Raw genomic sequence first — 55,600 nt, forward strand, 5'->3', positions numbered from 1 at the left:
TGCCGGGGCCCCGGCGGGGCGGCTGCCGGGGCCCCGGCGGGGCGGCCTTCGCGCGGCCCACGGCCAGCTCGCGGCGCAGCACCGGGACGATCCGCTCCCCCAGCAGGTCGATCTGCTCCAGGGCGGTCTTCAGCGGCAACCCCGCGTGGTCCACGGCGAAGAGCTGGCGCTGGTAGTCCCCGTAGGCCTGCCGGAACCCGAGGATCTTCTCGACGGCCTCGTCGGGGCTGCCCACGACCAGCGGGGTCCGGGCCGCGCACTCCTCCAGGGAGTACCGGCCCCCGTACGCCGGGGACAGGTCGAAGTACGGGCGGAACCCGCGCACCGCGTCCTGCGAGCGGGGGCGCACGAAGACCTGCCCGCCGATCCCCACGACGGCCTGCTCGGCCGTGCCGTGGCCGTGCTCCGCGTACCGGGTCCGGTACAGGTCCACGAGGCGGGCGTGGTGCTCGACGGGTCCGTGGAGGTTGTCCGCGAAGAAGCCGTCGCCGTAGAGCGCGGCCCGCTCGGCGGCCTCCGGCGAGCGCAGCGCCGCGTGCCACACGAAGGGCGGTACGCCGTCCAGCGGGCGGGGCGTGGAGGTGAAGCCGTCGAGGCGGGCGCGGGAGCGGCCCCGCCAGTCGACCTGCTCCTCGCGCCAGAGCCGGTGCAGCAGGGCGTAGTTCTCCCGGGCCAGCTCGTGGCCCTGGCGCAGGTCCTGGCCGAACCAGGGGTAGACGTCCGGGGTGTTGCCGTGGCCGGTCATCAGGTCCACGCGGCCGTCCGCGAGGTGCTGGAGCAGCGCGAACTCCTCCGCCACGCGCACGGGGTCGTTGGTGGTGACGAGGGTGGTGGCGGTGGACAGGATGAGCCGCCGGGTGCGGGCGGCGACGTAGGCGAGCAGGGTCGTCGGCGCGGAGCAGACGTAGGGCGGGTTGTGGTGCTCGCCGACGGCGAAGACGTCGAGGCCGGCCTCCTCCGCCCGGACGGCGAGGGTGGTCATGGCCTTGATCCGCTCGTACTCGGTCGGTGCCCGGCCGCCCAGGGGGTCGGGGACCACCTCACCGATCGAGAAGATCCCGAACTGCACCCTGCCGCCCCGCCTCTCGTGCCGACGTCGTACGCCCGGCGGTGCGGTGCCGGGGGGCAGGCCCCGGCACCGCGGTCCGTGGGGGGCCACCGGGGCCCGGAACAGGACCGTGCCGGATCTCCGGGCGACGGGCCAGGGCTGTTCCGGCAGTCCGTCAAGTCGGGTCGTGCCGGGGGGTGGTGGGGTCCCCACCACGTTCGGGCGAAGTGCGGTGCCCGGCGCACCTCCCCGGAAGAGGGGTACTCGAAGGACGGTGGGGGTGCAGTCGATGCACGCCTAGGGGGGCATGTCGTGGCCACGATCATGAGCAGCAGCACCGTCACGGGTACGGGGACGACCACACCGGACCGCGGCGGGGCGCCCGGCAGGGCCGGCGGAGGGACCGGCGGAGGGACCGGCGGACCGGCCACGGCCGCCGCGTACGAGGCCGCCGACGACCTCTGCGCCGCCGTCCTCGGCTCGCTGCGCCGCAGGGACCAGCGCGAGAAGGGCCGCAGGTACGTACGGGGACTGCTGGCCCTCCCGGGCCGCAAGTCGATGCGCGGGATCGCCGGACAGGTGGGCGGAGGGGCCGCCGAGCAGAGCATGCACCACTTCATCTCCAGCTCCACCTGGGACTGGGAACCGATCCGCGGCGCCCTCTGCGGCTACCTGGAGGCCACCGCCACGCCGACCGCGTGGGTGGCGCAGCCGATGGCGATCCCCAAGGGCGGCGAGCACTCGGTGGGCGTGGCGCACCGCTTCGACCCGCACCAGGGACAGATGTTCCGGGGTCAGCAGGCCTTCGGGACCTGGTTCGCGTCCGCCGGGCTGGTGACGCCGGTCGGCTGGCGGATGTTCCTCCCGGAGGCGCAGGCCCCCGCGGGCCCGGGGGCCCCCGCCAACGCGCCCGGCGCCCTCGCCGCCCGGGCCGCCCGGGCCGCGTACGAGGAGGCCGCGTACGAGGAGTCCGCCACCGCCTCCGTCATCGCGACCGTGCGCCGCACCACGGGCGCGCCCCGCCCCGTGGTGCTGGACATCCGGCACATCGGCACCCGTTCGACGATGAACCGCTTCGCGGAGGCCGGGCTGCCGGTGATCGCCCGCGTCGACCCCGCGACCCCGCTGCTGGTCACCGACCCGGCGCTGCCCGGCCACGGCGCGGGCCCGCGCGGCGCCCGCGAGGTCCTGCGGTCGGTGCGGGGCCTGTGCACCCCGGTGGAGTGGACCGACCCTGACCCCGCGCGCCCGGGGGGCCGCCACCGCAGCACCCTCGCGGTGGCGGTGCGCGTGATGATGCCCGACCCGTCCCCGGCCCGCCGGCGGCACCTGCTGCTGGTCGGCGAGTGGACGGACCCGCGCCGCGAACCGGCGCAGATGTGGGTGACGGACCTGGTGCGCCTTCCCGTGGGCCCGCTGCTGCGGCTCACCAAGCAGGCGCTGCGCGTGGACTGCGCCGCCGAACACAGCGGCCGCGAGGCGGGGCTGCGCGATTTCACGGGCCGCGCCCTGCCCGGCTGGCACCGCCACGTCACGCTGGCCTCGATCGCACACGCCGCCCGCGCCCTGACGGCGTAGGCGACGCGGACCACCCGGCCGCCCCGCCGCCCGGCCGCCGTACGGGCTCCCCGTCCTACCCCGCCTGTTCGGCCTCTTGCGCGGCGGTCCGGCGGTCGTGGAGGACCGTACGGGCCTTGCGCAGCCGCAGCGCCAGCTGGATTTCGAGGGCCTGCGCGGGCTTCTGCCAGTGCGGGCCGAGCAGTTCGGCGATGCGCTCCAGGCGGCGGGAGACCGTGTTGGGGTGCACGTGCAGGGTCTCGGCGGCGCGGGTGGGGCTGGCCCCGGAGGCGAAGTAGGCCTCCACGGTGCGGGTCAGGTGCGTCAGCCGGTCGGTGTCGTACTCCAGGACGGGGCCGATGGTCGCGGCGATGAAGGACTCCACGTCGTGGTCGGCGGACAACAGCAGCCCGAGGAAGCCCAGTTCGCGCAGGGAGGCCGTGCCGCCGACCCCGTCCAGGGCGGTCAGCGCGTCCAGGCAGCGCACGGCCTCGGCGTACGCGCCGGCCACCTCCCCCGCGGCGGCGGTGGGCCCCGCGGCGCCCGTGGACACGGCGTGACCGAGGAGCGGCGAGAGTTCGCCGGAGACCCGGTGCGCGGCGGCGGAGGCGTCGGTACCGGGCAGCACCAGGACGATGCAGCCGCGGCGGACGCCCTTGAGGCCGCCCGCCCGGTACGCGTACGAGGACGCCCAGGCGACGGCCTTGCCCAGTTCGCCGCCCTCGGGCCGGGCGACGACCACCACGTGCGGGCGGTCGAGGTCGATGCCGAGCCGGCGGGTGCGCTCCAGCAGGTACAGATCGACGGAGTGCGGCCGCTCCAGCAGGTCGGCGAGGAGTTCGTCGTGCACGGGCCCCTCGGCGGCGGCGGTGCCGCGCTGGATCAGCATGAGGGAGGCCACGGACTGCGCGGCGAGCTGGAGCAGCCGGACGTCCTCGTCGGCCAGCGGCGCCGACGCGCTCAGCAGCAGCACCCCGAGGTCCTCCGCGCCGGCGAGTACGGGGGCCAGCCACAGGTCGCCGGGCAGCCGGACCGGCCGCCGGTCGGTCAGCGCCTGGAGGGCCGCCTTGGCCACCGCGTCCTCGTCCAGACCGGGCAGTTCACCGGTGGCGGTCAGCGGCCGGCCGCCCGGGTCCCGTACCTGGAGCACGCCGTCCAGCGCGTCGGCGGTGGCACGGGCGAGGGTGGGCAGCCCGGCCCCGTCGAGGACCAGGCCGGCCAGCCGGGCGTGGCACTCCCACAGGTAACGGACCCGGGTGAGGGCGGTGTTGGTGCGCGAGCCGAAGGCCTCCAGCTCGGTGACCTCGTCCCGGGTCTGCTCCAGCAGGCGGGCCTTCTCGATGGCGACGGCGGCCAGGTCGGCGAGGGAGAGCATGATGCCGATCTCGTCCGGGGTGAAATGCCGTACCGCGCGGTCGGAGCCGTAGAGGGCGCCGAGGCTGGAGTCCCCGCGCCGCAGCGGGACGGCGATGATCGCGTGCAGGCCCTCCGCCTCCACGACGGCGTCGATGCCGGGGGCGTGCGCGATGGCCGGGTCGGCGAGGTAGTCGGCGGTCCACACCGGGGAGCGGCGGGCCTGGGCGATGCTGCCGAGGCCCCGGCCGGTGCCCAGTTCGAGGCCGGCGTTGAGGGCGGTGGTCTCGCCCTCGGAGGTGCGTACGTACGCGGACCCGTCCGGGCGGCTGAGCGAGAGCCACGCCATGTCGAAGCCGAGGAGGCGCCGGGCGCGGCGGGTGATCAGACGGAGCAGGCCGTCGATGTCGTACGGGGAGGTGAGGTCGTGCGCGGTGTCCACGAGGGCGGTGAGGGCGGCTTCGCGCTGCTCGCGGCGGATGGTGCCGGCCCGGACCGAGCGGGCCAGTTCCACGGCGCGGGCGAGTTCCGCGAGGGCCTCCTCGCCGGTGCCCGTGGCGTGGGCTTCGGCGAGCAGGGCGTCGTACCGGCCCTGGGGGGCGTCCGCCGCGAGCAGTTCCAGTACGGCCAGTGCGCCCGATTCATCCCCCGGCATCCCGCCATCCCCCGTCCGACCAGCTGTTTTCTGCCCGGCTCCCGAACCTAGGTTCCGTGCGGCGAGGGGTCAAGCAAGGCGCGCGGGAGCACCGGACCGGCCGTCCGCCGGACCCCGCGAACGGGCCGGAACGAAGGCCGGGCCGGGCAGCGCGGCAGGCCGGGCCGGAGCCGGTGCGTAAGGCCGGTGCGTAAGGCCGGGGTCAAGGCCGGGGTCAAGGCCGGGGGGTCAAGGCCGGGGGGTCAAGGCCGGGGGTCAGGACCGGGGGTCAAGGCCGGGTGGCGCAGGCCAGGGCCGGGAGCGGGGCCAGGGTCAGGCCCGCCTGCGCGGGGCGCGGGGCCAGGGCGCGCTCTTCGGCCCGGCGCAGGGCGGCCAGGTAGGCATCTCCGGGGCGCCCCGCGCCGGCACCGCGCAGACCGGCCAGGGCCAGGCGCAGTTCGCGGTGGCGGCCGAGCGCGAGTTCCGCTTCGACCCACTGGCCGAGTACGGAGAGCCGGTCGGCGTCGAGCACGGCGATGCGCCGGCGGAGCCAGGTGCCGGCCGCGATCCCGTCCAGGGCGGGGCCGGTCCACAGGTCCAGGGCCCGCCGGAGCCGGGCGGCGGCCTGGGCGGGATCACCGCGTCCCATGGCCCGGTAGCCGGCCCCGGCCTCGCGCTCGAACTCCCTCACGTCACAACGGCCGCCGCCGGTGTCGAGAAGATACCCGCCGGGACGTGTGGAGAGCACCGTTTCGGGAGTCCGTACCGAAGAAGGGCCCAGCGCCTCGGCGATCCGCTCGCGCAGGCGGCGTACGGCGGTGTGCAGGACGGCCCGGGCGTGCTCGGGCGTGACGCGGGCGGCGAGTTCGTCGGCGAGCACGGAGACGGGCACGACCCGGTCGGGAGAGGCCGCGAGGACCGCGAGGACGTGCCGGGACTCCGGCGTGGGGGCCGTGATGGGCACACCGTTCTCGGTGACCCGAGGGGGGCCGAGCACCTCAATGTCCACGTTGTCCTCCCTGGGCAGGCAAGCAAAAAAATAATACCCGGAAGGATCTTCTTGGGAAGGGGAGGGCTTGCCCGAACGCCGTGTCAGCCCGAGGCCGCGTCGCCGGAGGTCTCCTCGCCCGCGCCCGGGTCCACCTCACCCGGTTCCACCCCGCCCGCGCAACCCATCCGGCACGCGTGGACGCCCTCCGGACCGAACAGGGCCCGCGCACCCCGCCCCGGCCGGGTGTCGAGCCGGATCGCCACGGCCGGCACCACCACGTTCGGCATCACGTGGGTGTAGAGCTCCGACACCTGCGCGTCCAGCTCCAGGCGCAGCATCTGGGACATGGTGTTGAGCCCCGCGTACGCGCCCACGATCAGCCGCGACGGCACCACCGTGTCCACGTTGGGCAGCAGCTCGCCCCGCTCCTTCGCCTCTTCCAGCAGGGCCGCGTGCTGGTCGATCCAGGCCTGGTAGGGAGCCGCCCGGTCGAGCTGGGCGCCGACCTGCTCCAGCGAGAGCCGGGCGCTCGCCCGGATCAGCGTCTCGTGCCGCAGCCGGTGCGAGAAGACCATGCCGATGTCCACGAACTCCTGCGCCTTGTACGGCTGCGGGACCATCGGCGGCTGCGTCTCGTTCTGGGCGTCGATGACGGCCTGGGCCAGGGCTTCCTTGGAGTCGAAGTGGAAGTAGAGGGCACCCTTGGTGACCTTCGCGATGTTGACGATGTCCGAGAGCTTGGCCGTGTCGTAGCCGCGCTCCTCGAAGACCTCGGCCGCCGCCTCCAGGATCGCCCGACGCGTGCGCACCGCCCGGTCCTGCTTCACCTGGGGTCGCTCTGTCCTCATGTCTGGCGTCGCCTTCTCCTGGCCCGCCGGCTTTACATCCTCACGGGTACGTTTTTGTGTCTAGATTCCACACCATCGCGTGGCCACAAGTCCACCGGACGGGTCCCGCTCCGTCAGATTGCCCGGTATCCGCCGCCACACCCTGCCCGAAAGGGCAGCGGAACAGGGCGGAGGTGGGGATTCCGGCCCCATGCCAAAGGGGGTCCGCCGGTCCGTTGCGGACCGGCGGACCCCCTTCGGGTCCTCGGTGCTGACTGCCTACTTCAGCTTGGTACCGGCGGAGCGCAGGTTGGCGCAGGCCTCCGCGACGCGCTTGGCCATGCCGGCCTCGGCCAGCTTGCCCCAGGTGCGCGGGTCGTAGGTGGACTTCGTGCCGACCTCGCCGTCGACCTTCAGGACACCGTCGTAGTTGCGGAACATGTGGTCCGCGACGGGGCGGGTGAAGGCGTACTGGGTGTCGGTGTCGAGGTTCATCTTCACGACGCCGTTCTCCAGCGCGGTGGCGATCTCCTCGGCCGTGGAGCCCGAGCCGCCGTGGAAGACGAAGTCGAACGGCGAGGCCTTGCCGTACTTCTCGCCGACGCCGGCCTGGAGGTCCTTGAGGAGCTCGGGGCGCAGGACGACGTTGCCCGGCTTGTAGACGCCGTGCACGTTGCCGAAGGAGGCGGCCAGCAGGTAGCGGCCCTTCTCGCCCAGGCCCAGGGCCTCGGCGGTGCGCAGCGCGTCCTCGACGGTGGTGTACAGCTCGTCGTTGATCTCGTGGCTGACGCCGTCCTCCTCGCCACCGGTCGGGGTGATCTCGACCTCAAGGATGATCTTCGCGGCGGCGGCCTTGGCGAGCAGCTCCTGGGCGATGGCCAGGTTGTCGGACAGGGTCTCGGCGGAGCCGTCCCACATGTGCGACTGGAAGAGCGGGTTCAGACCACGGGCCACGCGCTCGGCGGAGACCTCCAGGAGCGGACGTACGTAGCCGTCCAGCTTGTCCTTGGGGCAGTGGTCGGTGTGCAGCGCGACCGTGACGTCGTACTTGGCGGCGACGACGTGCGCGAACTCGGCCAGGGCGACGGCGCCGGTGACCATGTCCTTGTTGTACTGACCACCCAGGAACTCGGCACCGCCGGTGGAGATCTGGATGATGCCGTCGCTCTCGGCCTCCGCGAAGCCGCGCAGCGCAGCGTGCAGGGTCTGGGTCGAGGTCACGTTGATGGCCGGGTAGGCGAACTTGCCTGCCTTCGCCCGGTCGAGCATCTCGTTGTAGATCTCGGGGGTTGCGATGGGCATCTGTCCGCTCCTTGGTTGTGCGGGGAAGGGTGCTGATTGCGGGCCCTGACCTGGGGGCGACGTCATCGTCGCGCCTATCTTTCCAGACTCGGCGCGGCACTCCACCCCCCTCACCACCCGACGGAGTGCGGATCGGGCGGAGTGTTTCACGTGAAACACTCCGCCGCCCGGCGTCACCTCGGGACCTTCGTCACGAGTCGTCGCGCACCGTCCCACGGTCGGGACCCGAGCCGGACAGGGGTCAGGAAAGACCCAGGTCGCCCAGTCGGTAGCCGGTCAGGTACGGCAGCCCGGCCGCGGCGATGGCGTCGGCCGCGCCCCGGTCCACGATGGTCGCGACGGCGACGACCTCGCCGCCGGCCTCGCGGACCGCCTCGACGGCGGTCAGCGGGGAGCCGCCGGTGGTCGAGGTGTCCTCGACGACCAGGCAGCGCTTGCCCTTCACCTCGGTGCCCTCGATGCGGCGCTGCATGCCGTGGGCCTTCTGCGCCTTGCGGACGACGAAGGCGTCGAGGCGCGCGCCGCGGGCGGCGGAGGCGTGGAGCATCGAGGTGGCCACCGGGTCGGCGCCCAGGGTCAGGCCGCCGACGCAGTCGAAGTCGAGGTCGGCGGTGAGGTCGAGCATGACCTGCCCGACCATCGGGGCCGCCTCGCCGTCGAGGGTGATCCGGCGGAGGTCGATGTAGTAGTCGGCCTCCTTGCCGGAGGAGAGGGTCACCTTGCCGTGCACGACGGCCTTGTCCTTGATCTGCTGCAGAAGCGCATCGCGTACGTCAGTCATGCCCCCGAGCTTAATTGCGCCCTACGGGAGCCGCCGCCAGGTCCAGGTGCTGGAGATCTCCAGCGGGTCGACGGGGGTGACCAGCTGCGGGAGGCTGTTCAGGCCGTTCGGCGGTCCGGACTGGGGCTCGACGCAGACGGCCTCGGGCTGCTCGTCGTAGACCACCACCCATTCGGCCCGGCTGGTGACCTTCAGCTCCAGCTGACCGGGCCAGGTGAGGGTGACGTCGACCCCCTCGGGCATGCCGAAGCAGTCGTCCCAGGGTCCCGGCTTCGGGGCGATGCGGCGGCCGGTCGGGATGTGGTCCTCGCCGCGTTCCTCCTGCCAGGCCGGGTCGAAGGCGATCTGCGCCTCGGGCCCGCCGGGCGTCAGGACGCGGTGGAACCAGGGGTGCCAGCCCGCCTGCGCCGGGAAGGAGTCCTCGTACGTCTCCACGCCCAGGGTGAGCGTCAGCGCGTCCTCGGTGAGCTCGAAGACCTGGGTCACCCGGCCCGCGTACGGCCACGGGTCTGCGAGGTCGTAGACGAAGGCGGCCCGGGTCGCGCTCACCCCGGCGGGCTTCCAGGAGGCGTCGCGGCCGAAGCCGTGGATGGCGTGCGGGGGGTGGTTCAGGGGCAGCCGGTGGACGGTCGCCCCGTCGTGGAACCGCCCGTTCGCCGTCCGGCCGCACCAGGGGACCATGGGGAAGGACCCGAAGTGCGGGCCCTGGCGCAGCAGCTCGGTGCCGTCGACGCGCAGACTGCTGATCCGGCAGCCGTTCTCCCGGTCGATGGTGATGTCGGCGCCGCCGGCGCTCAGTCGCGTACTCATACGGCGACCCTACGGCCCGTCAGCGGCGGCGGCGCAACACCCTTCCGACAACGACGGCCGAGGCCAGGGCCAGGGCCGCCGCCGGGGCGATCCAGCGCATGCCGGCTCCCGCGCCGACGGTGGAGGGGGCCGGTACGGGGGCGTAACGGCCGCGCGGCGGCGCGTGGTCGACCTCCTCGGCGCTGCGGCCGATCATCGTGCGGCGGGCGTGGGCCGCCTCGGCCGGGGGACGGGCGGAGCCGCCGGGAGCACCCGCGGCGGCGTCGGTGCCGGCGGGCTCGGGCGCCCCGGCGGCTCCGGACGGCTCGGTGAAGTCGGCTTCCGCGAAGGGGTCCAGGGAGGGGGGCGGCACTTCGGTCTCGAACACGGACGCGCTGACCCCGGGCCCCGCCTCCCCTTCCTCACCGCTGCCCGCGCCCTCGTCCGCTCCGTTCGCCTCCGCCGCCTCTTCCGCCTCTTCCGCCTCCGCCACCGGGTCCTGCGGCCGCGGCCGGGCGTCGCGTTCGGGTCCGCCGGCCGCGGCGAGGTTCCCGGCGAGCCGGTCGAGGAGCCTGCGGGCGGCGGTGGCGGTGGCCTCGGGTTCGAAGGCGGCGGCGCGTCCGTCGACGGTCGCCTCCGCGGTGAACTCCAGCCGGGTGCCGCCCTCGTGCGGGATCAGCCGCAGCCCGAGGGCGAGCTTGACGGTGCCGCTCCCGCGCACCTCGGCGCCCTCGCCCCCGGCGGCGAAGCGGCCGGGCTCCGGCTCGGTGAGGGACAGCGCCCCCCGGTAGGTCACCGTGCTCCCGCCGACCCGCACCCTGAGGCGCCCCGCGAGCGGCCCGGCCGCCGTATCGGCGTCCTGCTGGAGGCCGGGGACGCAGCGGGCCACCCGGGCGGGATCGCGCAGCAGGGCGCGGAGATCGTCTGCCGGTACCGGAACGAACACCTGATGCTCCATGTGGTCGAGCCTACCGACGTGGCCCGTCCGTGCACACGGACACGACAGTCCCGGGCCCCGGCGGGCGGGATCAGGAGTAGCGCGGGTGCGGGAGCGTCGAGGGCGGGAGCCCGGTCAGCCGGGTCCGGGCCGCGTCCCGGGCGGAGTCCCGCAGGGCCCGGGTGGACACGGCGCGCAGGGCGGGCGCGTCCCGGTCGACCCGCAGCTCGGGGACGCGCTCGCGGGCGGCGAGTACGAAGCCCCAGTCCTGCGGGGGCGAGCCCGCGGCCCCGGCGGTGCGGTCGGGGCCGGCGGTGAAGCCGGTGAGGCGGCCGCCCGCGCTGTAGGGGGTGGTGAGCAGCCCGGCCGCCCGGAGGGTGGAGTCGACGGTCCAGTAGGTGCGCGGCCGGGTGGTCAGGGGCCCGGCGTGGACGGCGAGCCGCCCGCCGGGGTTCAGGGCGCGCGCGGCCAGGCCGTAGAACTCCTGCGAGTACAGCTTCGTGCTCGGGGTGATGCCCGGGTCGGGGAGGTCGGAGACGATGACGTCGAAGCGGTCGCGGGCGGCCGGGCCCCGCAGCCAGCGGAAGGCGTCCTGCGTGACGACGCCGATCCGGGGGTCCTCGTAGGCCTTGGCGTTGAGCGCGGAGAGCATGGGGTCGGTGCGGGCGAGCCGGACCACTCCGGGGTCGAGCTCGACGACGGTGACGGAGGCGACGTCGCGGTAGCGCAGCACCTCGCGGGCGGCGAGCCCGTCGCCGCCGCCGAGGACCAGCACGCGGGCGTGCGGGCCGGTCATGGCGGGGTGGACGAGGGCCTCGTGGTAGCGGTACTCGTCGTAGCCGGAGACCCGGAGCCGGCCGTCGAGGTAGAGGTCGAGGGAGCGCGGGGAGCCGGTGGCCGGGCCGGTCAGCACCAGTTCCTGCACCCCGGTCTGCACGGCGACGCGGACCTCCCCGCCGTAGACGGCGGTGCGGGCGACCCGTTCGAAGTCGTCGGCGAGCAGGGTCGCGGAGGCGAGGACGGCCAGGACGGTCGCGTTGGCGGCGATCAGCAGCCAGCGGCAGCGGCGGCTGAGGTCGCGGCGGAACAGCCACAGGACGAGCCCGCCGCCGACGACCGCGTTGACGGTGCCGGTGAGCAGGGCACCGGTGAGCTGCCCGACCATCGGGAGCAGCAGGAAGGGGAAGGCGAGCCCGCCGACGAGGGCGCCCACGTAGTCGGCGGCGAAGAGGTCGGCGACGGCCCCGCCGGCGTCCTGTCTGCGGACGCGCTGGATGAGGACCATCAGCAGCGGGATCTCCGCGCCGATGAGCACCCCGATGGCGAAGGAGAAGGCGACGAGGGCCGGCCGCGACTCCCCCAGCCAGGCGAAGCTCGCGTACAGGGCCATCGCGGAGAAGCCGCCGAGCAGGGCGAGCGCGGCCTCGATGGCGCCGAAGCCGAAGGCGGGCCGGCCGCGGAGCCGTTTGGCGAGCAGTGAGCCGACACCCATGGCGAAGACCATGACGGACAGCACCACCGACGCCTGGGTGACGGAATCTCCGATGAGGTACGAGCCGAGGGCGAGCAGCTCCAGTTCGTACACGAGCCCGCAGGCGGCGCACACGAACACGGTGGCCAGGACGAGGAGTCGGCCGGTCCGGGGGCGTACGGGCAGGGCGGCCGGGACGGGCTGCACGCCCCGCGGCTCCGGCGCCGGGAGCACCCCGCGCGGGGCGGAACGGTCGATCATGCAGCGAACCGTACGTCACCACCCACTCACACCCTGTCACCCACATGGGTGCAACTGGCGTGTGGATCAGGCCAGTTGGCGTAATGGGCCGGCAATCGGCACGCAACCCCGGCGCCCTAGACGGCCACTCCCGTGCGCACGCCGACCCGGGTCCGGGTGGCCACCAGCTGGCCCTCCTGCGGGTACGCGTGCCAGGTCCGCCAGCGCACCTGGCCCTCGTAGCGCTGGGCCAGCAGGGCGGTGAACGCGTGCGGATCGCCCGGGAAGGTGCCCGCTAGGCCGTTCGGGTGGTCCGCTACCAGCGCGAGCAGTTCCTGGGCCCGCCCCGCGAAGGAGCCGCGCGAGAGGGTCTCCACGCGCGCGGCGAACTCGTACTCCCAGTCACCCACCCGCTTGGCCACGCCGAGCGGCAGCGGCGTACTGCTGCCGGGCATGCAGGCGACCGTCTCCGAGCAGAGCACCTCGCCCTCCTCCAGGAGCACCTGGTGGGAGGCCCCGAGCAGGCGCAACTCCACCTTCGCGTCCGCGAGCTGGAGGTTGAGTGCGGCCAGGGCGGGCAGCCGCTCCCGTCCCAGGGCCCAGGCGAGATCGGCGGCACGCGTGTCGGTGTAGGTGGTCTGGAGGGTCGTGAGCATGAGTCGGCTCCGCAAACGCGCGAGGGAGATGGGCCGGGGCCCGCCAGCGGTAGTCAACGGGTGGGGGGACACCGGCACGGGTCCGCAGGAAGTCCAGGGAGGTCCGAGGACTGGTCTACTCAACCGAGGGAATCATGAAAGGCACGGCACTCACAGCGTTTTTACCCAACTTGACGGGGTTTACATCCCCCCGGGGGCTACTCGGTTCACGTGTTCAACCACATGCCGCCCGTACGCCGTAGCGCGGGCCCGAACAAGAAGACGTACCAGGGAAGTTGTCCCCGCCGCAGCGCCCGTTCACGCGGCCCCGGCAGGCCTCTCCCAGTGTCAGCTGGAGCCGCACCCTCCGCCACCGCAGGACGATCCGCACGAGGACGACGAACCACAGGAGGACGAGGAGCCGCACGACGAGGAGGAACCGCAGGAGGAGGCCCCGCCACCGCCCGCCCACCAGCCGCCGGAGCCGCCGCCGCTGCCGGAACCGCCGCCCCCGAAGAGCTTCTTGATCAGGATGACGCCGCCCACCACGGCCCCGACGATCAGCACGGAAAGAATCATGTCCTCGCCCCCTATCTGACACCCGGTCCCCCGGGTCCCGGGATCCCCTCGTCCCGGTGTGCAGGGGGGATGCCCGCAGGCCAACACGGCCAAAGCACACTTGAGCAACTCCAGAGGTTCCCCCCAGGATGGCGGCCATGAGCGCACCCGCGAGCAGCAGCAACCGCCCGTTCCTCAACCGCCGGCTGGCCGCCTTCGGCACGACGATCTTCGCGGAGATGTCGGCTCTGGCCGCCGCCACTGGATCGATCAACCTGGGCCAGGGGTTCCCCGACACCGACGGCCCCGCCGAGATCGCCGAGGCCGCCGTCCGCGCGATCCGCGACGGCCGCGGCAACCAGTACCCGCCGGGTCCGGGCGTCCCCGAACTCCGCGCGGCGATCACCGCCCACCAGCAGCGCTTCTACGGGCTCGGCTACGACCCGGACACCGAGGTGCTCGTCACCGCCGGAGCCACCGAGGCCATCGCCGCCGCCCTCCTCGCCCTCCTGGAACCCGGCGACGAGGTCATCGCCCTCGAACCGTTCTACGACTCCTACGCCGCCTGCATCGCCATGGCCGGGGCCGTCCGCGTCCCGCTCACCCTGCGCGCCCCGGACTTCCGCCCCGACCTGGACGCCCTGCGCGACGCCGTCACCCCGCGCACCCGGCTGCTCCTGCTGAACACCCCGCACAACCCGACGGGCACCGTCCTCACCCCCGCCGAACTGGCCGCGATCGCCGAACTCGCCGTCGAGCGGGACCTCCTCGTCGTCACGGACGAGGTCTACGAGCACCTGGTCTTCGAGGGCGGCCACACCCCGCTGGCCTCGCTCCCCGGCATGCGCGAGCGCACCGTCACCATCTCCTCGGCCGGCAAGACCTTCTCCTTCACGGGCTGGAAGGTCGGCTGGATCACCGCCCCGCCCGCCCTCGTCTCGGCCGTGCGCTCCGCGAAGCAGTTCCTGACGTACGTCTCCTCGGGGCCCTTCCAGTACGCCGTCGCCGAGGCCCTCGCCCTCCCCGACTCCTACTACGACGACTTCCGCGCCGACCTCGCCGCCAAGCGCGACCTCCTCGCCGACGGCCTCGCCGACGCCGGGTTCGAGGTCTTCCGCCCGCAGGGCACGTACTTCATCACCACCGACGTCTCACCGCTCGGCGAGAAGGACGGGCTCGCCTTCTGCCGCGCCCTCCCCGCCCGCTGCGGCGTGGTCGCCATCCCGAACCAGGTCTTCTACGACGACAAGTCCGCCGGCGCCACCCAGGTCCGCTGGGCCTTCTGCAAGCGGACCGATGTCCTCCAGGAGGCCGTCACCCGCCTGCGGCAGCTCTAGCCGCGTTCCTCCCCGGCCTGGGCGGAGCCCGGCAGTCCGGGGAGTTGGTACTCGAACCAGACGCGGTGGGTGCCGTCCTCCTCGACGAGCAGGCCGCCCGAACCGGTGATGCCGGCGAGGGCGGCCGTACCGCTGCCCGGGACGATCAGGAAGTGGTCGGTGCCCCGGTGCGGGCCGCCGTCCGTGGTCGCCGAGTGGACGAAGTTGAAGGCGCCCTCCCGGCCTTCGAGGGAGCCCTCGAAGGACTCCATCGCGACGTACGTGCCGATGCCCGAAGCCTGGTCGAAGGCCGCGGTGAAGAGCGTGGCCGAACGGCCTTCGAGGCCCTCGCCCTCGTAGTGTTTCTCCAGCGTGGCGACTCCGACGGGAAGCGCGGTCTCCACCGCCGGTTCCGGTACGAGCGACGCCGGAGTGAAACTGACGACCTTGAAAGTGCCCGCAGTTCGCATCATCGGACGAGCGTACTGCCGTGGGCACGGGAAAGCCGGGCGGAACATGACGCTGGTGGCCCTGCGGCCGCGGGTACGGGAGACCACGGCCCCGACGGCCCTCGTCGCGCTCGGTGTGTTCGCCGCCGTACGCGGAGCCGGGGTGCTGGTGGTGGCCGCCGGATCCTGGTGGGCCGGCCGGGACCCGGTACGGGTGCTCGGCGCCTCCTGGGACTCCGTCTGGTACCTCGGGATCGCCGCCCACGGCTACGGCCGGACCCAGATGTGGGCCTCCGGCTCCATCCAGAGCGACTACGCCTTCTTCCCGCTCTACCCCGCCCTGGTGCGCCTCGCCGGCGGCACCGCGCTCGCCGGGCTCGCCGTGTCCTGGACGGCCGCCGCCGCGGCCGCCGTGGGTGTGTACCGGGTCGGGGAGCGGCTCCTCGCAGCCCCCAGGGGCGGGCTGCTGCTCGTCGGCCTGTGGGCGGTGCTGCCGCATTCCGTGGTGCTGACCCTCGGCTACACCGAGGCACTGCTGACCGCCCTCGCCGCCTGGGCCCTGGACTGCGTGCTGCGCGGGCGCTGGGCGTGGGCGGCGGCCCTGGCGGTGCCGGCCGGACTGACCCGGCCCACCGGGATCGCCGTGGCCGCCGCCGTGACGGCGGCGGCCGTACGGGAGCTGGCGCTGCGGGACCGGCGGGCGCCCGCGGTGTGGGCGGCCGGGCTGCTGGCGCCGGCGGGCTGGGCGGCGTACGTCCTGGCCGTCGGGGCGCGCCGTCACGACCCGCTCGGCTACTTCGCCGTCCAGCGGCAGTGGGGCTCGCGCTTCGACTTCGGCGCGGGGGCGATGGGCTCGGTGCAGAAGGTGCTGACCGGCGGGCACGCCCCGCTCGCCACCACGGTGACGGTGGCCGTCCTGGCCGCGGCCGGCCTGCTCGCGGCGGTCCTTCTCCTGGAACGGGCTCCGCTGCCGCTGCTCGCGTACACCGGGACCCTGCTGCTGATCACCTTCGGCGGGGCCGGGTTCTTCGAGTCGAAGCCGCGGTTCCTGCTGCCCGCGTTCCCGCTGCTGCTGCCGCTGGCCGCCCTCATGGCGAGAGCCCGGCCGCGCACGGCGGTCGGGGTGACCGCCTGCCTGGCCGGGCTCTCGTACGGCTACGGGGTGTACCTGCTCCTGGTGGCGCGGATACCTCCGTGAGGGCCGTTGGCGACTAGTTGTCCTCGTCGCCCTCGGTCTTGTCGTCGCCCTCCGCGGAGTCKACCTCCTTTTCGAGGCCGAGCTGCTCGATGAGCCACTTGTCGAACTCGATCGACGCGCGGACCCAGCTGACCGTGGAGGACACGAAGTGCTCCAGGTTGACGCCGGTGCCGATCAGCATCTGCGCCTCACCGATCAGACGGACCGAGCCGTCGTCGTGCGTGTGGCTGTAGACCTTGGGCCACAGGGTGCGACGGTTCCAGTCGTCGATCGATTCGAGCAGCTGCGGCTTGTCGTCGATCGCGTGCGGGCGGTCGTAGAAGGTCCGGACGGAGAAGACCTGCTGCTCGCCTTCGCCGCGGAACATGAAGTACGTCCGGAAGTCCTCCCACGGCGCCGCGAGGTCACCCTCGTCGTCGACGACGTACTTGAGCTCCATCTGCTCCAGGAGCTGCTTGACCAGATCCTGGTCGGGGACGACGGGGCCCGCCGGTCCTGTGGCCTGCGGTTCGGGCTGACCCCCGAAGTTCGGAATCGAGGCCGGGTCGATGCTCACCGTGTACTTCCCTTCGTGCGGATACAGCCATCCTCCCCCATCGGTCCCACCCCGTGTCCACCCCCGCACGCCCGATCCGCTCCGGGCGGACACCGGAGCGGGAACGGGGGCGGAAAGCAGGGCGGAAACCGGGGCGGAAACCGGGCGTGCCCGACGGGCTAGAGGGCCTTGCCGACCAGGAGGCCGTCGCCGGCCACGTCGACGCGGACGGTGTCGCCGTCCTTGACCTCGCCGGAGAGGATCTCCTTGGCGAGGCGGTCGCCGACCGCCGTCTGGATCAGGCGGCGCAGGGGGCGGGCGCCGTACGCCGGGTCGTTGCCCTCGTCCGCCAGCCAGGCCAGGGCCCCGGGCGTGACCTCCAGGGCGAGCCGGCGCGCCGCCAGCCGCTGCGCGAGACGTCCGATCTGGAGCTCGGCGATGTGGGCCAGCTCGTCGCGGGTGAGGGCGGAGAAGACCACCAGGTCGTCGAGCCGGTTGAGGAACTCGGGCTTGAAGCTCGCCCGCACCACGTCCAGGACCCGGGCCTTCTTGTCCTCGGCGGAGATCGCCGGGTCCACCAGGAACTGGCTGCCGAGGTTGGAGGTCAGGATCAGGATGGTGTTGCGGAAGTCCACCGTGCGGCCCTGGCCGTCGGTGAGGCGGCCGTCGTCGAGGACCTGGAGCAGGATGTCGAAGACCTCCGGGTGGGCCTTCTCCACCTCGTCGAGCAGGACCACGCTGTAGGGGCGGCGGCGGACGGCCTCGGTGAGCTGGCCGCCCTCCTCGTAGCCGACGTAGCCGGGCGGGGCGCCGACGAGGCGGGCCACGCTGTGCTTCTCGGAGTACTCGGACATGTCGATGCGGACCATGGCCCGCTCGTCGTCGAAGAGGAAGTCCGCGAGGGCCTTGGCCAGCTCGGTCTTGCCCACGCCCGTGGGGCCCAGGAAGAGGAACGAGCCGGTGGGGCGGTCCGGGTCGGCGATGCCGGCGCGGGTGCGGCGCACCGCGTCCGAGACGGCGCGCACGGCCTCGCCCTGGCCGATCAGGCGGCGGCCCAGCTCCTGCTCCATGCGGAGCAGCTTCTGGGTCTCGCCCTCCAGCAGGCGGCCGGCCGGGATGCCGGTCCAGGCACCGACGACGTCGGCGATGTCGTCGGGGCCGACCTCGTCCTTGACCATGGTGCCCTTGGAGGCCTCCGCCTCGGCCTCGGTGGCCTCGGCCAGCTCGCGCTCCAGCGTCGGGATCTCTCCGTAGAGCAGCTTGGAGGCGGTGTCGAAGTCTCCGTCGCGCTGGGCGCGCTCGGCCTGGCCGCGCAGGTCGTCCAGGCGCTCCTTGAGCTCGCCCACGCGGTTGAGGGACTGCTTCTCCTTCTCCCAGCGGGCGGTCAGGCCGCGCAGCTCCTCCTCCTTGTCCGCCAGGTCCTTGCGGATCTTCTCCAGACGCTCGATGGAGGCCGGGTCGGCCTCGCCCCGCAGCGCCAGCTCCTCCATCCGCAGCCGGTCGACGGAGCGCTGCAGCTCGTCGATCTCCAGCGGCGAGGAGTCGATCTCCATGCGCAGCCGGGACGCGGCCTCGTCGACGAGGTCGATGGCCTTGTCGGGCAGGAACCGGGAGGTGATGTAGCGGTCGGAGAGGGTGGCGGCGGCCACGAGGGCGCTGTCGTTGATGACCACCTTGTGGTGGGCCTCGTAGCGGCCCTTGAGACCGCGCAGGATCGCGATCGTGTCCTCGACGGACGGCTCGGCGACCAGCACCTGCTGGAACCGGCGCTCCAGCGCCGGGTCCTTCTCGATGCGCTCGCGGTACTCGTCCAGGGTGGTCGCGCCGACCATCCGCAGCTCGCCGCGGGCCAGCATGGGCTTGAGCATGTTGCCCGCGTCCATGGCGGAGTCCCCGCCGGCGCCCGCGCCGACGACGGTGTGCAGCTCGTCGATGAAGGTGATGATCTGGCCGTCGCTCGACTTGATCTCCGCCAGGACGGTCTTGAGGCGCTCCTCGAACTCGCCGCGGTACTTCGCGCCGGCGACCATCGCCCCGAGGTCGAGGGAGACCAGCCGCTTGTTCTTCAGCGACTCGGGGACGTCGCCCTTGACGATCCGCTGGGCGAGGCCCTCGACGACGGCGGTCTTGCCGACGCCGGGCTCGCCGATCAGCACCGGGTTGTTCTTGGTTCGGCGCGAAAGGACCTGGACAACGCGGCGGATCTCGTGATCGCGGCCGATGACGGGGTCGAGCTTGCCCTCGCGGGCGGCCGCCGTGAAGTCCGTGCCGAACTTCTCCAGGGCCTTGTACTGGCCTTCGGGATCGGGGGTGGTCACCCGCCGCCCTCCTCGTGCGTTCTCGAAGGCGGCCAGCAGCTTCTTCGCCGTCGCGCCCTGTGCGGAAAGGACCTCACCGGCGGCGCCGCCCTTGGCGGCGGTCGCGATGAGGAGGTGTTCGGTGGAGAGGTAGTCGTCGCCGAGCTTGCCCGCCTCGGCGTCGGCCTCGGCGAGTACGGCGAGCAGCTCGCGGGTGGGCTGCGGCGGCGCGACGGTGGAGCCCGTCACGCTGGGCAGGGCGGCGAGCAGCCGCTCCGCGCCGGAGCGGACGGCGGCCTGGTCGGCCTCGGTCGCGGCGAGCAGGTCGGTGACGTTCTCGTTGTCCTCGCCCGCGAGGAGCGCCAGCAGCAGGTGGGCGGGGGTCAGGTCGGCGTGACCGTCCTTGACGGCCCTGCTGGTGGCCGCGTTCAGGGCGTCGCGGCTCTTGTTCGTCAGCTCGGCTTCCACTCTGTGGCTCTCCTCTCCGGCGGGGGTGCCGCGCACCGCGCACCGCACTGCGTAACTCTGACACGTTCAGCGTCTGCAAAGTTGAGTCTATTCCACTCAAGGCGAGTTACGTACGCTTCGGCGCATGTCCCATGACGTATTCGATCCGACGCCCGAATACCTCGCCTTCTGGCGGGAACGGCACGTCTGCACCCTGACCACCCCGCGGCCCGACGGCACGCCGCACGTGGTGCCGGTGGGCGTGACGTACGACCCCGAGGCGGGGCTGGCCCGGGTGATCAGCAACAAGCACAGCAAGAAGGTGCGCAACGTCCTGACCGCGCCGGACGGCGCGGCGCGGGTGGCGGTGTGCCAGATGGAGGGCCGCCGCTGGGCCACCCTGGAGGGGCGCGCGGTGGTCCGTACGGACGAGGCGTCGGTCGCCGACGCGGTGGCGCGCTACGCGGAGCGGTACGGGCGGACGCCCTCGCCCAATCCCGACCGGGTGGTCCTGGAGATCACCCTGGACCGGGCGATGGGCCGGGCCTGACGCGGCGGGCCGGGTCCGGCGGGTCCGGCGGGTCCGGGTCCGGCGGGCGTTCTCAGCGGATCCTCATGCGATGGCCCGGTTCAACCACTGGACGCGGACATCACAACGGCGCCATCGTGGTCAGGTCCACGATGGCGCCGTTGTGTGGGGGTAGCACCTGGGGCGATCTGCAACGACGGGGGAATCGCCTCAGGCACTGCGGGGGGTGGCGGTGGTGATATCGGGTTCGAAGAGCTGGTGGTCCCGCTGATCGAGATTGACGAAGACCATGCCGTACCGGACCTCGCAGCGGACGGGCTGCGGTGCGCCCCGGGGGCGGCGCAGACAGCGGTAGGCGCGGACGTCCTCGTCCTCCTCGCGCACGACGACGATGGGCTGGCCGAAGAGGGTGACCATCAGCGAGTCGCCCGCATAGGGGATGGCGGTCGCGAGGTCTATGAACTGCCAGCCGGACCGGTAGGCGGAAGCCATCTCACGTCGGAAGTCGCGGTCGTCGGGGGTCATCAGACGTCCATCGCAGGAAGAGCGGTCCAGCCGGTGTCGAACTTGCCGTTGTCCGCGGCGTCCGCGGGGGTCGCGGTCCAGCCGGTGTCGATGCTGGCGGGGGTCGCGGTCCAGCCGGTGTCGATGTCGGCGGGCCCTGCGGTCCAGCCCGTGTCGAAGCCCGCGGGGGTGGCGGTCCACCCCGTGTCCGACTTGGCTATCGCGCCGCTGGTGGTCCAGCCCGTGTCGCCGGCCAGAGCGCTCCCCACGCCACTTCCGGCAGCACTGACTGTCCCGAACACCGCAACAGCGGAGAAACCAACGGCAAGCGCCGAGCGAAGCATTCTCTTATACATGGTCGGCTTCGTCCTCACTTGATGGAATCCTCTCCCCCGCCTGACAGACGATGGCTCATTCAGGCACGTCAATGCCACAGGGACGATGCATCATGTTCTTGCATGTTCAGGACCCTGGGGGGTGGAGATTTGCCCAATAGTGCGACAAACCCGACACATCCCCACTCCGTCACGGCCCTGTGCCCCGAGGGAACGCGGCTGTATGCGGCGGCGCTCAGCACCGGCCGGATCGCGCGGAGCGAGGTCAAACAGGCTCCCTGCCTGCTTGAATTCGCCCTCCTGCAGCCCGACCCCGATGACGCCAACCAGCTCCGTCCGGTTCCCCCATCCGTTGCACTGGCGCAACGGCTGCATCCGATTGAACGCGAGATCCAGGACCGTCGTCGCACCGCTGTAGATCTCACCGATGCTTTCGAGCCGTTCCTCGCCATCAGCGCGCAGAGCCCCGCGGACACGCACGCCATCACCGTGCTGGAAGGATTCGAACGGATCAACGCGGCGCTGGATCTGGCGACGGCCGAATGTCATACGGAGGTGCTCACCGTCCAGCCGGGCGGCGCCCGGCCCTCCCTGGCCCTCACCCAGGCCCTGGAACGGGACGCTCCGCTGATCGACCGCGGCATCAGCATAAGAACGCTGTACCAGCACACCGCGCGGCACAGCCAGGGCACGCTCGCCTACGTGGACCGGATCTCCGCGGGCAAGGTGGAGATCCGCACGCTGGAGGAGCTGATCGAACGGCTGATCATCTTCGACCGGACCGTGGCCTTCATCCCGGTCAGCGACGACCGCCGGGTGGCGCTGGAGCTGCGCCACCCCGGGCTCGTGGAGTACCTGATCAAGGTCTTCGAGCAGCTGTGGCGGCGCGCCGTCCCGCTCAACGACGAGATCACCTACACGCACACGCCCGACGGGATCTCGGGCGTCCAGCGGTCCATCGCCCAGTTGCTGGTCGAGGGACACGTGGACGAGGCCATCGCGCGCCGGCTCGGAATGAACGTACGGACCTGCCGGGCGCACATCGCCCGGCTGGCCACCGCCCTGGGCAGCGGCAGCAGGGCCCAGCTCGGCTTCCTGATCGCCCAGTCGGGGATCCTGCACACTCAGGGCCCCCCGGACCTTCCGGAGGCGTGAGAAGGCCGTACAGGGGCGCGCACGGGGCCGCTGGGGGCGCGCCCGGCCGCACCGGGGCCGCGGGGGCGCGCACGGCCGCCGGTACGCGAAGGCCCCGCCCGGGAATCCCCGGGCGGGGCCTTCGTACCCGTACGGCGGGCGGTCAGTCCATCGGGCGCTTGGGGCGCCAGACGACCAGGGCGCTGCCCGGCTGCGGCGGCTGGTACGGGACCAGGTCGCGCCGGTACGAGGCGTGCACCTGGGCCTCGCGGGCCTGGAGGGCGGCGGCCGCCCCGTCCACGGCGGTGGACAGCTCGGCGACGCGCTGCTGGAGCGCGGCCACCTGGTTCTCCAGTTCGATGATCCGCTTGATGCCCGCCAGGTTGATGCCCTCGTCCTGGGACAGCTGCTGCACCGTGCGGAGCAGTTCGATGTCCCGGGCGGAGTAGCGCCGGCCGCGGCCGGCCGTCCGGTCCGGGGAGACCAGACCGAGCCGGTCGTACTGCCGCAGGGTCTGCGGATGCAGGCCCGAGAGCTGGGCGGCCACCGAGATCACGTAGACCGGGGTCTCATCGGTGAGCTGGTACGCACCGTTCCCGAGGCGGGGCTGTCGTCGGTGGCCGTCCATGTCATGCTCCCTTCGCGGACTCGAACAGCAGGGCGCGCGGGTCCTCGGAACCGGTCGCGTCGCGGTACATCTCCAGGGCCTCGCGGGCCTTGTCGGACAGCTCCGTCGGAACCGCCACCTCCACCGTGACGAGCAGGTCGCCGCGGGTGCCGTCCTTGCGGACCGCACCCTTGCCGCGGGCCCGCATCGTACGTCCGCCGGGGGTGCCCGGGGGGAGTTTCAGCGTGACCGCCGGGCCGTTCAGCGTGGGCACCTTGATGTCGGCGCCCAGGGCGGCCTCCGTGAAGGTCACCGGGACCGTCACCGTGAGGTTGTCGCCCTTGCGGCCGAACACCGGGTGGCCGTCCACGTGCACCACCACGTAGAGGTCGCCCGCGGGGCCGCCGCGCTCGCCCGGAGCGCCCTTGCCGCGCAGCCGGATCCGCTGGCCGTCGGAGACGCCCGCCGGGATCCGGACCTGCATGGTCCGCGAGCTGCGGGCCCGCCCGCTGCCCTTGCAGACGTCGCAGGGGGTCTCCGCGATCAGGCCGCGGCCCTTGCAGTCCGCGCAGGGATCGGTCAGCGAGAAGCCGCCGCCGCTGCCCCGCGACACCTGGCCGGTGCCGACGCAGGTCGGGCACACCCTGGGGGTGCCGTTCTTGTCGCCGGTGCCGGAACAGGCCTTGCAGGGGGCCTGCGAGGACATCCGCAGCGGGACGGTCGCGCCGTCCACCGCCTCCGTGAAGGAGAGCGTCACCTCGGACTCGACGTCCTGGCCCCGGCGCGGCTGGGTGCGGGTCCCCGCACCCGGGCCGGCGCCGCGGTTGAACAGGCCGCCGAAGACGTCGCCGAGGCCGCCGCCGAAGCCGCCGGCCCCTCCCGCTCCGCCGCCCTGGGCGCCCCCGAAGAGGTCGCCCAGGTCGAAGTTGAAGGAGCCACCGCCGCCGCCCGGACCGGGGCGGAAGCCGCCGTTGCCGAACAGCGCGCGGGCCTCGTCGTACTCCTTGCGCTTCTTGGCGTCCCCGAGGATGTCGTTCGCCTCGGAGATCTCCTTGAAGCGCTCCTCGGCCGAGGCGTCGCCCTTGTTGGCGTCCGGGTGGAACTCGCGCGCGAGCTTCCGGTACGCCTTCTTGATCTCGGCCTCGGTGGCGTCCTTCGGGACACCGAGGACCTTGTAGTAGTCCTTCTCGACGAAGTCCTTCGTGCTCATCCCCGGTGGCCCTCCTCTCGGATCCCTACATGTGGTGCGTCAGCCCTTTTCGGGGGCATCCGTGTCCTTGTCGGACGGCTCGTCGCCCTCCGCGGACTCGGACTTGGCGGCGGGTGCCGCCCCCGGCTGGGGCTCGGCCACCGCGACCCGCGCGGGACGGATCGTACGCTCGCCGATCCGGTACCCCGGCTGGAGGATCGCGACGCAGGTGTCCTCCGTGACGTCCGGCGCGTACGAGTGCATCAGGGCCTCGTGGATCGTCGGGTCGAAGGGCTCGCCCTCCTTGCCGAACTGCTGCAGGCCCATCTTGGCCGCCGCGGTCTCCAGCGACTCGGCCACCGACTTGAAGCCGCCGACCAGTTCGCCGTGCTCGCGCGCCCGGCCGATGTCGTCGAGCGTCGGCAGGAGCTCCGTCAGCAGGGACGCGACCGCGATCTCCTTGACGGCGATCCGGTCCCGCTCCACGCGGCGGCGGTAGTTCTGGTACTCCGCCTGGAGCCGCTGGAGGTCCGCGGTGCGCTCACCCAGAGCGGTACGGGCCTGGTCCAGCTGCGCCAGCAGAGCCACGTCTGCTGCTGCGGAGTCCCCGGCCGGGGCCGCGGCCTCCTCCTTGTCGGAGGAAGCGGCGGCCTTCGGCTCGGCGGCGTCGTCGGACGTGCCGTCGGCGGGGACTTCGGGCTTCTCGTCGAAGCCCGGGGTCTCCTCCGACATCAGGCAGCGCCACCCTTCGGCTTCTCGTCGTCGACGATCTCGGCGTCGACGACGTCGTCGTCGGCCTTGGCCTGGCCCGCGTCACCGGCGGGGGCGCCGGCCTGGGCGGCCTGGGCGTCGGCGTAGATCGCCTGGCCCAGCTTCTGGCTGATCGCGGCGAGCTTCTCGGTCGACGTGCGGATCTCGGCCGCGTCGTCGCCCTTCAGCTTCTCCTTCAGCTCGGTGATGGCCGTCTCGACCTCGCTCTTGACGTCACCGGGGACCTTGTCCGCGTTCTCCGAGAGGAACTTCTCCGTCTGGTAGACGAGCTGCTCACCCTGGTTGCGGGACTCGGCGGCCTCCTTGCGGCGCAGGTCCTCGTCCGCGTACTGCTCCGCCTCCTGGCGCATGCGGTCGACCTCGTCCTTGCCGAGCGAAGAGCCGCCGGTGACGGTCATCTTCTGCTCCTTGCCCGTGCCGAGGTCCTTGGCCGTGACGTGCATGATGCCGTTCGCGTCGATGTCGAAGGAGACCTCGATCTGCGGGACGCCACGCGGGGCCGGCGGCAGGCCGGTCAGCTCGAACATGCCGAGCTTCTTGTTGTACGCCGCGATCTCGCGCTCGCCCTGGTAGACCTGGATCTGCACCGACGGCTGGTTGTCCTCGGCCGTCGTGAAGATCTCGGACCGCTTGGTCGGGATCGTGGTGTTGCGCTCGATGAGCTTGGTCATGATGCCGCCCTTGGTCTCGATGCCGAGGGACAGCGGGGTCACGTCGAGGAGCAGGACGTCCTTGACCTCACCCTTGAGCACACCGGCCTGGAGGGTGGCGCCGATGGCGACGACCTCGTCCGGGTTGACGCCCTTGTTGGCGTCCTGACCGCCGGTGAGCTCCTTGACGAGCTCGGCGACGGCCGGCATGCGGGTGGAGCCGCCGACCAGGACCACGTGGTCGATCTCGGACAGGTTGATGCCCGCGTCCTTGATGACGTTGTGGAACGGGGTCTTGCAGCGGTCGAGCAGGTCCGCGGTGAGCTGCTGGAACTGCGAGCGCGTGAGCTTCTCGTCCAGGTGCAGCGGGCCCTCGGCGGAGGCCGTGATGTACGGCAGGTTGATCGTGGTCTCCGTGGAGGAGGACAGCTCGATCTTCGCCTTCTCGGCGGCCTCGCGCAGACGCTGGAGCGCCATCTTGTCCTTGGACAGGTCGACGCCGTGGCCGTTGGCGAACTGCTTCACCAGGTAGTCGACGACGCGCTGGTCCCAGTCGTCACCACCGAGGTGGTTGTCACCGTTGGTGGCCTTGACCTCGACGACGCCGTCGCCGATCTCCAGGAGCGACACGTCGAAGGTGCCGCCACCGAGGTCGAAGACGAGAATGGTCTGGTCGTCCTTGTCGAGGCCGTAGGCCAGGGCGGCGGCCGTCGGCTCGTTGACGATGCGCAGGACGTTCAGGCCCGCGATCTCGCCGGCCTCCTTCGTCGCCTGGCGCTCGGAGTCGTTGAAGTACGCCGGGACGGTGATGACCGCGTCCGTGACCTTCTCACCCAGGTACGCCTCGGCGTCGCGCTTCAGCTTCTGCAGGATGAAGGCGCTCATCTGCTGCGGGTTGAAGTCCTTGCCATCCAGGTTGATCTTCCAGTCAGTGCCCATGTGGCGCTTGACGGAGCGGATGGTCCGGTCCACGTTCGTGACCGCCTGGCGCTTGGCCACCTCGCCGACGAGGACCTCGCCGTTCTTGGCGAAGGCGACGACGGACGGCGTGGTCCTGGCGCCCTCGGCGTTGGTGATGACGGTGGGCTCGCCGCCTTCGAGAACGCTGACGACGGAGTTAGTGGTGCCCAGGTCGATGCCGACCGCACGTGCCATTTCAATTCCTCCAGCTGACTTGAGTGCAACGGACTCAAGAATGCCGTATCGCCGCGCGGGCGTCAACAGAGGTGAGTCGATGGCGCTCAACCTTTAGGTGCCCCTTACGCTCAAGGAGCCCTTCGGGGCCGCAGACGGCGCCCGCTGGAGCCACCTCGATCCCGGACAACTCAGGCCAGTCCCGGGCGATTCCGGCCCCACCGGGCTTGAGGCGGGGTCCAGGGGCCGGGCGCCCCAGCGGGGCCACACCCGAACGGGTTCGAGCCGCCACGCGCGGCCGCGCGGCGCGCCGGGGCCGCGGCGGCCGTCCGGCACGGTGCTGGCATGCCTTCGCTGCTCACGTTCCCCGCCCGGCCGGGGGCCCGGCCCCGCCCCCGGCTGCCGCGCCGGCCGTGGCCGGCCAGGCCCCCGGCCAAGCGGGTGTTCGACCTCGCCGGCGCACTGGTCCTGCTGGCGGTGTGCGCCGTCCCGGTGCTGCTGGCCGCCGCGCTGCTCTACGCGACCCGGCGCACGGGCGTCCTCGTACGGGACCCGGCCCTCGGCCTCGGCGGGCGGCCCTTCCGCACCTGGCGGCTGCGTACCGAGGACTCGGGACGGGCCGGAGAACTGGTGGACCGCTGCGCCCTGGACGCGCTGCCGCAGCTGCTCAACGTGCTGCGCGGGGAGATGTCGCTGGTGGGGCCGCGGCCCCAGGCGCACGCGAACCGGCCCGACCGGCTCTTCGTGCGGCCCGGAATGACCGGATTGTGGCAGGTCAGCGCACGTTCCGACCTCCCCTGGGAGGAGATGGCCCTGCTCGACCGGCACTATGTGGAGAGCCATTGGCTGGGGATGGATCTCGCGATCCTCGCTCAGACCCCTCGGGCGGCCTACCGACAGAGGCATGCCTGAGCGACACAGATCACCGCTCGCCCACCTACATTGGGGCGCGGGAACTGGGTAACCTCAAGCCTTGACTCAATAAGTTACCGCTTAGTAAGTCCCGCCCGAGGAGCCCTCCCATGCAACTCGCCGCGATCATCGTGTCGCTGGTCCTGACCGTGGTCGGCGTTGCGCTCATCTCCCGAGCCGTCGCGCAGATCTACCGCTTCGTAAAGCTCGGCCAGCCGGTGCCCTCGGGCAGCCGCACCGACGACCCGAAGGCCCGGAGCATCACGCTCGCCAAGGAGTTCGTCGGCCACACCAGGATGAACCGCTGGGGCGTCATCGGCGTCGCCCACTGGTTCGTCGCCGTGGGCTTCCTGACGCTCGGCCTGACGATCGTGACGGCGTACGGCCAGCTCTTCAAGGCCGACTGGGTGCTGCCGATCATCGGCGGCTGGCTCCCCTACGAGCTCTACACCGAGTTCATCGCGCTGTTCACGACCCTCGGCATCGTGACCCTGATCGGGATCCGGCTCGCGAACCTGCCCTCCCGGGCGGGCCGCAAGTCGCGCTTCGCGGGCTCCAAGGCCGGCCAGGCGTACTTCGTCGAGTACGTCATCCTCACCATCGGCCTGGCGATCATGACCCTGCGCGGCCTGGAAGGCGCCATCCACGGCGTCGACCACTACGAAGCCGCGTACTGGGCCTCGTACCCGCTGGTCGCCGCGTTCAACGGGCTCAGCTACGCCGCCCTGCAGAACCTGATCTACCTGACCGCCATGATCAAGCTCGGCACCACCATGGGCTGGGCGATCACGGTCGGCCTCAACACCAACATGGGTGTCGCCTGGCACCGCTTCCTCGCCTTCCCGAACATCTGGTTCAAGCGCAACGCCGACGGCGCCACCGCGCTCGGCGCGCTCCAGCCGATGACGAGCGGCGGCAAGGAGATCGACTTCGAGGAGCCGGGCGAGGACGACGTCTTCGGCGTCTCCCAGGTCGAGCAGTTCTCCTGGAAGGGCATCCTCGACTTCTCCACCTGCACCGAGTGCGGCCGCTGCCAGTCGCAGTGCCCGGCCTGGAACACGGGCAAGCCCCTGTCCCCGAAGCTCCTCATCATGTCCCTGCGCGACCACGCGCACGCCAAGGCCCCGTACCTGCTGGCCGGCGGCGGCAAGGACATGGAGGGCAACGAGAAGGCCACGCCCGAGCAGCTCAAGGACGTCCCCGCCGCCGCCCTGGCCGAGGCCGAGCGGCCCCTCATCGGCACCGCCGAGGAGAACGGCGTCATCGACCCGGACGTGCTGTGGTCCTGCACCACCTGCGGTGCGTGCGTGGAACAGTGCCCGGTCGACATCGAGCACATCGACCACATCGTCGACATGCGCCGCTACCAGGTGATGATCGAGAGCGCGTTCCCGTCGGAGGCGGGCACGATGCTCAAGAACCTGGAGAAGAAGGGCAACCCCTGGGGTCTGGCCAAGAAGCAGCGCGTGGAGTGGACGAAGGAGGTCGACTTCGAGGTCCCGATCATCGGGAAGGACGCGGAGGACCTCTCCGAGTTCGACTACCTCTACTGGGTCGGCTGCGCGGGCGCGCTGGAGGACCGGGCCAAGAAGACCACCAAGGCCTTCGCGGAGCTGCTGAACATCGCGGGCGTCAAGTTCGCGATCATGGGCGGCGACGAGAAGTGCACCGGTGACTCGCCGCGCCGCCTGGGCAACGAGCCGCTGTTCCAGCAGCTGGGCCAGGAGAACGTGGCCATGCTGAACATGGCCTTCGGCGAGGACGACGACGACCCGTCGACGAAGAAGCCGAAGTCGGCGAAGCGGATCGTCTCGACCTGCCCGCACTGCTTCAACACCATCGCGAACGAGTACCCGCAGCTGGGCGGCGAGTACGAGGTCATCCACCACACGCAGCTGCTCCAGCACCTGATCGACGAGGGCCGCCTCACGCCGGTCACCCCGGTCGACGGCCTGATCACCTACCACGACCCCTGCTACCTGGGCCGGCACAACAAGGTCTACACGCCGCCGCGCGAGATCATGTCCGCCGTGCCGGGCCTGCGCCAGCAGGAGATGCACCGCCACAAGGAGCGGGGCTTCTGCTGCGGCGCGGGCGGCGCGCGGATGTGGATGGAAGAGCGCATCGGCAAGCGCATCAACAACGAGCGCGTCGACGAGGCCCTGTCCCTGAACCCGGACATCGTCTCCACCGCGTGCCCGTTCTGCCTGGTCATGCTCACGGACTCGGTGAACGGCAAGAAGAACGACGGCCAGGCCAAGGAATCCGTCCAGGTCGTCGACGTCGCCCAGCTCCTGCTGGAGTCGGTCAAGGCCCCGGAGCCGACGGAGGCCGAACTGGCCGCCGCCGCCGCTGCGCAGGCCGAGGAGGAGGCCGCCGCGGCCAAGGCCGAGGCGGAAGCGAAGGCCAAGGCCGACGCGGAGGCCGCCGCGGCCAAGGCGAAGGCGGAGGCGGAGGCTGCCGCGAAGGCGAAGGCCGAGGCGGAAGCGAAGGCCAAGGCCGAGGCGGAAGCGGAAGCGGAAGCCGAGGCCGCTGCGGCGAAGACGGCAGCTGACGCCGACGCCGAGCCCGAGGCTGAGCCGGCCGCCGAGGCCGACGCTCCGGCCGCCGAGGCCGAAGCCGAGACGAAGGCCGACGCTCCCGCCGCCGAGGCCGAAGCCGAGACGAAGGCCGAAGCCGACGCGGACGCCGACAAGGCGGAGGCTCCGGCCGAAACCGAAGCCGATGCTCCGGCCAAGGACGAGGCCAAGCCCGAGGACGAGGCCAAGCCCGAGGCAAAGAACGACGAAGCCAAGCCCGAGGCCAAGGACGACGAGGTCAAGGACGAGGCCGCGGGCGCCAAGTAGGCCCCGGCACCGCACGCGAACGGCCGGTCCCCCACCAGGGGGACCGGCCGTCGCCGTGTACGGACCAGCCGCGCCCGAGCATCGCGAAGCCCAGCCCGGCCGCGCCCACCGCGGCCATGCCTCCGCCCGCGGCCGGCAGCACCGGGGTGTCGGACTTCGGAGCGGGGTCGACCCCCTCCGCCCCGGCCTTCACTCCGCCCGTGGGGACGCGACCCGGACCGGCGCCTCGGCGGTCACGAACCTACGGGCCCAATATCTACGCATTCCGTAGCCGACGTAATGAACCCCCGCAAACCTCGACGCAGCCATGTAAACTCCCCGACCCCGGTACCCCTAGGGGATGTCACAGGTCAGCCGCAAAGGCCACGGGTTCCGACGGCCCGGCCACGGCCGCCGCGCGGAGCAGGTACTTTCGATCACGTGGCTGGATTCAGGATCGGACGGGGCCGGGACAACAACCGCCCCCCGCAACAACCCCCGCACGCCCCTCGGCAGCAGCCGTACGGACAGCAGCAGGCGCCACGAGCGCCGCAGCCGCCGTACGGCCACCAGCCGTACCCGAACGCCGGCCCGCCCCCGCAGCAGCACTGGCCGCAGCAGGGCGGCTCGGGGGGCCACGACGAGCCCGAGTACTTCGACCCGTACGGCCGCCCGCAGCACGCGCAGCAGCCGCCGCACGGCCAGTACGCGGCCCCGCACGAGCCCTCGTACGCGAACGACCCGGGTCACACCCAGGCCTTCTCCGTCGGCGAGGACCCGTACGGCAACGGCGCGACCTACCAGGCGGGCGTCGCCCCGGCCGCCCCCGCCGGACCGCGGCTGCCATGGAAGGAACTGCTGCGCGGCATCGTCCTGCGCCCGGGGCCGACCTTCTTCCAGATGCGCGACTACGCCGTCTGGGGCCCGGCACTGACCGTCACCTTCCTCTACGGCCTGCTCGCGGTCTTCGGCTTCGACAAGGCCCGTGAGGACGCGATCAAGGCGACCCTCGCCCAGGCGATCCCGATCGCCCTCAGCACCGGCGTGGCCTTCGTCATCTGCGGGCTGATCCTGGGCGGGGTCACCCACACCCTGGCCCGCCAGCTGGGCGGCGACGGCGCGTGGCAGCCGACGGTCGGCCTGTCGATGCTGGTCATGTCCCTCACGGACGCGCCGCGCCTGCTGTTCGCGATCTTCCTGGGCGGCGACAACATGCTCGTCCAGATCCTCGGCTGGGCCACCTGGGTGGCCGCCGGCGCCCTCTTCACCTCACTGATCAGCAAGTCGCACGACCTGCCCTGGCAGAAGGCGCTCGGCGCCTCCGCCATCCAGCTGGTTGCCCTGCTGTCGATCATCAAGCTGGGCACCCTCTAGACCCGGGTACGCGAGAGGGGCCCGGCGCGCCGCGCGCCGGGCCCCTCTCGTCGTTCACGCGCCGTCGTTCACGCGTCGAGGACCTGGCCCTCGCGCTTGACCACGGGCGGCTCGACCGACCACGGGAAGTTGATCCACTCGTCGGTCTTCTTCCACACGTACTCGCACTTCACGAGGGAGTGCGACTTCTCGTAGATGACCGCGGACCGCACCTCGGCGACGTGGCCGAGGCAGAAGTCGTGGACCAGCTTGAGCGTCTTGCCGGTGTCGGCGACGTCGTCGGCGATCAGCACCTTCTTGTCGGTGAAGTCGATCGCCTCGGGCACCGGCGCCAGCATGACCGGCATTTCGAGGGTCGTGCCCACTCCGGTGTAGAACTCCACGTTGACGAGGTGGATGTTCTTGCAGTCCAGCGCGTACGCCAGACCGCCGGCCACGAACACCCCGCCGCGGGCGATGCTGAGGATGATGTCCGGCTCGTAGCCGTCGTCGGCGATGGTCTGCGCCAGCTCGCGGACGGCGTTGCCGAACCCCTCGTAGGTCAGGTTCTCCCGGACTGCGCTCATGCCTCGTGCCTCACCTGGGTGCGGTGGAAGTTCTGGAAGGACCGCGAGGCGGTCGGGCCGCGCTGCCCCTGGTACCTGGACCCGTACCGCTCGCTGCCGTACGGGAACTCCGCGGGCGAGCTGAGGCGGAACATGCACAGCTGCCCGATCTTCATGCCCGGCCAGAGCTTGATCGGCAGGGTGGCGAGGTTCGACAGCTCCAGGGTCACGTGACCCGAGAACCCGGGGTCGATGAACCCGGCGGTCGAATGCGTCACCAGACCCAGACGGCCCAGGCTGGACTTCCCCTCCAGCCTGGAGGCGATGTCCTCGGGCAGCGAGATGACCTCGTACGTCGAGGCGAGCACGAACTCGCCCGGATGCAGGATGAAGGCCTCGTCCCCGTCGGGCTCGACCATGCGCGTCAGGTCGGCCTGCTCGATCGCGGGGTCGATGTGCGCGTAGCGGTGGTTCTCGAACACCCGGAAGAACCGGTCGAGACGCACGTCGATGCTGGAGGGCTGCACCATCGACTCGTCGAAGGGGTCAATGCGAACCCGTCCGCTGTCGATCTCGGCCCGGATGTCTTTGTCGGAGAGAAGCACGTCCCGAGGATACGCAGAGCGCGCGGGCCACCCCCAATCGGAGCGACACCCGCGCGCCTGCCTCTGCCCGGCCTGCCGGCCCGCCCGCCTAGCGCTTGACGCCGCCCACGGGCACCGCGTGCCGCAGCCGCGCGCACCGTGGACAGCGCAGCAGCCGCCCGGGACCGATCCGGCCGGCACCGAGGTGCTGCAACGGGAACGAGGCGGTACTGAAAACATGCCCTTCGGCACAACGGACGACTGTGTGCTCCATCGAGTCCCTTTCCCCAACGAGCCGTACTGCGATGAATCGCCACATTAGGGGATGATCGGGACCCGCTCCAGCCGCCGCTCCGCCCCCTCACGCTACGCCCCAACTCCCGCACGCACGAACCCTGCTGCACCGCTTGGGGGGGGCGCCGCACCACGGGGGAATTCACCGCGGGTCGATCATGGGGTACAGTGTGCAACGGTAAGGCTCCAGGCAACTGGACCACCGCGCGGATGTAGTTTAATGGTAGAACATGAGCTTCCCAAGCTTATAGCGCGGGTTCGATTCCCGTCATCCGCTCCACGACAAAGCCCCAGGTCAGCGACCTGGGGCTTTGTCATTGCCTAGACCTCTCCAGCCCCGCAGTGCCCTCCGCGTGCCATAACTGCCGTAACGGGGCGTCAGATTGCTGCGAGCCGAACCCCAGAGGAGCCGGCATCATCGATGGCAACGAGATCCGAATCCGGCGGCCGGCCGCAAAGACCGGGACGGGTKCCACCGAGCTCGTGATCGTTCGCTGCTACGACCACCGCTTGATGGGGCAGTCGGGCCGTCGGCCTCCTACCTGTGCAAACCTCCCACCTCGGAGAACCGGGAGATTCCATCGCGATACCGACGAATTCGCACGCGCGATCGAGATTAGGGTGTCCCTCAGCCGCTAAGGGGGATTTCGTGGACGTAGACATCAAGACGCACTATGTGCGGCAAAGTGCAGGGGGCGCTCGCACGGTCGCCGAAGGGGCACTGGATAACCTTCGCAAGTCACTCGATTCGAGCGACACGGCAGCCGACGGCCACCACGGCTGGGCCTCCGCCGCGGCGTTGAAGCGGTGCGCGGCCGCGTGGGAGGACCACATGGTCGACCTGGGGAAGCAGATGAACACCATGGCCGACAACCTCCACACCACGGCCAACGCCTACGACACCACGGACGCCCAGGCGAGGGACGCCTTCGGGAGGCTCCAGCACGGCCTCGCCGATTTCGGGAGGAACTGACCCGTGGTCGCGTATCACGACCTGTACGACTGCCGCGTGGACCAGTGGCAGAAGGCTGCGGACGACTGGGTCGACCTCGCCCGGCGCTCCTCTTCCGCCTGCGAGGACATCCGCGCGCAGGGCAAGAAGCCGCTCGACGACCACTGGGCGGACGCCACCGGCAAGACGGCCGGCAAGCGCCTGGAGGACCTCGCCAACCGTCTGGAGTCCGGCGGCGACATCATGAAGGGCGTAGCCATGGTCCTCGACGCACTGGCCCATTCCATGGGCTTCGCCCAGCGCACCCTTTTCCACGCGGTCGAGCTGGCGAGCGAGCACGGGCTGAGCATCCAGGACGGCCGCGCCGAGGGTGCGTACACGGGCGCCGCCCCAGTCGGCCCGAACGTCCCGCAGAACGTGCGCGACGCCTACACCAAGGAACTGGGGCACATATCCGAGGTCAACGGGCTGATAGGGGAAGCCCTGCGCGAGGCCTCCCAGGCGGACGCGAAGGCCTCCACCGAACTGGACAGACTGGCAACGACCATCGGCGTCGCCGACACCTCGCAGGCGCACAACGAGATCCTGGTCGAGGCGTCCCATGTCGAATTCGACTTGCTCAGGGCGGACATCCCGGTCGGGAAGGACCCGCACCTCGTCCGCGCCTGGTGGGACGGCCTGACGCCGCAGCAGCAGAAGGACCTCATGCGGGCCGATCCCGTGACCATTGCCGACCTCAAGGGCCTGCCGCCCGAGGTCGGGCACGAGCTCCGCGGACCCGACGGCAAGATCGACCGGGTCGAGATGGTGCGGTACGCGCTCGACCACTGGGACAAGCTGGACGATCTTGAGTTCAAGAACAACTGCGCCAATTTCACCTCGTCGGCTCTTGAGGCCGGAGGGATGCAGAAGAAGTTCGACTTCTGGATGGGGCCACGCGGGGACAACACCTGGGGACGTGAGAGCGGCCTGGGGGTGGACTGGATCGACCAGCGGGCATACCACTCCCGTTCGTGGTCGCAGGCCAAAGGCCTGCATGGCTTCCTCCTGCGCAACGGCGGCGAGGAAGTCGCGAGATCGGAAGCACGCCCTGGCGACGTGATCTTCTACGAGCAGGTCGCTCCCGACCCGGACGAGCCGCAGGGCGAGATCTACCACGCTGCCGTGGTGACCTCGGTGACCCCTGATGGCGACGTCAAGTTGACTCAGCACACCAGCTCGTTCCAGAACGTGAGTCTGGACAGCCGCGAGCATGTTGCCACCAGGAACCACGGCGAGCAGCGCATCCACATCGTCCGACCGCACCCGAATTGGTACTGATGGAAACCTCCTCCTCAGCCGCGTTGTCCGGCGCCGCGCAGGACCGCACGATCACGCCAGGCATGGTGATCACGGCACTGCTCGTTCCGGTCGTGGCCGTTCTCGGTGTGGTCACCTCCTTGCGCGTCCAGGACATCGACAGTGACTGGATACACCGGCAGCAGGCGGCCTGTCGGCACATGCCTTTCCCGAACATGGAATACGTCGTCGCGTGGTCGGGACCGATCCTCGGCGTGGCGGCCATGGCCGTCTGCGCACTGCTCGCCCGGTGGATCCGCCGCCGCTGCGGCATGCGGCTCTGGGACACGTGGCCGGGGCTCTTGGCCTTCGTCTGCGCCATGCTCAACATACTGGCGATTCTGCTGGAGCTGTTCATGCTGTGGGCCACGTACACCCCCGACGGGTCGGGGCCGATCCTGGGCGACTGCGGGTAAGAAACGGGGATTTCACAAGCCGTGGAGCGTGCCCGGCTGGTTCGTGGCGCATCTGGGTGCCTCCATGGCAGGGCCGTGCCACAACGTGCCAGTAGGGGCGGTAAACAACGGCCGACAAGGGGTTCGCCGAGACAGTCAGAACAGGGCCACCGGTTGACATTTCCGCAGGTCAGGCGCCATGGCCGGGGTCAAGTGCCGCGTGATTCCCAAGCTTATAGCGCGGGTTCGATTCCCGTCATCCGCTCTTGAACGACGGCCCAGGTCAGCGACCTGGGCCTTCTTCGTGTCTAGACCTCTCGGCACTCACCCTGCCCTCCGCGTGCCATAACCGCCCTCACGGTGCGTCAGGTTGGGGGCCGAGGCACCTCACACGGCGCGGTGAGGTGTGTACGCAACAGGTCCAGGAACACGGTGGCTGCGGGGCTGGAAGGGCCGTCCGTCCGCCAGGCCAGGGCGACCCGCCCGCGTAGCCGCGGCTCGGTGATCTCCAGCGTCCGCAGCCCGAAGGCCGCCGCAGCACCGGCGGGGAGGGCCGGAATCACCGCCACGCCGAGACCGCGGGCGGCGAGCTGTGCGAGGAACAGCGGAGCGGCCGCCTCGAAGGCGATGCGGGGCTGGAACCCCGCCTGCGCGCACGCGCGGTCGAGTACCCCGCGCAGCCCTGTGCCACAGGGCAGGCTGATCAGCGGGCGATCGCGGAGCTCGGCCAAAGGAATGCCCGCGCGATCCGGGGGCGTGAGGGCGGGGTCGTCCGGGGCGACGGCTGCTACCAGGGGTTCGTCGACCAGGATCTGGAGGGAGATGCCCGGTGGGGTTTCCTCGTGAGCGAGTCCGATCACTGCGATGTCGAGTTCCCCGCGATTCAGTGCGGTGAGCATCCGCTCCGAGGTGTCCTCGGTCAGGGCAATCTCGACCTGGGGGTGGTCCTCGTGGAAGCCGGCCAGTACGGCGGCCAAGTCGAACTCGTGGGCTGCCGCAGCTGCGCCCGAGACGAGGCCGAGGGTGACGTGACCGCGCAGCAATCCGGTGAACTCGTCAGCGGTCTGCCGGACCGCTTCGACGGCGGTGAGCGCGGCCCGCGCGTACGGCAGTACGGCCTCGCCCACCTCCGTCAGGGTCACCGACCGGCCGGAGCGGTCGAGCAGCGGATGCCCGAGTTCCTTTTCGAGCTGGCGGACTTGGGCACTCACCCCCGGCTGCGCCAGGTGCAGACGGTCGGCGGCGCGGGTGAAGTTCGCTTCCTCCGCGACCGTGACGAAGTACCGCAGCTGCCGAATGTCCATAACTGATCATTCTAGTTGCGAGACGTGCAAAGTCTTGGACTTATGGCGGGGCTGCCGAGAGCCTTGAGGCCATGGGCAACACGAAGCAGCGGAGACCAGTGGCGGACATCAAAGCCGCGATCGCAGCCGAACGCCGGGAGCTGGCAGCCGTGCTGGACGGCTTGTCCGCCGAGGCGTGGGACGCTCCGAGCCTGTGCGGGGGTTGGAGGGTACGGGAGGTCGCGGCCCACATGACGATGGGGTTCCGGTACTCGCTCCCCAAGATGGCGCGGGAACTGATCAACGCGCGAGGCAGCCTCCACCGGATGACCGACCGATGTGCCCGCAAGGACGCGGACGCCCATTCGACGCGTGAGCTCGCCGCATTCCTCGGTGACAACGCGGACCACCCCTGGAAGCCGCCGGTCGGCGGGCTCGCGGCGGCCCTGGGCCACGACGTGATCCACGGCCTGGACATCACGGTCGCCCTGGGACTCGACCGCCGCGTGCCCGAAGACCGCGTGCGCATCCTCCTGGAGAGCGTCGACGCCAGGACCCTCAAGTTCTTCGGAGCCGACCTGGGAGGCATCGAACTCCGCGCTACCGACCTCGACTGGTCCTTCGGTACCGGGACGCCCCTGACCGGCGCCGCACAGGACCTCCTCCTGCTCGCATACGGCCGACGGCTCCCACCGGGACACCTCCACGGCGAACCGCGCGACCGCTTCGTCGCCGCGCGGGGGTGACGAACATGCGCATCCGACTCCTCCAGGGGCTCGCCCTGCTCGCCACCGGTCTCCTCGCCGGCGCATTCGGCTACGGCGCGGCCAACCTCGTCCCCACCTTCAACGCGGTACCGCTCGACATGCGGCTGTCGTTCCACGCCGAACTGATGAAGATGAACGGCATCACCATGCAGGCCGCGATGGCCGCGTCGACGCTGAGCTCCCTCGCTCTCGCGACCCTGACACGCGGCCGCGCCCGGCTGATCGCGGGTTCGGCAGGTCTGCTGACCCTCACGTCCTTCCTGATCACCCGGCTCGGCAACGTACCGATCAACGGCCGGATCAAGGAATGGGCGCGCACCACGGCACCGGCCGATCACGCAGAGATCCTGCGGCGCTGGGAGCTCTTCAACAACCTGCGCACGCTCACCGCCCTCACCGCGTTCGCGCTGCTGATCGTCCTCGCTCTGTGGCAACCGCCGGGCGGCCGGAAGCAGCCGCAGACCACGTCGGCCTGAAGACGATCAGGACGCGACGCGGCTGGGGGAGTCGATGGCCCAGGAGACGTCGATGGCCCAGGAGACAGGGCGGCGCCTTCACGACGTCCTTCAGCACGTCCGGGAACTGGCTGACCGGGATCCACAGCCCGCCCAGCGAGGACAGGCCAGCACAGTGGACATACGGCCCGCCCCCTTTGGCCCGCGCTTGAGTTTTCCACAGCGCATTCGGGACGCTGAAGCACAGCAGCGGCTCCGACAAGACGAGGCAGGCCGCATGTCAACCGCCTGGGACCCTCCATCCGGCGCTCCCCCCCATGCCGCAGCCCGCCAGCACCCCCGAAGGTCTGCGCGCCGCCCTCGCCCTCCTGGCCCCCGAGACGCTGGCGACCTTCGACGCAGAGCGTGCCGTCGCCCTCCAGCAGGCCCGGGAGCAGGTCAGCGCCGCGCCGCTTCGTCGGCCAATGGGCCGTCTACGTCGCCGTCGAACGCCACCCGGAGCGCGCCGCACGCCTCCACGCACTCGAAGCAGGCGCCACCCAGGCCGGCGATCTCTCCGAGGCCCGCGCCATCGCCGCCGAGATCGGCCACATCATCGACGTCGCATGCGCCGAAGCCGGAATCGAGCCCGGAGCGGGCGCCAGGTGAGCGACGAGGAGCTGTGGCGCTGGGAGTACGACCCCGATGCCGAACGCGTCATCTCCGGCCTGCCCCAGCACGTCATCCACGAAGTCGAGCGGCTCTCCGGCGAACTGGTCGCCCTGGCGCCGAGGTCGGCGTCGACATCTGCGACATCGGCGCCGGGCCCAGCCACGGCGGCCCCGGCGGGCTGCGCCGCATCCCACTGCTCGGCCGGACGTGGTCCTGATGGGCGCCCGGATGCCCGTCATGGACGGCATCGAGGCCGCCCGGCGGATCTGCGCCTCCCCGGACACCGCCGGCGCACGCCCTCCGGCGGCGGCCCCGAAGCGCGCTGAACGCTGCGGCTCACGCGCCTCTTACGAAAGGCCGTTCGACAGGCCCAGCCGCGCGCTCCCGCTGTGACCACGCAACAGATCCGCACAGACGTGCGACACATTCGCCTTCCTGACGTTGCGTCACTCTTGCAGACCCTTTTTCCCGATTTAGTGTCTATTGCTGTGAAATATGCGTCAATACTGCTGGGTGACGGCACGTCACTACCTCTGGCAGGGAGTCGCTCTGCCGTCCCCCGCTCGGGGTGAGCCTGCGTGTCGGCGCAGGTGGGGAGCTTGCAGCCCTGAGCAGTCACCGTCGCGGGCGCTCGGAATCCTCCTCGGGGAGGACTGAGGATCAAGCAACAAGAAAGGTCCTGCTATGGCATTGGATGTCATCCGGTCGGCTCCACCCGACACAAGCCCTCAACGCAGTCTGCTCAAACGGGGAGCCTTCGCCCTGCTCCCCGCAGCGCTCCTGGCGTCGGCCGCCCTGGTCCCGAGCCTCGCTCACGCCGCGGAATCCACCGTGGGGCTGGGGACCGCCACCAGTTACGCGGTTCTGGCCGGTTCGACGATCACCAACACGAACCCCACCATCATCAACGGCGACCTGGGGCTCTATCCGGGGACATCGGTGACCGGCTTCCCGCCCGGCATCGTCAACGGGGTGCAGCGCGTGTCCCCCAACGCCGCTGCCGGCCAGGCGAAGTCCGACCTCGTCGTCGCCTACGACGACGCGGCAGGACGGGGACCCGGGACCGTGCTCGCTGCGGCCGAGATCGGCGGACTGACGCTGGCGCCCGGCGTCTACACCGCCCCGTCGTTCGTGCAACTCACCGGGACGGTCACGCTCGACGGCCAGAACGACCCCAACTCCGTCTTCATCTTCCGGATCCCCTCCACCCTGACCACGGCTCCGGCGAGTGTCGTGGCCTTCATCAACGGGGCAAGTGCCTGCAACGTGTTCTGGCAGGTGGGCAGCTCCGCCACCATCGACACGACCACCCAGTTCAAGGGCAACATCCTGGCCCTGCAGTCCATCACGCTGAACAACAGCGCCGTGATCCTGGGCCGTGCCCTGGCGCGCAATGGCGCGGTCACGATGGACAACAACACCATTACGAGGCCGGACTGCGCCGTTGGTCCGCCCGGACCGAGCGGACCTCCCGGACCCAGTGGACCTCCCGGACCGACCGGCAGCCCCGGCCCGACCGGTGCACCCGGACCGACCGGCAGCCCCGGCCCGACCGGTGCCCCCGGCCCGACCGGCAGCCCCGGCGCACCTGGTGCCCCCGGCAGCCCCGGCGCWCCYGGCCCGACCGGCAGCCCCGGTGCGCCCGGCGCCCCCGGCCCGACCGGACCCGCAGGACCCACAGGACCTGTCGGACCCACCGGACCCGCCGGACCCAAGGGGCCTCGCGGAGACAAGGGCGAGAAGGGGCACCACGACCACGACAAGGACGAACACGGCGACCACGACAAGGACGAGCACGGCGACCACGACCACGACCAGGACGAGGGCGAGAACGGTCAGGGCGACCACGACGAGGGCAAGCCGCCTTGGGCCAACTTCCTTCCGAACGGCCAAGCCGAGGACCCCGGCCACGCGAGTCCCGGGCACGCGGCCAAGAGCGTCAACTTCGCCCACGTGAGCGCCGCCACCAGCCAGCAGCCGGCCGGTGCCGGATCAAGCAGCGGGACCGGCATCACGGCCGCCTCCGCGGCAGCGCTGGCATTCGTCGGAGGCTCGGTCATCTTCACCAGGAGGAGGATGCGGCGAGGTACGACAACGCGACAGGAGTAGCCCGTCGCAGGCGTGACCGCCTCACGCCCCTGACCGATCGGTGTCGGGCACTCGGCCCGATCGTCGAACGCTCCGCCCTCCCGTCACCGATGGCTGCGCACGCATCGGCGGCAGGGGCTGGAGCTCGATCAAGCGCGTAGGACGTCACGTCCGCCGTTCGGCGGCTGAGCCCCTGGACACACCGTCCAGGGGCTCAGTGGTGCTTGCGAGCGGTCAATTCGGATTCACGGACGCGCCGGCCGGCGATGTCGTGGCTCCGGTCGGCCAAAGGCGGGTCATTCCGGGCCTGCGTAGGATTCGATGGCTTCGTCGATGAGATGCCGGGTGCTGTCCGGGCTCAGCGCCCGGGCCTGCAAGTGCGCATACATATCGCGGTAGAGCCGCACGTCGGAACGTTTCTCCAGATAGACGTCGCTGGTGAACCTTTCCAGATACACCACGCTCATATCGGCGGCGTCGGCGAACTCCAGCAGCGAGAACTGTCCCGAGACGCCCGGGTGCGCGCCCGCACGATGGGGGAGAACCTGCATGGTGATGTGCGGCCGGGCACCGAGGCGGGTCAGATGGTCCAGCTGCTCGCGCATGACCTCGCGGCTGCCCACGACGCGCCGCAGCGCCGATTCGTCCAGGACGGCCCATAGACGCAGCGGGTCGCGCGGGGCTCCCAGCCGGTCCTGGCGCCGCAGCCTCACCTGGAGGCGTGCGCCGGCCTGTTCGGCCGTGACATGAGGGATCGTTCCTGCGATGACCGCCCGGGCATAGGCGGGAGTCTGCAGCAGGCCGGGGATCACCAACGGCTCGTAGAGCCGGATCGAGGCCGCCTCGGCCTCCAGGCCGATGTAGGGGCCGTACGGGATGTCGCCGTAGGAATTCCACCAGCCCTGCTGACCCGACTCCCGGGACAACTGCATCAGGTGATCGACGCACCGCTGATCCTGAACTCCGTACAACCCGCAGAGATCGCGCACATCGCGCGGCTTGGCGAGGCGGCGGCCATTCTCCAGCAGACTGATCTTAGGCTGGGAGATCAGCAGGCGTTCCGCCACCTGCTGTGTCGTCATACCGCTGATCTCCCGGAGCCGACGTAGCTCCGACCCCAGTCGGCGCCTGCTGACGGTGGGATTGACCGTGCCACTCACAGGATGCGCACCTCCGCTCGAAAAACCTTGCACAGGCGAGCAGATTGCCACGGCCCGGTCGGCTTGATCCGCTTTTACGCCGTGTCGTCAACGGTGACAACCGCCGGGCGAAGAGCGGCCTCTCCTATTGCCCCCACCCGACCGGCCACATTTTCCGGTTCGCATAACAAGAATCGAAATATCCTCACACCCGACACCCCATCCGCGTGAATTACGGATTGCCAGCGAATTCCTGTCCGGAGCGCCGAACCGGTATAAATTTCTGCGCAATATGCCAGGCTCCGGAGGGATCGCCACGGACAGGACGGAGTGCCTCGCTCCGCGGTCGCCGTCATGCGGACCTGCGACGTGCGTGGCAGCGTGATCCGAGAGGAGTCCATACCCCCACGCATCAAGAGGAGCGCCGTCATGGACGGTACGCAGGACAACCGTCAGGAGCCGGGCAAGGGCACGGGCCGCGAGGCTCAGGAGCACCATCGCCCCGGAGACCCCGCGCAGCCCCGACCGGGCAGGCAGTCCCGTGAACAGGAAGGGAAGCCCGGGCAGAAGGAGGGCTCGCGCCGCCGCGAGGACGACCTGCTGCGCGAAGAGGACCTGCACGACGAGGGGCTCTGACCGGCGCACCGCACGCCCGGGGCGGCCGCCGTGACGCCGGGTCAGCCCGGCGGATCGGCGGCACCCTCCCCGGGTTCGGGTGTGGTGGCGACGAGGAGCTGGGCGGCCTGCGTGATGTTGTCGGCGCGGACGGCGCGGGCCATGGCCTCCCGTGCGGCGTCGGCGGTGGTGTCCGGGGGAACCACCAGCAGGGCGAAGTGGTCGTTGTGGCCGCGGGTGACGAGGACGGTGTCGTCGCCGACCGGGTCGGAGTCGAGGTGCACGACCTGGTCGTCGACGACCAGGCGGGTGGGGACCCCGTCCCAGGCGGAGGCGTCCACGCCCACGCGGGTGATCGGGCCGAGATGCCCGGTCAGCACTCTGATCAGCGCCGGCAGCTCGGTTCCGATGTCGCGGGTGCGCGGCCACCAAGCGCCGTCGAGGAGCCCCTCCCGGGACCTCGTGGTCTCCAGCCGGAGCACGGCCGCGCCGGGCCGGACCGCACGGTGGATCGCATCCGGCAGGAGCAGTGGGGGTGTACGGGGGCTGTCTGAGTCAGCCATGTGGGTTCACCCGTCTACGGGGACCTGTGGTCCCTTCACACTACGCCCACCGCCCACACCACCGCCCGCCGGAAAATACCTGGTCAGAACGGCCAAACCCAGCCGAACAGGCGTACAGTGAAAGCACCGGGAGTACTTCGCACACCGGCTTTCACGCAGGTGTCGTTTCCGGCGATCGCCTAAAGACCGGACTGCCGACGGGCAGTCCGGGGGCAGGTCCGCATCATGACCACCACCCTCGACCGGACCGCGCCCCGCGACCTCGCCGCAGTCCCGGCCCGCTTGTCCCTCACCCCGAAGACCACGCTCGCCGGCCAGCTGGACGGGGCCTGGTGGCCCTACTCCCGCGACCTCGAAGCCGAGCTCCCGCCGCTCGCCGCCGCCCTGGAGGAACCCTGGGGCCGCGTCACCCGCGTCACCGTGAATCCCACCCGCTGGCCCGTCGTACCGCACGCGGTGCCCATGGACGGGCGGGTGCTGCACGTGGGCTGGTTCACCGAACAGGACCCCGACAGGCTGATCCTGCTCTCCTACACCGTCGGCCGCTGGGACCTCCTGGTCATCCCGCCCGAGACCGCACCCGCGGCCGCGGCCCGCCTGATGGCCGCCGCGGCGATCCCGGGCAGCGTCCTCACCCCGAGCGTGCTCATGGCCAACGAAGCCGTCATCGGGCGCGGCGTCCGCGATGCCGTGCGCCGGGAAGCCGCCTGGGAGGACGAGGGCGGGGCCTGCATGTCCCCGTTCGGGGACGCGATGGGACGAAGCTCCCTCCCGCCGTCCGCGAACGGCTGGAGGTGAGCTCCGTGGAGACCATCGTCCTCATCGCGGCGATCATCCTCGCGATCGGCATCGGAATGCGCCTGATCCACCTGCTCAACGCGCAGCACGACGCACGGATCGCGGCCCACCGGTTCAGCGACCCCCTGCCGAAACCTCCGGGCCTGCCGGACGACTCCGGTCATCGAGCCCACCACGGAGATGCCGGTCGGTGAGGAACGGACCTTCCTCCGGACCTTCCTCCGGACAGGGTCGACGGGCGGGACGCCACGGCACACGCAACCGCCGACGCACGCGAAAGGACGCGGTCATGGCCACTCTGCGCGAACGCAAGACCTACCGCGAACAGGTGCTCCGGGTCCTGTACGAAGCCGTCGAGGGCAACCGCCTCCTCGGCATCACCGGAGCGCAGCTGCGGCACGACCTGCGCATACCGGAACAGGACCTGGCCGCAGCGTGCACCTACCTGGCGGGCGAAGGCCTGATCACCGTCGACTGGGAACCGGGCAACACCCCCGCGATGGTCACCCTCACCCACGAGGGGATCCGGCGCATGGAAGCCGAGGAGGAAGAGGCGGTCTAGCGCAGGGGCGGTCTGGCGCAGGGGCGGTCTGGCGCAGGGGCGGTCTAGACGCGGGCGAACTCCGTGGTCTGCTCGGCGAATTCCTGGGCCATGGCGGCGCTGACCGTGGGCCTGGTCCCGCGGATCGTGCGCAGGTAGTCCTCGGTGGTGGGGCGGGCCCGGGTTCCGGTGTCGATGGTGCGCTCGAACTGGACCTGTGAGACGGTGCGCGCCACATGGGCGATGTCGGCGGGGGTGAACCCCTCGCTGGCGGACGCCAGCGCCGTGCTGTCGGCCTGCGCGCCCGCTCTGGTCAGGTAGCTCTCCCACAGCGCGGTCCTCGCCCGGTCGTCGGGCGGGCCGATCGGCAGCACGTAGTCGAACCGGCCGTGCCGCAGGAACGCGGAGTCGAGGGTGGTCACGTCGTTCGTGGCGCAGACGAGCAGCCGCCCGTCCTGGCCCCGGAACCGGACGATCGCCTTGAGCAGTTCGTTGACGACACCGACCGCGGTCGCGTCCGCACCGCTGCGGGTCCCCGCGATCTCCTCGACCTCGTCGATGAAGACCAGGACGTGGTCGAGCCGGGCGATCTCGTCGAAGCGCCGGTTCAGCCCACTGGCCAGCCCGTACTCGGCGGCCAGCCGGGCGGGGAACAGTTCGAGGAACGGCCATCCCAGACGGCTGGCGATCGCGTGCGCGAACGTGCTCTTCCCCGTCCCGGGCGGCCCGAACAGCATCACCGCCCGCGGCAGCTCCACTCCGTGCCGGGCGGCCATTTCGGGATGGGCCAGGGGCAGGACCAGGCGCCGCTCGATGAGCTCCTTCTCCCTCTGCATGCCCGCGACCTTCTGCCACAGTCCCCCGGGCGGCAGCTCCGCTCCGAGCGACGCGAGCATGCTGACCGCCTGCGGGGTCACCCGTCCGCGCTTCTCGAAGAAGACCAGACCCGGCCGGGCGTCGAAGCCGCAGTTGTGCAGGGCGGTGGCACCGGTCTCGCCGTCGGGCAGGGCCGCGTGCACCGTTCGGACGCCGCCGGCGAACAGCCGGTGCTCCAGGGCCGTGATCAGGTCGCTGCCCAGCCCCCGGTGCCGCCAGTCGGGCGCCATGCAGATGCGCAGGATCCACGACCGGTCGCCCTCCACCCTGCTCACCGCGGCGCCGACCACCACCTCGTCCGCGGTGGCCACCACCGCCGGATGGAGGGCCTGGAGGGCCGCCACCGCGTCCGACAGCGGGAAGAGGGGTGGCTCCTCGGCCGTACTGCTCTCCGCGTCGACCCGGATCACCGCTTCGAGATCGTCCGGGGTGTAGTCCCTGACATGCCAACCCGTCATGGTCAGCTCCGCGTGCTCGGCCGTACTCCCATCATCGGCCGATGTGCGCGCGATGCGCACGCCGGGCGGACCGTGTGGCGTGCCCGGTCGCCGGGGAGCATCCTGGAGGCCACGCCGCCCGTGCAGCCCGGACGCCGGCCCGCCGCCCGGTTGGAGGCAACAGGATGACCGTCGGAGGGCGCGGGGACCCGGACCTTTCGGAGAGTTTCGGGGAGGAGCTGCTCGGGCTGCTCCTGGACCGGGCGCACGAGCTGCCGCCGCACATGGTCGGCCCGCTCGTCGCCACGACGGTGGCCCGGTTGGGGGGCCGCGAACCGCAGATCCTGCTCCAGGACTACGGACTGCAGCAGCTGGTCCCCCTGGACGCCGCCGGCGGCGTGGCCGCCGGCGATCCGCAGCCCATCAACCGCTCCGACGCGGGGCGGTGCTTCCTGGAGTCACGCCCGGTCGAGGTCCCGACGGCCGACGGCGTACGGGTGCACCTGCCCCTGCTGGACGGCGGCGACCAGGTGGGGGTCCTCTCGGTCACCCTGGACGGGATCGACGACGACGCYCGCCGCCTCCTGCGCCGGATCGCGGGCCTGGCGGCCGACCTGCTGCAGACCAAGAACGGCTACACCGACCTCTTCTTCCGGACCCGCCGCAGCGAACCGATGAGCGTCCCCGCGGAGATCCAGTGGTCCCTGCTGCCCCCACTGTCGATGGTGATGCCGCGCGTCGCGGTCGCCGGGGTCCTGGAGCCCGCCTACGCCGTGGCGGGGGACAGCTTCGACTACGCCCTGAACGGCGACGTCCTGCACCTGGCCATGGTCGACGCCATGGGGCACGGCCTGGACGCGGCCACGATGGCCACGGTGGCCATCGGCGCGTACCGGCACGCCCGCCGGATCAGCATCGAGCTGTCCGAGATCTACCTCTTCATGGACCGGGCCGTCGCCGAGCAGTTCGACCCCGACCACTTCGTGACCGCCCAGATGATGCGCCTGGACACGGAAACGGGGCGGCTCCAATGGGTCAACGCGGGACATCCCGCGCCGATGCTGATCCGCGCGCACCGCGTCGTAGGCCGTCTGGACAGCCCCACCACCCTCCCCGTCGGATTCGGAGGTGCCCAGCCGCAGGTCAGCACGATGGCCCTGGAGCCGGGCGACCGCGTCCTGTGCTTCACCGACGGCCTGATCGAGGAGCACGAGAGCGGGCAGGAACAGTTCGGCGAGGAGCAGCTGATCGACTGGGTGAACCAGCTGGAACAGGCCGACCACGGGGTCCGCGCGGTGGCCCGGGAACTCTCCCACACCCTCAAGCGGGCACGCGGCGAAACCACCTCGGACGACGCGACGCTCGTCCTGTTCGAGTGGCGCGGGTGACGGAAGGCCGTGACCCAACGTGCCGGCGGGGACGGCGAACCGCGGTTCGGATCCGTACGACGTGGAGCTCAGCGGGCTGGCCCGGCCCGCCGCCTGTAGATCACGCCCTGGAGCTGGGTCAACTCACGCTCCAGGGGCTTGAGCTCGTCTCGGGCCGCCCCGCGTTCGGCGAGGCAGTTGCCCAGCGTTCCCCTGACAGTTGACCCGCCCGGTGACACACCCCGTGGGACGGCCGTGGCCGCGCCCCCGGAACTGCGTTCAGAAGGCGCTCAGCGCGTCGCGGGTGTTGGTGCGGTACAGGCCGACCTTCGGGTTGGCGACGCTGCCCGGCTTGGCCAGCTGGAGGCTGACGCCGTCCGCGTTCGGCATGTGCTCCTTGTCGGCCAGGACGTTGACCTCGTCGGCCACGGGGCCGGTGCCACCCGACGGGTTGAGGTCCACGGCCGCGTACGCGGTGGCGCCGGGGTGCACCGGGTACGCCGGGGCGCCGCCCAGTCCACCGGGGGCAGTGGCCTGGAGACCGAGCGCACCGCCCTTGGCGCTGAAGCCGACGGTGGGGAAGTAGTCCAGACCGCAGGAGGTGGAACCGTTGTTGGTCACGGTGATGACGCGGACGGTGGCCGGAGTGCCCGTCGGGGAAGTGACCTTGACGGTCAGGTCGCGCGCCGAGCAGGGGTGCGTGTAGGCGTAGGAGTCACCGGTGGTGCCCCCCGTGTTCTTGCCGCCCGAACCGGCCTTCGCCGGGGTGGCGGTGGCCGTGCCGGTTCCGGTGCCCTTGCCGGCGGACGCAGCGGCGGGGGCGCCCTCCCCGGACGGCGTCACGGTCCCGGTCGAGACCTGCTTGTCCGCGCTCTTGGTGGCGGCGGGGTTCGTGGTCGGCCCGCCGGCGCTGTCCGAGCCGCCGCAGGCGGTCAGGGCCAGAGCCAGGCCGGCGGTGGCGGTGGCCAGGGCAGTGGTGCGGAATCGGTAGGTGCGCATGGGGAACTCTCCGTGTCCGTGTGGTCGTGAGGCGGCGGCTTCTGCCTTCTGCCTGACGAGACGTTGGGTGGGGCTGCTGTTCCGGTCGGCTGCTGCCGCAGGCGGCCGGAGGCGGCGGGCGGGGCGGGTGGGGGCCCTCCCGTTGCGACCGCCGGATCCGCCCGCCGATCCGATCGGCGGACCGACGGGCTGATGACGCAACTGTGGGGCCGGTTTTGTTCCAGTGGCGTCCGGGCCGGGATAGTTGGAACCCTGGAACGCTCCCGACCCCTCTCACCTGGGCGATCGGGCGACCCTGGAACGTGCTTCCGGGATGACGGGGAGGGTGGAATGGCCACGGAGACGGAGCGGTTCGCGCAGCTGATGCGCGGATTCAAAGAGCGCTCGGGGCGCAGCTACGGCACGCTCGCGAAGCGTCTGCACTCCAGCAACTCGACGCTGCACCGCTATTGCAGCGGCGCGGCGGTGCCCACGGATTACGCCCCCGTGGAGCGGTTCGCCCGAGTCTGCGGTGCCTCGGCCGACGAACTGGTCGCTCTGCACCAGCAGTGGCTGCTGGCGCTGGTGGAACGGCGGCGGGGGGTGACGGAGGAGCAGGCCCCGGGGCCGGCGGCGGCGAACTCCGCGGCGCCGCCGGGCGATGACACCGCGCCGGAGGTGCCGCCTGCATCGGCGGTGGTCGTGGCTGGGCAGGCTTCGGAGGTCCGGCCGCAGGCGGAGACCGGCCCCGCACCGGCCCCGGCCTCCGCGGCCGCGGCCGCCCCGGCGCCCGGACCTGCCGCGGAGGCATCCGCTCCGGCGCCTGCCCCCGCTCCCGGGCCGGCACCGGCGCAGGCACCCGACCCCGCACCGGCCACGGAGGCAGCCGCAGACGCCCCCGCCGCCCTGATCCGGCCGGGCTCCGCACGGACCTCCGTACCGGGGGTCCGGCGTCCTCGGCTGCTGCTCGCCGTTGCGGCCGCCCTGGCCACCGCCGCGGTGGCGGGGACCGCCGCCGCCGTCTCCGCCATGCGAGATACGGGTCACGGGGACACGCGCCACGGCGCCGTCCAGCCGTCCTCGCGCGAGCGGGCGGCGGCGGGCCCGGCCTTGCCGTCGGGCGGGTCGTCGTCACCCACGCCCAACGCCGATTCCGCGCCCCCGTCCGACCCCGGAGCGTCGTCCCCCTCGGCACCGTCCGCGTCCACCTCGCCGGACACCGCCAAGAAGGGGGCCTCCCCCGCCGCCCCGTTCACGGTCAACGTCCTGCCCGACAACTGGGACAGCCCCTGCGACCAGTGGTTCGCCCTGGACAAGGCACCCGGCACGGTCCCCCCGCCTCCCGCCGGGCAGGCGGCCGAAGGGTGGGCCCGGGCCCTGGACGCCGTCCCGGCGGGGCACCTGCGCATGCAGCTGACCGTCCAGGGCACCGAGGGCAAGCCCGCGGTCCTGCACGGGCTGTACGTCCATGTGGTGAGCGGCCGCAAGGCTCCCGGCTGGAACGCGTACACGATGGGCGCCGGTTGCGGCGGCGCGCTGGTGCCGGCGTCCTTCGCCGTGGACCTGGACGACGCCTCCCCGAAGGCCAGGCCCGTACCCGGCAAGGAGGGTGAACGGCCGACGGCCTCGACCGACTTCCCGTACAAGGTCTCCGCCACCGACCCCCAGGTGCTGAACATCGACGCCTCCACACTCGGTCAGGACGTCAGCTGGTACCTGGAGCTGGCCTGGAGCAGCGGCGACCGCCAGGGCACCACCCGCATCGACGACCACGGCCGCCCGTTCCGCACGGTCTCCCTGAACGCCGGCCACCGGTACTGGTACAACGCGAACAACAACGCCTGGCTGCCGGACACGGAATGAAAGACCCATTGCACCGCGTACCCCTCGGGTGGCACACGTGCCCTCACAGTGCGCCAGATTGATGGTGGCCGCGGGGCTGGAGGGGCCCTCCGCAGGCCATGCTCCGATGGAGTGGCCACGTCCCGAAGGGCGGACACCGGCGTTCTGGAAACACTGCACTCGGGGGGAGCCAATATCTGCCACGGCGGTCTGAGAATTTAATGGGCCCCGCGGGAAGGATTTTCACCGCACCCCACAGGGCGGAAATATTTAACGCGTACAAGCCCCTGCAACATGCTACTGTCGATCTCGGTTGCAGTTGTGGTACCCAAAAACTTCAAGCGTCTTCATCGGCCTCCGAGGCCATACGCAAGCGCTTTATATTTCCGGGCCATTCTCCGGGCGGGGCATCATCGCGGCGACACGGCATCCGCACCATGCGGACGCCGGTGTACTGCCCCGAAGGAGATATGACATGGCCACTGGCACCGTTAAGTGGTTCAACCCGGCAAAGGGCTTCGGCTTCATCGAGCAGGACGGTGGCGGCGACGACGTCTTCGCCCACTTCTCGAACATCGCCGCCCAGGGTTTCCGCGAGCTGCTCGAAGGCCAGAAGGTCACCTTCGACATCGCGCAGGGCCAGAAGGGCCCGACGGCCGAGAACATCGTTCCCGCCTGACACTGACGCGCTTCTTGCAGCTGGGGCCCGCATCCCTCGGGGTGCGGGCCCCAGCTGCACGCATTTCCCGCGGTGTGTCACCTGGACGAAGCACGGAGGGGACGCGCGCGCCCTCCTCAAGGTCTGCACCCGAGCAATTCTCGTGACGTGCGCGTCCGTACGACGTCCCCCATTCCAGCGCCTGCGCCGTGCCCCGTGCAGTTCCCTTGCGGGCCAGCCGCGCTATCGCATTCCATTCGGCCGTTCTTGCGATTCTCTGCACTGCTCTTCTGCTGCGGGAATTCCTTGGTACGTGCCGTATCAAGGAAGGTTCTGAATGAACCCCATCCGTACGAACAACCGCTCCGCCCGCAGCCGCACCGGCGGCCCCGCTTTCGGCGCCGGCGCCGGCTCGGAGCGGGGCGGCCGTTTCGGGTCGCCCTCCGCGAGCCGTTCCGGGGGCCGTTCCGGCGGTCCGAGCCGCTCGGGCGGCTACGGCCGCCGGCCCGCCGCGGTGCAGGGTGAGTTCGCCCTGCCGAAGACCGTCACTCCGGCACTGCCGCCCGTCGAGACCTTCGCCGCTCTCGACATGCCGGCCGAGCTGCTGGCCGCACTGCGTACGCAGGGTGTGGCGGTGCCGTTCCCGATCCAGGGCGCGACGCTGCCGAACTCCCTCGCCGGCCGTGACGTACTCGGCCGCGGCCGGACCGGCTCCGGCAAGACCCTCGCCTTCGGCCTCGCCCTGCTGGCCCGCACCGCCGGACAGCGCGCCGAAGCCCGTCAGCCGCTGGCCCTGATCCTGGTCCCGACGCGTGAACTGGCCCAGCAGGTCTCCGACGCCCTCACCCCGTACGCCCGCCCCGTGAAGCTGCGCCTGGCGACCGTGGTGGGCGGGATGCCCATCGGGCGGCAGGCCAACGCGCTCAGGTCGGGCGCCGAGGTCGTCGTCGCCACCCCGGGACGGCTGAAGGACCTCATCGACCGTGGGGACTGCCGCCTGGACCAGGTCGCGGTCACCGTCCTGGACGAGGCCGACCAGATGGCCGACATGGGCTTCATGCCGCAGGTCACCGCCCTGCTGGACCAGGTGCGCCCGGGCGGCCAGCGGATGCTGTTCTCCGCGACCCTGGACCGCAACGTCGACCTCCTCGTGCGCCGGTACCTCTCCGACCCGGTCGTCCACTCGGTGGACCCCTCGCAGGGTGCGGTGACCACGATGGAGCACCACGTCCTGTACGTCCACGGCGCGGACAAGCACGCCACGACGACGGAGATCGCCGCCCGCGACGGCCGCGTGATCATGTTCCTCGACACCAAGCACGCGGTGGACCGCCTCACCCAGGACCTCCTCAACAGCGGGGTCCGCGCCGCGGCCCTGCACGGCGGGAAGTCCCAGCCCCAGCGGACCCGGACCCTGGCCCAGTTCAAGACCGGGCACGTCAGCGTCCTGGTCGCCACGAACGTCGCCGCCCGCGGCATCCACGTCGACAGCCTCGACCTCGTCGTCAACGTCGACCCGCCCACCGACCACAAGGACTACCTGCACCGCGGCGGACGCACCGCCCGCGCCGGCGAGTCCGGCAGCGTCGTCACCCTGGTCACCCCCAACCAGCGCCGCGACATGACCCGCCTCATGCTGGCGGCCGGGATCGTGCCGCAGACCACGCAGGTCCGCTCCGGCGAAGCGGCCCTCAGCCGGATCACCGGCGCCCAGGCCCCCTCCGGCATCCCCGTGGTCATCACGGCACCGGTCACCGAACGCGCCGGGCGGACTGCGGCCTCCCGCGGCAGGCGGCGCCCCGCTTCGGCTGCCCGGCGCGTAGGTGCGCGGAAGTCCGCCTTCGACGCGGCCGCATGAGAACCACGTGATCAGAAGACTGACCTATCTCTGCAGGAGGCACGTTGTGACGCTGGTCCAGATGCAGCCCCGCTCGGCACGTCCCGACCCGGTGCACCGGACGGTGGGCGATGCCATCGATGCCGTCTACGCCGTCGACGCCGCCGGACCGCAGGTCTGTGACGACATGACGGTCGAGGTGGCCCTGGCCGTCATGTCCAGTGCCCGCACGGACCGTCTGCTCGTCCGTGACGAGGACGGCCTGCGCACCGGGCTGGTCACCCTGGCCCAGCTCGCCGGCGTCCGGGACGGCTCGGCGTACACGGACCAGGTCCGCCTGCGCGCCGTGATCGGCGAGCGCGGACCGTTCGTCACCTCGTCCGGGACAACGATGGCCGCGATGCTCGGCAGCCCACTGGCCGTCTGACCGGCAGGGCGGCGCGAGCGACGCCCGAAACAGCGATGAGGGGCCGACCGGCATGTGCCGGTCGGCCCCTCCCGCGTATCCAGGCGCTCCTGGGTGGGCGGCGGTCAGCGGTCGGAGCAGCCGTGGCCCACCGCGTCCGTCCCGCGTGCGGGCCTCTGCCCCCATCGCGGGCGGTACCGATTACCTCCTCGACGAACACGCGAAAATCTATGGTGGCCGGAGTAGACATTGGGCTGCGGCGTGGTTATGGTTTCTCTCGTAGCCCAGAGAGACCGAAGGGCCCGGCAGAGACGAACTGCCGGGCAGCAGTTCCGCAGTACCGCAGTACAGGCAGGTGCAGTTCAGCAGGGCGGTGCGGTGGTGGAGTGTCGAAGCCAGGTGGTTGCATGACGGCGACGGGACTGACCACCGGACCGGGCGGCCCGCAGTGATCAGGGGCCACCGAGAGAAGTACCGCAGTGGCAGTACCCAGCAGTGAAGTCAGTGAGCAACACCTCGGTGAAGGCGTCGGCTGCGGACGCGCGCACCGGGAAGTTCGGCAGTGGGGTTCCAAGCCAGAGCAGACGCACGATGGGCGACGGGGCTGGCTGCCGGAGCGCGGCGCTGGGCGAGGCCGCTGAGCAGTACGCAGTACCAGCAGTACGCAGTACCAGCAGTACGCAGTCCCGTGAAGTGAGCAGTTGATCACCGAGGGAAGAACGGAGGAGCCCAGCACCATCAGGATCGCCCGGGCGGGAAATCGGCCCGGGTACCGCAGGACATCGATAGTGAGGTGGTCTCCGGTCAAGCAACCGCGATCCTCGCAGCCCCGACAGCAGCCAGGTCGGGTCCGCGGATACAGGAGGTCGGCGCAGTACCAGGGCCGACAGATGGTGTAGTAGTTCCTTCGGGGCCCTGGTGCCATATGGCACCAGGGCCCCTCCACGCGTTCCACGAGAGAGGTTCAATGACAGCAGACGACTCGTTCGGCCGCCTCGACGACGACGACTACCCCGCCTACACGATGGGCCGGGCCGCCGAAATGCTCGGCACCACCCAGGGCTTCCTGCGCGCCATCGGCGAAGCCCGCCTCATCACCCCGCTGCGCTCCGAGGGCGGGCACCGCCGCTACTCCCGCTACCAGCTGCGCATCGCCGCCCGCGCCCGGGAACTCGTCGACCAGGGCACCCCCATCGAGGCCGCCTGCCGCATCATCATCCTCGAAGACCAGCTTGAGGAAGCCCAGCGCATCAACGCGGAATACCGCCGCGCCGCCGCATCGCCGACTCCTCCGGCCTCGACCTGAAACCGCTGCGCCTGCCGACGTCCCCGGACCCCTCGCGCTCGTCCCGGATGCCCGGGACGCCCGCGCGACGGCACCCCACCGCTGGTCCGCAGGAGCACCGTGGGTCCGCAGGAGCGCGCCGGCCGGCCGGTGCTTCGGAGCTCATCGGGTCATGAACTGCGCCGGTCACCGCTTTCACGGCGGAGCCGGTCGGTGTGCCGGGCCATGGCGTCGATGCGCTCGGCGAGTGCGACGTCCTCCGGCCTCAGGTGGGGCCGGGTGCCGGCCAGGGGGCGGACGAGGTGGGCCGCGTCGTTGTCGGCGAGCGCCAGGTTCACTTCTTCGACCGCCCCTCGGGCATCGGCCGGCAGGCCCGTGAGGGCGGTGACCTGGCCGGCGAGCCGACGCAGGTCCGCCGCGTTGTCGCGGGCCCAGGCCGTCACGGTGCGGTCGGCTGCCCGTCTGTCCCGGGTGGCCTGGACGCGCTGGTCGCCGGTGCTTCCGGCGACGCCGGGACGCAGTCTCAGGTAGCGCCGTTCGGCGGCCTGACGGCTGGCGACCCCCAGGGGCCCGGCAAGGTCTGCCCAGCTCGCACCCTGCTCCCGTGCGGCCTCGATCAAGCCGCTTTCCCAGCCGGCGAGCTGCTCGCGGACCTCGCGCAGCATCAGCAGTGCGGTCAGCGCCGGATGCGGACCGGAGTCGGCCACGGGCCGCGGAGTTCCCTGGGGGGATTGCCGCGCGTCTCGCACGGTCCGCTTGATGTCTTCCAGCGCCGCGGCAGCGGCCGGAAAGGGGACGGGCGCGGCCGGCTCGGCAGCCTCATTCATGACGTCTCCGCTCTGTCATCCTCCAGATGACGTGTTGCTTGTCATCGTTCCGATGACATGTTACAACGGAAGCACGTTGAAGCGCATTGGCAAGTTCCTGCCTGAACCGACTGGAGGTGTTTCGCGATGTTGATGCGCACTGACCCGTTCCGTGAAATGGACCGGATCGTTCAGCAGCTCTCGGGTGCGTCGGGCACGTGGTCGAAGCCGTCCGTGATGCCGATGGACGCGTACCGCCAGGGCGACGCGTACGTGATCGCCTTCGACCTCCCCGGCGTGAACACCGAGGCGATCGACATCGACGTCGAACGGAACATGCTCACCGTGAAGGCCGAGCGCCGGCCTGCGGAGCGGTCCGACGGCGTGCAGATGGAGCTCTCCGAACGGCCCCTGGGTGTCTTCTCCCGCCAGATCGTGCTGGCCGACACCCTCGACACCGAGCACATCGAAGCCGACTACGAAGCAGGTGTCCTCACCCTGCGCATCCCGATCGCCGAACGCGCCAAGCCTCGGAAGATCGCCATCGGTGGAGAGTCCGGCCGCAAGCAGATCTCCGGCTGACCAGCAGGGCCCCCAGCGGCGGAGGACGGCGACCCCGATCCCCTCCGGCACCGCTACGACCTCCTCTTCGGTCCCTCCCGACCCACCTGACCGCCCCGGACCGCCCCGCCCCGCCCCGCCCCCAAGTCGTCCCTCGAAGAGAAAGGCAACCGCAGCACGATGTACGACCAGCCTCGACCGAACCCGGTC

At 71.3% G+C, this 55,600-nt stretch carries 54 protein-coding genes, 1 tRNA gene and 1 pseudogene (1 of these 56 cut by a window edge); 28 read left to right on the top strand and 28 right to left on the bottom strand.

Features of this window, described 5'->3' with window-relative positions; translation table 11 throughout:
- On the bottom strand, window positions 1-1,069 hold a 1,069-nt coding region (locus tag AB4039_RS15150), incomplete at its 3' end, for a CE1758 family FMN-dependent luciferase-like monooxygenase (protein WP_442270947.1).
- A gap of 303 nt (window positions 1,070-1,372) precedes the next feature.
- Here AB4039_RS15150 and AB4039_RS15155 point away from each other — a divergent pair.
- A pseudogene (locus AB4039_RS15155) lies at window positions 1,373-2,620 on the top strand (IS701 family transposase); the annotation flags it as partial.
- 61 nt (window positions 2,621-2,681) lie between these two features.
- Here AB4039_RS15155 and AB4039_RS15160 read toward each other — a convergent pair.
- The 10 genes from AB4039_RS15160 to AB4039_RS15205 form a co-directional block, all read right to left on the bottom strand.
- Window positions 2,682-4,613 carry a helix-turn-helix domain-containing protein gene (locus tag AB4039_RS15160; protein ID WP_442270948.1) on the bottom strand — a complete coding sequence of 644 codons (1,932 nt, stop codon included), beginning with the start codon at window positions 4,611-4,613 and terminating at the stop codon, window positions 2,682-2,684.
- Window positions 4,614-4,881: 268 nt separating this feature from the next.
- Window positions 4,882-5,601: a BTAD domain-containing putative transcriptional regulator gene (locus AB4039_RS15165; RefSeq protein ID WP_266840054.1), complete on the bottom strand. Its 720-nt coding sequence runs from the start codon at window positions 5,599-5,601 to the stop codon at window positions 4,882-4,884.
- A gap of 83 nt (window positions 5,602-5,684) precedes the next feature.
- Entirely contained in the window at window positions 5,685-6,431 is a 747-nt protein-coding gene (locus AB4039_RS15170) for a ScbR family autoregulator-binding transcription factor (protein WP_266840055.1), read from the bottom strand.
- 258 nt (window positions 6,432-6,689) lie between these two features.
- Window positions 6,690-7,712, bottom strand: coding sequence for a class II fructose-bisphosphate aldolase (gene fbaA, locus AB4039_RS15175; protein ID WP_100660923.1), 1,023 nt, complete (start codon window positions 7,710-7,712; stop codon window positions 6,690-6,692).
- A gap of 241 nt (window positions 7,713-7,953) precedes the next feature.
- A complete protein-coding gene (gene pyrE, locus AB4039_RS15180) occupies window positions 7,954-8,493 on the bottom strand; it encodes an orotate phosphoribosyltransferase (RefSeq protein ID WP_266840056.1) in 540 nt (179 codons plus the stop codon).
- Between the two features lie 21 nt (window positions 8,494-8,514).
- A complete protein-coding gene (locus AB4039_RS15185) occupies window positions 8,515-9,303 on the bottom strand; it encodes an aldose epimerase family protein (RefSeq protein ID WP_266840057.1) in 789 nt (262 codons plus the stop codon).
- 19 nt (window positions 9,304-9,322) lie between these two features.
- Entirely contained in the window at window positions 9,323-10,240 is a 918-nt protein-coding gene (locus AB4039_RS15190) for an SRPBCC family protein (RefSeq protein ID WP_266840058.1), read from the bottom strand.
- Window positions 10,241-10,310: 70 nt separating this feature from the next.
- Window positions 10,311-11,951, bottom strand: a complete 1,641-nt coding sequence (locus AB4039_RS15195) for a polyamine aminopropyltransferase (protein WP_266840059.1) — start codon at window positions 11,949-11,951, stop codon at window positions 10,311-10,313.
- 116 nt (window positions 11,952-12,067) lie between these two features.
- Window positions 12,068-12,586 carry a DUF2617 family protein gene (locus AB4039_RS15200; RefSeq protein ID WP_266840060.1) on the bottom strand — a complete coding sequence of 173 codons (519 nt, stop codon included), beginning with the start codon at window positions 12,584-12,586 and terminating at the stop codon, window positions 12,068-12,070.
- Window positions 12,587-12,913: 327 nt separating this feature from the next.
- Window positions 12,914-13,144, bottom strand: a complete 231-nt coding sequence (locus AB4039_RS15205; protein WP_442270949.1) for a hypothetical protein — start codon at window positions 13,142-13,144, stop codon at window positions 12,914-12,916.
- A 128-nt stretch (window positions 13,145-13,272) separates the two neighbouring features.
- Here AB4039_RS15205 and AB4039_RS15210 point away from each other — a divergent pair, with 128 nt between their 5' ends.
- Window positions 13,273-14,460, top strand: a complete 1,188-nt coding sequence (locus tag AB4039_RS15210) for a pyridoxal phosphate-dependent aminotransferase (RefSeq protein WP_266840062.1) — start codon at window positions 13,273-13,275, stop codon at window positions 14,458-14,460.
- Here the strand turns inward: AB4039_RS15210 and AB4039_RS15215 are convergent.
- Window positions 14,457-14,909, bottom strand: coding sequence for a DUF3224 domain-containing protein (locus AB4039_RS15215; RefSeq protein ID WP_266841741.1), 453 nt, complete (start codon window positions 14,907-14,909; stop codon window positions 14,457-14,459). The two genes, AB4039_RS15210 and AB4039_RS15215, sit on opposite strands and share 4 nt — an antisense overlap.
- Before the next feature lie 46 nt (window positions 14,910-14,955).
- On the opposite strand from AB4039_RS15215, the gene AB4039_RS15220 reads away from it, so the two are divergent.
- Window positions 14,956-16,086 (top strand): hypothetical protein, encoded by a 1,131-nt coding sequence (locus tag AB4039_RS15220; protein ID WP_442270950.1) that lies wholly within the window; start codon window positions 14,956-14,958, stop codon window positions 16,084-16,086.
- A gap of 13 nt (window positions 16,087-16,099) precedes the next feature.
- On the opposite strand, the gene AB4039_RS15225 is transcribed toward AB4039_RS15220, so the two are convergent.
- Complete coding sequence (locus AB4039_RS15225; protein ID WP_266840064.1) at window positions 16,100-16,642, bottom strand: YbjN domain-containing protein; 543 nt, start codon at window positions 16,640-16,642, stop codon at window positions 16,100-16,102.
- A 158-nt stretch (window positions 16,643-16,800) separates the two neighbouring features.
- Window positions 16,801-19,386 carry an ATP-dependent chaperone ClpB gene (clpB, locus tag AB4039_RS15230; protein WP_266840065.1) on the bottom strand — a complete coding sequence of 862 codons (2,586 nt, stop codon included), beginning with the start codon at window positions 19,384-19,386 and terminating at the stop codon, window positions 16,801-16,803.
- A 124-nt stretch (window positions 19,387-19,510) separates the two neighbouring features.
- On the opposite strand from clpB, the gene AB4039_RS15235 reads away from it, so the two are divergent.
- Complete coding sequence (locus AB4039_RS15235; protein WP_266840066.1) at window positions 19,511-19,915, top strand: pyridoxamine 5'-phosphate oxidase family protein; 405 nt, start codon at window positions 19,511-19,513, stop codon at window positions 19,913-19,915.
- A gap of 189 nt (window positions 19,916-20,104) precedes the next feature.
- On the opposite strand, the gene AB4039_RS15240 is transcribed toward AB4039_RS15235, so the two are convergent.
- Both AB4039_RS15240 and AB4039_RS15245 read right to left on the bottom strand, forming a co-directional pair.
- On the bottom strand, window positions 20,105-20,419 hold the full coding sequence (locus AB4039_RS15240; protein WP_030228709.1) for a hypothetical protein: 315 nt from the start codon (window positions 20,417-20,419) through the stop codon (window positions 20,105-20,107).
- Window positions 20,419-20,667, bottom strand: a complete 249-nt coding sequence (locus AB4039_RS15245; RefSeq protein WP_266840067.1) for a hypothetical protein — start codon at window positions 20,665-20,667, stop codon at window positions 20,419-20,421. The genes AB4039_RS15240 and AB4039_RS15245 overlap by 1 nt, the downstream gene beginning before the upstream one ends.
- Before the next feature lie 189 nt (window positions 20,668-20,856).
- Here AB4039_RS15245 and AB4039_RS15250 point away from each other — a divergent pair, with 189 nt between their 5' ends.
- Window positions 20,857-21,888 carry a helix-turn-helix transcriptional regulator gene (locus AB4039_RS15250; protein ID WP_266840068.1) on the top strand — a complete coding sequence of 344 codons (1,032 nt, stop codon included), beginning with the start codon at window positions 20,857-20,859 and terminating at the stop codon, window positions 21,886-21,888.
- A gap of 142 nt (window positions 21,889-22,030) precedes the next feature.
- Here the strand turns inward: AB4039_RS15250 and AB4039_RS15255 are convergent, their stop codons facing one another.
- The 4 genes from AB4039_RS15255 to dnaK are packed head-to-tail and all read right to left on the bottom strand — an operon-like array spanning window position 22,031 to window position 26,239.
- Window positions 22,031-22,495 carry a heat shock protein transcriptional repressor HspR gene (locus tag AB4039_RS15255; protein WP_442270951.1) on the bottom strand — a complete coding sequence of 155 codons (465 nt, stop codon included), beginning with the start codon at window positions 22,493-22,495 and terminating at the stop codon, window positions 22,031-22,033.
- A 1-nt stretch (window position 22,496) separates the two neighbouring features.
- The gene (gene dnaJ / locus AB4039_RS15260; RefSeq protein ID WP_266840070.1) at window positions 22,497-23,684 is read right to left on the bottom strand and encodes a molecular chaperone DnaJ; all 1,188 of its coding nucleotides are present in this window, start codon (window positions 23,682-23,684) and stop codon (window positions 22,497-22,499) included.
- Window positions 23,685-23,723: 39 nt separating this feature from the next.
- The gene (gene grpE / locus AB4039_RS15265; protein WP_356210992.1) at window positions 23,724-24,395 is read right to left on the bottom strand and encodes a nucleotide exchange factor GrpE; all 672 of its coding nucleotides are present in this window, start codon (window positions 24,393-24,395) and stop codon (window positions 23,724-23,726) included.
- Window positions 24,395-26,239, bottom strand: a complete 1,845-nt coding sequence (gene dnaK, locus AB4039_RS15270) for a molecular chaperone DnaK (RefSeq protein WP_442270952.1) — start codon at window positions 26,237-26,239, stop codon at window positions 24,395-24,397. The genes grpE and dnaK overlap by 1 nt, the downstream gene beginning before the upstream one ends.
- A gap of 324 nt (window positions 26,240-26,563) precedes the next feature.
- Between dnaK and AB4039_RS15275 the strand changes: the two genes are divergently transcribed.
- The 3 genes from AB4039_RS15275 to AB4039_RS15285 all read left to right on the top strand — a co-directional run bounded on the left by AB4039_RS15275 (window position 26,564) and on the right by AB4039_RS15285 (window position 31,329).
- Window positions 26,564-27,130, top strand: coding sequence for a sugar transferase (locus tag AB4039_RS15275; protein ID WP_442270953.1), 567 nt, complete (start codon window positions 26,564-26,566; stop codon window positions 27,128-27,130).
- 110 nt (window positions 27,131-27,240) lie between these two features.
- Window positions 27,241-29,976, top strand: coding sequence for a (Fe-S)-binding protein (locus AB4039_RS15280; protein WP_442270954.1), 2,736 nt, complete (start codon window positions 27,241-27,243; stop codon window positions 29,974-29,976).
- 420 nt (window positions 29,977-30,396) lie between these two features.
- Complete coding sequence (locus AB4039_RS15285; protein ID WP_266840076.1) at window positions 30,397-31,329, top strand: YIP1 family protein; 933 nt, start codon at window positions 30,397-30,399, stop codon at window positions 31,327-31,329.
- 68 nt (window positions 31,330-31,397) lie between these two features.
- On the opposite strand, the gene AB4039_RS15290 is transcribed toward AB4039_RS15285, so the two are convergent.
- Both AB4039_RS15290 and dcd read right to left on the bottom strand, forming a co-directional pair.
- Window positions 31,398-31,895, bottom strand: coding sequence for a phosphoribosyltransferase (locus AB4039_RS15290; protein ID WP_030228732.1), 498 nt, complete (start codon window positions 31,893-31,895; stop codon window positions 31,398-31,400).
- Entirely contained in the window at window positions 31,892-32,479 is a 588-nt protein-coding gene (gene dcd, locus AB4039_RS15295; RefSeq protein WP_249766703.1) for a dCTP deaminase, read from the bottom strand. Before dcd ends, AB4039_RS15290 begins: the two co-directional genes overlap by 4 nt.
- A 479-nt stretch (window positions 32,480-32,958) precedes the next feature.
- Here dcd and AB4039_RS15300 point away from each other — a divergent pair.
- From AB4039_RS15300 to AB4039_RS15315, 4 genes are all read left to right on the top strand, one after another.
- A tRNA-Gly gene (locus tag AB4039_RS15300) sits at window positions 32,959-33,032 on the top strand.
- A 369-nt stretch (window positions 33,033-33,401) separates the two neighbouring features.
- Window positions 33,402-33,725, top strand: coding sequence for a type VII secretion target (locus AB4039_RS15305; RefSeq protein WP_266840077.1), 324 nt, complete (start codon window positions 33,402-33,404; stop codon window positions 33,723-33,725).
- 3 nt (window positions 33,726-33,728) lie between these two features.
- Window positions 33,729-35,024, top strand: coding sequence for an amidase domain-containing protein (locus AB4039_RS15310; RefSeq protein WP_442270955.1), 1,296 nt, complete (start codon window positions 33,729-33,731; stop codon window positions 35,022-35,024).
- Window positions 35,024-35,458 carry a hypothetical protein gene (locus AB4039_RS15315; RefSeq protein WP_442270956.1) on the top strand — a complete coding sequence of 145 codons (435 nt, stop codon included), beginning with the start codon at window positions 35,024-35,026 and terminating at the stop codon, window positions 35,456-35,458. The genes AB4039_RS15310 and AB4039_RS15315 overlap by 1 nt, the downstream gene beginning before the upstream one ends.
- A 344-nt stretch (window positions 35,459-35,802) precedes the next feature.
- Here the strand turns inward: AB4039_RS15315 and AB4039_RS15320 are convergent, their stop codons facing one another.
- Entirely contained in the window at window positions 35,803-36,741 is a 939-nt protein-coding gene (locus AB4039_RS15320; protein WP_266840081.1) for a LysR family transcriptional regulator, read from the bottom strand.
- Between the two features lie 71 nt (window positions 36,742-36,812).
- On the opposite strand from AB4039_RS15320, the gene AB4039_RS15325 reads away from it, so the two are divergent.
- The 4 genes from AB4039_RS15325 (at window position 36,813) to AB4039_RS15340 (ending at window position 40,702) form a co-directional block, all read left to right on the top strand.
- A complete protein-coding gene (locus tag AB4039_RS15325) occupies window positions 36,813-37,466 on the top strand; it encodes a maleylpyruvate isomerase family mycothiol-dependent enzyme (RefSeq protein WP_266840082.1) in 654 nt (217 codons plus the stop codon).
- Window positions 37,467-37,471: 5 nt separating this feature from the next.
- Window positions 37,472-37,963 carry an anthrone oxygenase family protein gene (locus AB4039_RS15330; protein ID WP_442270957.1) on the top strand — a complete coding sequence of 164 codons (492 nt, stop codon included), beginning with the start codon at window positions 37,472-37,474 and terminating at the stop codon, window positions 37,961-37,963.
- 384 nt (window positions 37,964-38,347) lie between these two features.
- Window positions 38,348-38,590, top strand: a complete 243-nt coding sequence (locus AB4039_RS15335) for a hypothetical protein (RefSeq protein ID WP_442270958.1) — start codon at window positions 38,348-38,350, stop codon at window positions 38,588-38,590.
- Between the two features lie 834 nt (window positions 38,591-39,424).
- Window positions 39,425-40,702 carry an ice-binding family protein gene (locus tag AB4039_RS15340; protein ID WP_442270959.1) on the top strand — a complete coding sequence of 426 codons (1,278 nt, stop codon included), beginning with the start codon at window positions 39,425-39,427 and terminating at the stop codon, window positions 40,700-40,702.
- A gap of 275 nt (window positions 40,703-40,977) precedes the next feature.
- On the opposite strand, the gene AB4039_RS15345 is transcribed toward AB4039_RS15340, so the two are convergent.
- A complete protein-coding gene (locus AB4039_RS15345) occupies window positions 40,978-41,841 on the bottom strand; it encodes a helix-turn-helix domain-containing protein (RefSeq protein ID WP_442270960.1) in 864 nt (287 codons plus the stop codon).
- Window positions 41,842-42,249: 408 nt separating this feature from the next.
- On the opposite strand from AB4039_RS15345, the gene AB4039_RS15350 reads away from it, so the two are divergent.
- Window positions 42,250-42,456 (top strand): hypothetical protein, encoded by a 207-nt coding sequence (locus AB4039_RS15350; RefSeq protein ID WP_266840087.1) that lies wholly within the window; start codon window positions 42,250-42,252, stop codon window positions 42,454-42,456.
- 41 nt (window positions 42,457-42,497) lie between these two features.
- Here the strand turns inward: AB4039_RS15350 and AB4039_RS15355 are convergent, their stop codons facing one another.
- The gene (locus tag AB4039_RS15355) at window positions 42,498-42,998 is read right to left on the bottom strand and encodes a DUF5994 family protein (RefSeq protein ID WP_266840088.1); all 501 of its coding nucleotides are present in this window, start codon (window positions 42,996-42,998) and stop codon (window positions 42,498-42,500) included.
- A 225-nt stretch (window positions 42,999-43,223) separates the two neighbouring features.
- Between AB4039_RS15355 and AB4039_RS15360 the strand changes: the two genes are divergently transcribed.
- The 3 genes from AB4039_RS15360 (at window position 43,224) to AB4039_RS15370 (ending at window position 44,358) form a co-directional block, all read left to right on the top strand.
- Window positions 43,224-43,796, top strand: a complete 573-nt coding sequence (locus AB4039_RS15360; protein ID WP_442270961.1) for a DUF5994 family protein — start codon at window positions 43,224-43,226, stop codon at window positions 43,794-43,796.
- Between the two features lie 5 nt (window positions 43,797-43,801).
- On the top strand, window positions 43,802-43,990 hold the full coding sequence (locus tag AB4039_RS15365) for a hypothetical protein (RefSeq protein WP_266840092.1): 189 nt from the start codon (window positions 43,802-43,804) through the stop codon (window positions 43,988-43,990).
- 95 nt (window positions 43,991-44,085) lie between these two features.
- The gene (locus tag AB4039_RS15370; protein WP_266840094.1) at window positions 44,086-44,358 is read left to right on the top strand and encodes a hypothetical protein; all 273 of its coding nucleotides are present in this window, start codon (window positions 44,086-44,088) and stop codon (window positions 44,356-44,358) included.
- Between the two features lie 44 nt (window positions 44,359-44,402).
- Here AB4039_RS15370 and AB4039_RS15375 read toward each other — a convergent pair whose 3' ends face one another.
- Window positions 44,403-45,671, bottom strand: coding sequence for a bifunctional GNAT family N-acetyltransferase/ATP-binding protein (locus AB4039_RS15375; RefSeq protein WP_266840095.1), 1,269 nt, complete (start codon window positions 45,669-45,671; stop codon window positions 44,403-44,405).
- 164 nt (window positions 45,672-45,835) lie between these two features.
- On the opposite strand from AB4039_RS15375, the gene AB4039_RS15380 reads away from it, so the two are divergent.
- Window positions 45,836-47,038, top strand: coding sequence for a PP2C family protein-serine/threonine phosphatase (locus AB4039_RS15380; protein WP_266840097.1), 1,203 nt, complete (start codon window positions 45,836-45,838; stop codon window positions 47,036-47,038).
- 258 nt (window positions 47,039-47,296) lie between these two features.
- Here the strand turns inward: AB4039_RS15380 and AB4039_RS15385 are convergent, their stop codons facing one another.
- Window positions 47,297-48,016 (bottom strand): DUF4232 domain-containing protein, encoded by a 720-nt coding sequence (locus tag AB4039_RS15385; protein ID WP_266840099.1) that lies wholly within the window; start codon window positions 48,014-48,016, stop codon window positions 47,297-47,299.
- 330 nt (window positions 48,017-48,346) lie between these two features.
- Here AB4039_RS15385 and AB4039_RS15390 point away from each other — a divergent pair, with 330 nt between their 5' ends.
- The 5 genes from AB4039_RS15390 to AB4039_RS15410 all read left to right on the top strand — a co-directional run bounded on the left by AB4039_RS15390 (window position 48,347) and on the right by AB4039_RS15410 (window position 54,044).
- Entirely contained in the window at window positions 48,347-49,858 is a 1,512-nt protein-coding gene (locus AB4039_RS15390; protein WP_442270962.1) for a helix-turn-helix domain-containing protein, read from the top strand.
- A gap of 454 nt (window positions 49,859-50,312) precedes the next feature.
- Window positions 50,313-50,516, top strand: coding sequence for a cold-shock protein (locus tag AB4039_RS15395; protein ID WP_266840103.1), 204 nt, complete (start codon window positions 50,313-50,315; stop codon window positions 50,514-50,516).
- A 316-nt stretch (window positions 50,517-50,832) separates the two neighbouring features.
- Window positions 50,833-52,353: a DEAD/DEAH box helicase gene (locus AB4039_RS15400; RefSeq protein ID WP_266840105.1), complete on the top strand. Its 1,521-nt coding sequence runs from the start codon at window positions 50,833-50,835 to the stop codon at window positions 52,351-52,353.
- Between the two features lie 46 nt (window positions 52,354-52,399).
- Window positions 52,400-52,759, top strand: a complete 360-nt coding sequence (locus tag AB4039_RS15405) for a CBS domain-containing protein (protein ID WP_442270963.1) — start codon at window positions 52,400-52,402, stop codon at window positions 52,757-52,759.
- Window positions 52,760-53,705: 946 nt separating this feature from the next.
- On the top strand, window positions 53,706-54,044 hold the full coding sequence (locus tag AB4039_RS15410; RefSeq protein ID WP_266840108.1) for a MerR family transcriptional regulator: 339 nt from the start codon (window positions 53,706-53,708) through the stop codon (window positions 54,042-54,044).
- Window positions 54,045-54,193: 149 nt separating this feature from the next.
- Here AB4039_RS15410 and AB4039_RS15415 read toward each other — a convergent pair whose 3' ends face one another.
- Window positions 54,194-54,850 carry an HSP18 transcriptional regulator gene (locus tag AB4039_RS15415; protein ID WP_266840110.1) on the bottom strand — a complete coding sequence of 219 codons (657 nt, stop codon included), beginning with the start codon at window positions 54,848-54,850 and terminating at the stop codon, window positions 54,194-54,196.
- Window positions 54,851-54,976: 126 nt separating this feature from the next.
- Between AB4039_RS15415 and AB4039_RS15420 the strand changes: the two genes are divergently transcribed.
- Window positions 54,977-55,411, top strand: a complete 435-nt coding sequence (locus AB4039_RS15420; RefSeq protein WP_266840111.1) for an Hsp20/alpha crystallin family protein — start codon at window positions 54,977-54,979, stop codon at window positions 55,409-55,411.
- Window positions 55,412-55,570: 159 nt separating this feature from the next.
- A protein-coding gene (locus tag AB4039_RS15425; protein ID WP_442270964.1) for a DUF2267 domain-containing protein crosses the window boundary here: on the top strand, window positions 55,571-55,600 show its 5' portion. It continues 414 nt past the right edge of the window; only the first 30 of its 444 coding nucleotides appear in the window; its start codon is at window positions 55,571-55,573; its stop codon lies off the right edge, out of view.

Source organism: Streptomyces sp. M-16 (assembly GCF_052114405.1).
GTDB lineage: Bacteria > Actinomycetota > Actinomycetes > Streptomycetales > Streptomycetaceae > Streptomyces.

What these genes read in the sequence shown, in the direction of transcription:
- AB4039_RS15210 (WP_266840062.1), top strand. Translation starts at nt 13,273, where the DNA reads ATGGCGGCCATGAGCGCACCCGCGAGCAGCAGCAACCGCCCGTTCCTC.
- AB4039_RS15280 (WP_442270954.1), top strand. Translation starts at nt 27,241, where the DNA reads ATGCAACTCGCCGCGATCATCGTGTCGCTGGTCCTGACCGTGGTCGGC.
- AB4039_RS15160 (WP_442270948.1), bottom strand. Translation starts at nt 4,613, where the DNA reads ATGCCGGGGGATGAATCGGGCGCACTGGCCGTACTGGAACTGCTCGCG.
- AB4039_RS15325 (WP_266840082.1), top strand. Translation starts at nt 36,813, where the DNA reads ATGGGCAACACGAAGCAGCGGAGACCAGTGGCGGACATCAAAGCCGCG.
- AB4039_RS15240 (WP_030228709.1), bottom strand. Translation starts at nt 20,419, where the DNA reads ATGACCCCCGACGACCGCGACTTCCGACGTGAGATGGCTTCCGCCTAC.
- dnaJ (WP_266840070.1), bottom strand. Translation starts at nt 23,684, where the DNA reads ATGAGCACGAAGGACTTCGTCGAGAAGGACTACTACAAGGTCCTCGGT.
- AB4039_RS15350 (WP_266840087.1), top strand. Translation starts at nt 42,250, where the DNA reads ATGGACGGTACGCAGGACAACCGTCAGGAGCCGGGCAAGGGCACGGGC.
- AB4039_RS15320 (WP_266840081.1), bottom strand. Translation starts at nt 36,741, where the DNA reads ATGGACATTCGGCAGCTGCGGTACTTCGTCACGGTCGCGGAGGAAGCG.
- AB4039_RS15375 (WP_266840095.1), bottom strand. Translation starts at nt 45,671, where the DNA reads ATGACGGGTTGGCATGTCAGGGACTACACCCCGGACGATCTCGAAGCG.
- dnaK (WP_442270952.1), bottom strand. Translation starts at nt 26,239, where the DNA reads ATGGCACGTGCGGTCGGCATCGACCTGGGCACCACTAACTCCGTCGTC.
- AB4039_RS15400 (WP_266840105.1), top strand. Translation starts at nt 50,833, where the DNA reads ATGAACCCCATCCGTACGAACAACCGCTCCGCCCGCAGCCGCACCGGC.
- AB4039_RS15355 (WP_266840088.1), bottom strand. Translation starts at nt 42,998, where the DNA reads ATGGCTGACTCAGACAGCCCCCGTACACCCCCACTGCTCCTGCCGGAT.
- AB4039_RS15385 (WP_266840099.1), bottom strand. Translation starts at nt 48,016, where the DNA reads ATGCGCACCTACCGATTCCGCACCACTGCCCTGGCCACCGCCACCGCC.
- AB4039_RS15250 (WP_266840068.1), top strand. Translation starts at nt 20,857, where the DNA reads ATGTTCAGGACCCTGGGGGGTGGAGATTTGCCCAATAGTGCGACAAAC.
- AB4039_RS15415 (WP_266840110.1), bottom strand. Translation starts at nt 54,850, where the DNA reads ATGAATGAGGCTGCCGAGCCGGCCGCGCCCGTCCCCTTTCCGGCCGCT.
- AB4039_RS15370 (WP_266840094.1), top strand. Translation starts at nt 44,086, where the DNA reads ATGGCCACTCTGCGCGAACGCAAGACCTACCGCGAACAGGTGCTCCGG.
- fbaA (WP_100660923.1), bottom strand. Translation starts at nt 7,712, where the DNA reads ATGCCCATCGCAACCCCCGAGATCTACAACGAGATGCTCGACCGGGCG.
- AB4039_RS15315 (WP_442270956.1), top strand. Translation starts at nt 35,024, where the DNA reads ATGGAAACCTCCTCCTCAGCCGCGTTGTCCGGCGCCGCGCAGGACCGC.
- AB4039_RS15200 (WP_266840060.1), bottom strand. Translation starts at nt 12,586, where the DNA reads ATGCTCACGACCCTCCAGACCACCTACACCGACACGCGTGCCGCCGAT.
- pyrE (WP_266840056.1), bottom strand. Translation starts at nt 8,493, where the DNA reads ATGACTGACGTACGCGATGCGCTTCTGCAGCAGATCAAGGACAAGGCC.
- grpE (WP_356210992.1), bottom strand. Translation starts at nt 24,395, where the DNA reads ATGTCGGAGGAGACCCCGGGCTTCGACGAGAAGCCCGAAGTCCCCGCC.
- AB4039_RS15330 (WP_442270957.1), top strand. Translation starts at nt 37,472, where the DNA reads ATGCGCATCCGACTCCTCCAGGGGCTCGCCCTGCTCGCCACCGGTCTC.
- AB4039_RS15170 (WP_266840055.1), bottom strand. Translation starts at nt 6,431, where the DNA reads ATGAGGACAGAGCGACCCCAGGTGAAGCAGGACCGGGCGGTGCGCACG.
- AB4039_RS15185 (WP_266840057.1), bottom strand. Translation starts at nt 9,303, where the DNA reads ATGAGTACGCGACTGAGCGCCGGCGGCGCCGACATCACCATCGACCGG.
- AB4039_RS15420 (WP_266840111.1), top strand. Translation starts at nt 54,977, where the DNA reads ATGTTGATGCGCACTGACCCGTTCCGTGAAATGGACCGGATCGTTCAG.
- AB4039_RS15195 (WP_266840059.1), bottom strand. Translation starts at nt 11,951, where the DNA reads ATGATCGACCGTTCCGCCCCGCGCGGGGTGCTCCCGGCGCCGGAGCCG.
- AB4039_RS15255 (WP_442270951.1), bottom strand. Translation starts at nt 22,495, where the DNA reads ATGGACGGCCACCGACGACAGCCCCGCCTCGGGAACGGTGCGTACCAG.
- AB4039_RS15395 (WP_266840103.1), top strand. Translation starts at nt 50,313, where the DNA reads ATGGCCACTGGCACCGTTAAGTGGTTCAACCCGGCAAAGGGCTTCGGC.
- AB4039_RS15390 (WP_442270962.1), top strand. Translation starts at nt 48,347, where the DNA reads ATGGCCACGGAGACGGAGCGGTTCGCGCAGCTGATGCGCGGATTCAAA.
- AB4039_RS15205 (WP_442270949.1), bottom strand. Translation starts at nt 13,144, where the DNA reads ATGATTCTTTCCGTGCTGATCGTCGGGGCCGTGGTGGGCGGCGTCATC.
- AB4039_RS15290 (WP_030228732.1), bottom strand. Translation starts at nt 31,895, where the DNA reads ATGAGCGCAGTCCGGGAGAACCTGACCTACGAGGGGTTCGGCAACGCC.
- AB4039_RS15410 (WP_266840108.1), top strand. Translation starts at nt 53,706, where the DNA reads ATGACAGCAGACGACTCGTTCGGCCGCCTCGACGACGACGACTACCCC.
- AB4039_RS15220 (WP_442270950.1), top strand. Translation starts at nt 14,956, where the DNA reads ATGACGCTGGTGGCCCTGCGGCCGCGGGTACGGGAGACCACGGCCCCG.
- AB4039_RS15215 (WP_266841741.1), bottom strand. Translation starts at nt 14,909, where the DNA reads ATGCGAACTGCGGGCACTTTCAAGGTCGTCAGTTTCACTCCGGCGTCG.
- AB4039_RS15360 (WP_442270961.1), top strand. Translation starts at nt 43,224, where the DNA reads ATGACCACCACCCTCGACCGGACCGCGCCCCGCGACCTCGCCGCAGTC.
- AB4039_RS15190 (WP_266840058.1), bottom strand. Translation starts at nt 10,240, where the DNA reads ATGGAGCATCAGGTGTTCGTTCCGGTACCGGCAGACGATCTCCGCGCC.
- AB4039_RS15235 (WP_266840066.1), top strand. Translation starts at nt 19,511, where the DNA reads ATGTCCCATGACGTATTCGATCCGACGCCCGAATACCTCGCCTTCTGG.
- AB4039_RS15275 (WP_442270953.1), top strand. Translation starts at nt 26,564, where the DNA reads ATGCCTTCGCTGCTCACGTTCCCCGCCCGGCCGGGGGCCCGGCCCCGC.